Genomic DNA, 42282 nt, shown 5'->3' with positions numbered 1-42282 from the left:
CAATCATCGGGAATCCGGCCGCGCTGCCCAGGCGGCAGATGGCCAGCAATCGCCGGTACACCCGTGCGGTCTGCCTGCCGGTATAGAGATCGCTGCCGGCCGGCGCCCGCTTGCGTTCCGCGTCGGAGCGCACGCGCACCATCGCGCCGGCGAGCGCCAGCCGCTGGGCAACCGTGCTCTTGCCGCTGCCGGAGAGCCCGTGCATGATGGTGATCGCGCCCGGGCGCCGTGTCAGGGCTGAGCACGCCAGCTCCAGCAAGTCCGTGCAGCGCATCCTTGCCGTCGCCATTTCCGCGGCGGTGATGGTGCCGGCCACCTCGCGCTGGTGCGCGCGCTCGAGCAGCACGCGCACACGCACCACGGCGCGCATGGCGGTGTAGTAGGGCAGCAGGGCCAGGCCGGCGTAATCGCCGCTGTGCTCCAGGTACGCATTGAGCAGGCGATAGGCGAGATCCTGCCTGCCGCGATGCAGCAGGTCCATGAAGGGGAAGGCGGTGTCGCTGATGGTGTCGATCCAGCGCAGCCCGGCATCGAACTCCAGGCAGTCGAAGGGCGTTGGCTCGCCGTCGATCAGGGCCACATTGCCCAGGTGCAGGTCGCCATGGCATTCGCGCACATGGCCGCTTGCCCGCCGTTTGCCAAAGGCGGCATGCAGCGACGCGGCGCGGGTGCGCAGCAGCGCGGCCACGCGCGCGGTCATGCCTTGGCCCGGGTCGAGCGCGGCGATGCCGCCCAGCGCCAGCGCCATCACCGCGCCGATCCGCGCCGGCGTGCCGTGGTCCGTATCGCCACGGGCGACCGGTGCGGCCTGGTGGAACGCCGCCAGCGTGCGGCCCAGCGCTTCCACATGGGCGCCGCTCAGCTGATCCCGCTCGGCCATGGTGGAGAACAGGTCGCGCTGGCGGAAGCGGCGCATCTTCACCGCATATTCCAGCGGCGCGCCGTCGCCGCCGATCCTGGCATCGAGCGGCCCGGGACCGGCGGTGACCGGCACCACATCCAGGTAGAGCGATGGCGCCAGCCTGCGGTTCAGTCTCAGTTCGGTCTCGCAATCGGCTTTGCGCGCGGCCAGCGATGAAAAATCGACGAAGTCGAGACGCACGGGCTTGCGCGTCTTGTAGGCGAAGGCACCGGCAAGGAACACCTGCGAGATATGCGTCTCGATGAGACTGACCTGGCTCACCGGGTGAGGGTAAGCCTCGGGACGCATCAAAGCCTGCGCGAGTACCGCCGATTCCATGCTGGGTTCTCCCGGGTGTCTGCCCGCGCTCTCGGGCAGGGCATGCTTCCATGCTATGCATGTGGCCGGGAACTGGCTTGACCGGGGTCAAGCAGAAGCGTGACCGCCTCTCCTATCGTGGAAAAGAGCGGTGCGCCCGCGCACGAAGGGGAAATGGCGTTGACCGTGACAACGAGAGGGGACGGGTTCCCGAAGCGCCCGGCGCGGGTGCGCTGCATTGCGGCTGGTCTGGCCGCCGTGCTCTGCGCCGGCTGCGCGGCTTGCCGGCGTTGCGGCGGGATGATGGACAGGAAGCGGACGCTAGATGCGGTCCAGCGCGTCGAGGTCCTGCAGGATCACGCGCTTGCCCTTGACGCAGATGAGCCCGTCGCGCTGGAAACGCGACAAGGTGCGGCTGACGGTTTCGAGTTTCATGCCGAGATAGCTGCCGATTTCCTCGCGGGTCATGCGCAGCGTGAGTTCGCGGTGCGAGTAGCCACGGGCCTTCTGCCGCGCGGAGATATTGAGCAGGAAAGCGGCCACGCGCTGGTCGGCGTTCAGGCTGGCCAGCAGCAGCATGACCCCGGATTCGCGCACGATCTCGCTGCTGAGCATGCGGTGCACGTGCTGCTGCAGCGAGCGCATCTCCCGGCACAGCGCTTCGAGCAGGTGGAAGGGGATGACGCATACCGCGCTGTCTTCCAGTGCGATGGCGTCGCAGGCATGCCGCTCGGTGCAGATGCCGTCGAGCCCCAGCGTCTCGCCGGTCAGGAAGAAACCGCTGACCTGCTCGCAACCGTTCTGGTGCGCCACCACCGTCTTGAACGATCCGGAGCGCAGCGCGTAGATGCTCTGGAATGCATCGCCCGCGCGGTAGAGCGCTTCGCCGCGGCGGATCATGCGCCAGTTATGGATGACGGTATCCAGCCTGTTGCGTTCCGCGTCGTTGAGGTTGCCACCCATGCAGATGGCCCGCATCGCGCAATTCGAGCAACTCGCCTTGCGGGCGGTGCTGGCGCGCGGCACGGTGTCCACTTGCAGGAACTGCAGGACTTGCTCGCCGTGAAGAGCGGTCGACGTTGCCGGCGGGGCTTCCTGATGCAGGTAGTCTGACATGGTGGATTCCTTTATCCCCTGGGCATGCCGGTGCGGCCTGCCGCTGTTCGGACGCACCCGCGCAGCCGGCCCATGACCGGCTGCGCGGGTGGCGCGTGTCTCGCATGTTTCGCCGTCTACGCCACGGCATTCTCCAGTCCCGCTTGCTGCAAAGCCTTTTTCTCCGCGGCAAGGCGCAGCAGTGTGGCCCGCAACGCGTCGAACTCCATGGTCTTGTCGAAAAAGTACGTCGCGCCGGCCTGCATATAGGCCTCGCGCATCGGCGGCACCGCGCAGTTGCTCAGCACCACCACGACGGCGCGGCGGCGCATCCGCGCCAGCTCCCGCAAGGTGCTTGGTCCGGATTCGCCGTGCGCATGGAGCCCCAGGATGACGACGTCGGGCAGCAGGATCAGCGCCGCGAGCAGCGCCGCACGCGGCTCCCGCGCCGAGGCAAGCAGTTCCACTTCTTTCATCGGACGCAGCATCCTGGCCAGCCGCGAGCCGATCAGCGGAGAATCCTCGAGCACCAGGATCGTTAACGGTTCGGAATGGGGCGGCGGGTTCATGCGATTGAGTATGCGAGACGGCGCGGCGGCCCGAAAGCAGCGCTGGCTGAGAGTGCCGTCGGAAAAGGGAAGGTCTTTGTCAGGGAATCCTGACAACGGGCTATCGAAACGCAACCCGCCTTCCGATGGATGGCGGCAGCCTGCCCGCGTGCGGAAAAATTACGCGCGCATCACAATGAGGCGTGTGCATTCCGTGCAAATCGGCTACCTTTGTAGCAAGAGCCCTCGGCAATCACCGTGTGGCTCGCTGTTGATCCGGGAGCACTTTCAATCCACTCATGGCCGCCAACCAGCCACCGAATCCGCCCCCTTCGTCTTCGCCGCCCCCGCCGCCCAAAGCGTCGCTGCACGCCACGCTGGGGGAGTTGGCTGCCGGCGGCGCCGTGCTGTTGCTGCTCATGCTGCTGGCGCTCTGGTTTGTCACTGCGCTCGCGCCGCGGCCGGGTGGCCTGGCCGCGCCGATGCTTGGCGCCTGGGGACTGGCGGTTGCCATCGTGCTGTCGCTGTTGCTGGCGCGCCTGCGGCGGCTGCGGCGGGCGGCGGAAGCGCACCTGGCGCGGACCCAGGCAAGCGAAGCCCGCCTGGCCGGGATCATCCGTTCGTCGATGGAGGCCATCATCACCGTGGACGAAGCGCAGCGCATCGTGCTGTTCAACCCCATGGCGGAACGTCTGTTCGGTTGCAGCGCCGCCGGGGCGATCGGCCGCTCCCTGGGCGATTTTATCCCGGCGCGCTTTCGCGGGGCGCATGAGGAACACGTGCGCCGCTTTGGCGTGACCGGCGTCACGGAGCGGAAGATGGGGCAGCAGCGCGTGCTGCATGCGTTGCATCAGGATGGTACCGAGTTTCCGATCGAGGCCTCCATCTCGCAGACGCAGGATGGCGGCGGCAAGCTGTTTACCGTGATCCTGCGCGATACCACGGAGCGGGTGCGGGCAGAGGCGGCCTTGCGTCACTCGCGGGAGGAGTTGCAGCAGCTATCCGATCGCGTGCAGGCCTCGCGGGAGGAGGAGCGCCGCCGCATTGCCCGCGAACTGCACGACGACCTGGGGCAGCGCCTGAGCGCACTGAAAATGGACCTGGCCATCCTGGCGAGCGACCTGAAGGATGGCGGAACGGCTCCCGCCCTGCTGGACCAGGCCGCCGCCATGCATCTGGTGATCGATGAAACCGTGGCCTCGGTGCGGCGCATCGCGGCCGACCTGCGGCCGGCGCTGCTTGACGAGCTTGGCTTGATCCCGGCGATAGACTGGCTGGCCAAGGAGTTCTCGGTGCGCTATGGCATCGTCGTCGCGACCCATGCCGCCGAGGAGGAGAACGTTGGCGAGCGCGCGGCCACCGCGGTATTCCGCATCGTGCAGGAGGCGCTCAGCAATGTCGTGCAGCACGCCGATGCCGACCGGGTCGATATCGAACTGGTCCGCTATGACGACCACTACGAGCTGACCGTGCGCGACAATGGCCGCGGCGCCGATGGCAGCCATGCCGCCGGTGGCGAGCGCGTGTCGCTGGGCCTGGTCGGCATCCGGGAGCGTGCGCGCCTGCTTGGCGGCACGGTGGCGACGACGCAGGCACCGGGTCAGGGCTTTTGCCTGACCGTGTGCTTCCCTCTCCAGCAGGACATGACGACGATCCCGGAGGCGAGTCCATGATTCCCGTGATGATTGCCGATGACCATGCCGTGGTGCGCGACGGGCTGCGCCATATCCTGGGCCGCTCCGGCGGCTTCGACGTGGTGGGGGAGGCCGTCAACGGTACCGAGGTGCTGCAGATGGCGCGCGACTGCAAGCCGCGCGTGATCCTGCTGGACCTTTCCATGCCGGGGCGCAGCGGGCTGGAGCTGATCAAGCAGTTGCGCCTGGAGCAGCCGGCGCTGCGCATCCTGGTGCTGACCATGCATGCGGAGGAGCAGTATGTGGTGCGCGCGTTCCGCGCGGGGGCGGCGGGCTACCTGACCAAGGAAAGCGCGGCCACCGAACTGGTCAGCGCCATCGGCAAGGTGGCGGCGGGCGGCACCTACGTGAGCCCGGCCATGGCCGAAGTACTGGCCAACAGCCTGCAGGACGAGCACCGGGACGAGCCGCATCTGCGCTTGTCGGACCGCGAGATGGAAGTCTACCGGCGCCTGGTGCTGGGAGAGCCGCTGACCGAGATCGCCGCCGGGCTCTGCGTCAGCGCCAAGACCGTCAGCACCTACAAGATGCGGCTGATGGACAAGCTGCAGCTGCCCAGCGAGGCGGCGCTGGTGCGGTATGCGATCCGGCATCGCCTGTTCGACGAGGGAGAGATCTAGAAGGCGCGCGGCAACAGCGGACCCCGGATCGCCTCCATTGCCCCCTCTTGATCTGGAACAAGATGCCATACACCCTCTGTGCCACCATGAAGTGGAGGCCCGGTCGCGGCCTTTCATCTCAAGGAGGCAACCATGAGCAATCTCAGGATTTACGATCCGCTATCGATCGAACCCGTTGGCGACATGTTGCAGGGGATGCTGCGGGCGTTTCGTGGCGCCAATGAAGGCGGCTTCGCTTTCAAGGTGGACGTGACGGAGTCCGACAAGGCCTACAACCTGGTCGCGGAGATCCCGGGCGCGAAGAAGGAAGACATCGAAGTCTCCGTCGATCGCGGCACGGTGATGATTTCCGCCAAGGTCGAAAAATCCTCCGAGCAGAAGGAAGGCGAACGCGTGATTCGCCGCGAGCGCTACAGCGGCTCGATGCAGCGCGTCTTTACGCTGGACAGCACCGTGGACGAGAGCAAGGTGGATGCCAGCTACGAGAACGGCGTGCTGCGCGTGGTACTGCCGAAGAAAGAAGCGTCGCCGCAGCAGCGCGTGACGATCCGCTGACAAGGGAGCGCCGGACCCGCCAGCGCCGAGGTCACGAATCGCGGGATCCGGCGAAACCGCTATACGGAGTACATCATGGATTACCGGACCGTGCTGGTCGCGCTCGGGGCGGATGCCGCCTGCGCGTCCCGCATCAGGATGGCCGCCGACCTGGCGGGCAGTTTCGGCGCGCATGTGGTCGGTGTCAGCGCCACTGGCCTGCGCCTGGACCCGATCCGGGATTTCGGCGACAACGCCGCCCGGCATCTGGATGCGTCCAGACGCAGGTTGCTGTCGCAGGCCGAGCTGCAGCGCGGGATATTGAGCGAGACCATGGGCGCGCACGCGCCGGGCGTACCGTTTTCGCACCGCGTGGTGGAGGAAGAAGCCGGCTGGGTGCTGGCGCAGGAGGCGCGGGTCGCTGACCTGGTGGTGATGGCGCGCCCGGTGGCCACGCAGGAAGTGAGCTCGCTGGCGGCCGATCCGGCCGAGTACGTGCTGCTCAATGCCGGACGTCCGGTGCTGCTGGTGCCGCCGGCGTTCCAGCCGCTGCACGGCGGGCATGCGGTGATCGCATGGGACGGCCAGCGCGAGGCGGCGCGCGCGGTGGCCGACGCCATGCCGCTGCTGTTGCGCGCCAGCCATGTCACCATCGTGGCCGTATGGGACGTGCGCGAGGAACCGCAGGCGGACACGGAGCCGGTGGCGGGCCTGCGGCAGTATCTGCAGCGCCATGGCATCGTTGCCGGGGTCCGCAATGTGCAAAAGGCGGGGCCCGTCGGCAGCAATATCCTCGAAGCGGTGAGCGCAGTGGGGGGCGACATGCTGGTGGCCGGCGGCTACGGGCACTCGCGCTTGCGGGAGCTGGTCATGGGCGGCACCACCCGCACGCTGATGCGGCATGCCGAGGTTCCGCTGCTGTTGTCCCACTGACGGAGCGCGGCCATGGAACTGCAATTTCTCGGCGCCACGGATACCGTCACGGGTTCCAGGTATGTGCTGGATACCGGCCGCAGCCGCGTGATGGTGGATTGCGGGCTGTTCCAGGGCTACAAGACGATGCGCCTGCGCAACTGGGATCGCCTGCCGATCGATCCAGCCGGGCTGGACGCGGTAGTGCTGACGCATGCGCATATCGATCACAGCGGCTACCTGCCGCTGCTGGTGCGCAATGGATTTCGCGGGCGGGTGTTCTGCACCATGGGCACCGCACAGCTGTGCAATATCCTGTTGCCGGACAGCGCGCACCTGGCGGAGGAGGACGCGCACTATGCCAACCGCAAGGGCTTCTCGCGCCACCAGCCGGCGCTGCCGCTCTACGACGGCGCGGATGCCGTGCGCGCACTGCGCCGGCTCGACCCGTTTCACTACGATACCCGCGTGGCGGTGACCCCGGACGTGGAGGCGGAGTTTCATCGCGCGGGGCATATCATCGGCTCGGCCATCGTCACGCTGCACGTGCAGGGCAAGCGCATCGTGTTCTCCGGCGATCTGGGGCGGCAGCAGGACATCGTCATGCGCGCGCCGGAAATCATCCGCGAGGCCGATCACCTGCTGGTGGAGTCCACCTATGGCGACCGCGCCCACCCCGCGGACGATCCGCTCGACACGCTGGGCGAAGTCGTCAGCCGCACCATCGGCCGCGGCGGCAGCGTGGTGATTCCGGCTTTCGCGGTCGGGCGCACCCAGTCGCTGCTGTACTGCCTCCACAAGCTGCGCCAGCAGAACCGCATTCCCCATGTGCCGGTCTATCTCAATAGCCCGATGGCCATCGATGCCACCACGGTTTTCGCGCTGCACCCGGACGAACTGCGGATCGACCGCGCCGACTGCACGGCGGCCTGCAATCTGGCCATCGTGGTGCAGAGCATGCAGCAGTCCATCTGGCTGAACCGCGACCGCACGCCCAAGATCATTCTGGCCGGCAGCGGCATGGCCACCGGCGGGCGCGTGGTGCATCACCTGGAGAGCTATGGGCAGGACGCGCGCAATACCATCCTCCTCTGCGGCTTCCAGGCCGCCGGCACGCGCGGCGCGGCGCTGGCGGCGGGCATGCGCGAGCTGCGCATCCATGGCCGGCAGGTGGTCATCCAGGCCGCGGTGGCGCAGATCGGGAGCCTGTCCGCGCATGCCGATGCCAACGAAGTGATGACCTGGCTGGGCGGCTTCGGCGCGCCGCCGCGGCAGACCTTCGTGGTGCACGGCGAGCCCGCGGCAAGCGATGCCCTGCGCCAGCGCATCGGGCGCGAACTGCACTGGCCGGTCACGATGCCGGAGTACCTTCGTTCGTATCCGCTGGACTAGCGTATCCGCTGGACTAGCAAGGCCAGGCGCACATCCGGTGCGCCGGCGGTCACCGCCTGCGTACCCCGGTGACCACCCGCGGGGCACTAGCGCTCCAGCACATAGCTGCCCGGCGCGTCGGCGAGCGCGCCGGGCGCCGCGTCGCGTGCGGGGACCCGGCCCGTGGAGTGCGATGCCAGCCAGTCGTGCCAGCAGGGCCACCAGGATCCGTCGTGCCGCTGCGCGTTCGCGAGGTAGCGCTCCGGGCTGACATAGGTTGCCTGCGCCGCACGCGTCGCCACCCGGTAGCGCCGGCCCGGGCGCGACGGCTCGGAGACGATGCCGGCATTGTGTCCGCCGGAGGTCAGCAGGAACGTCAGCGGCGCCGGCGTCAGCAGGTGCAGCTTGTAGACCGAGCGCCAGGGCGAGACGTGGTCATGCTCCGTGCCTACCGCGAAGATCGGCATGCCGATGTCCGACAGGGCGACGGGGCGGCCATCCACGCAATAGCGCCCCTCCGCCAGGTCGTTGTCGAGGAACAGCTTGTGCAGGCACTCCGAGTGCATGCGGAAGGGCAGGCGGGTGAGGTCGCGGTTCCATGACTCCAGGTCGTTGGGGCGCAGCCGCTTGCCGAGCAGGTACTCGCTCATCATGCGGGACCAGACCAGGTCGCGCGAGTGCAGCATCTGGAAGGCGGCGGCCATCTGCGGGCCATCCAGGTAGCCCTGCCGGCGCATCATGGCGTCCAGCGCCGACAACGCGCTGCTGTCGATGAACAGGCCGAGTTCTCCCGGCTCGGAGAAGTCGGTCTCGCTGGCGAATACGGTCAGGCTTTGCAATGGCGCACCGCTGCCGTCGCGGCTGAGCGCTGCCGCGCAGATCGACAGCAGCGTGCCGCCCAGGCAATACCCGGCGGCGTGGATGCGCGTATCGGGGCAGCGCTCCTGCACCGCGTGCAACGCGGCCAGCACACCGAGGCGCAGGTAATCGGCGAGTCCCAGGTCGCGGGCTTCGGCGCCCGGGTTCTTCCACGAGATCATGAAGACCGTGTGGCCCTGTTCGACCAGGTAGCGCACCATCGAGTCGTGCGGCTGCAGGTCCAGGATGTAGTACTTCATGATCCAGGATGGCACGATCAGCACCGGCTCCCGCCACACCTCGGCGCCGGCCGGCGCGTACTGGATCAGTTCGATCAGCGCATTGCGGAACACCACCTTGCCCGGCGTGGCCGCAACGTCCTGTCCGACCTTGAAGGCGGGCGGCCGGCGCAGCTTCGGCTCGCGCGTCAGGTCGGCCACCACGTTCTGCATATCGTGTTGCCAGTGGCAGGCGCCATCGAGCAGATTGGCGCCGCCGCTAGCGGTGGTGGCCTGCAGCACCACGGGATTGAGCCACCAGGCATTGCCTGGCGAAAAGGTATCAAGCACCTGCCGCGCGCAGAAAGAGACCAGCCGCTCATGGTGCGGGGATACGCCGGGCAGGCCGCGCGTGAGCGCTTCCCATAACGCTTCGTTGTTGTGGAAGGCGTCGCGCCAGCAGCGGTAGGGCCACTGCAGCCAGGCGGGGTCGGCGAAGCGCAGGTCGGCTGGCGGCGCCGGTACGCCGGGCGTCGGCTGCGCCGCCGCCGGACCGGGCCACATGCCGGCGGTCGCCGCAATCGCACCGCTTACCCATTGCCCGAGGGCGGTGTCCACCTTGCCGGGGGAGACGGCCAGGTGCAATGCCCAGTCCAGCCCGGCCAGCCAGAGCGAGGCGATCGACATGCCCTGGGTGACGCCGGCCAGCGTGGAGCGGACCTGCTCGTCCAGCTGGTCCGGTGCGGCCCCGGCGGGGCCGCAGCCATATTCCGCCTCGGGCGCGGCGGCGAGTTCCTTGCCTGGTGTCGGAGCGTTCATTGCATGTGCTGCCCGCCATTGATGGCGATATTGGCGCCGGTGACGAAGGCCGCGTCATCGGAGCACAGGAAGGTGATCAGCGCGGCGACTTCGTCCGGCCGCCCCAGCCTGCCGACCGGGATCTGCGGCAGGATCCTGGTCTGGAGGATGTCGGCGGGGATGTCGGTGACCATGTGCGTGGCGAGATACCCGGGCGACACGGTGTTCACCGTGATTCCCTTGGTGGCCAGCTCCAGCGCAAGCGCCTTGCTGAAGCCGTGGATGCCCGCCTTGGCGGCCGAGTAGTTGGCCTGCCCGAAGGCGCCCTTGGAGCCGTTGACCGAGGAAATATTGATGATGCGCCCCCAGCCGCGGCTGACCATGCCCTCGCACAGCGGCCTGGTCATGTTGAAGACGGAGTCCAGGTCCGTCCTGAGCACCACGTCCCAGTCGGCCTTGGTCATCCGCCTGAAGGTCACGTCGTGCGTGATGCCGGCGTTGTTGACCAGGATATCGATCTGACCCATGGCGGCCAGCACCTGCGCGGCGCATTGCTGGCAGGCGTCGAAATCGGCCACGTCCACCGCGAACGCGTGGAACTCCCGGCCATCTGCCAGCTGGCGCTGGAGCCAGGCCTGCACATGGTCATTGCCGATCGAGTGGGTGACGGCCACCCGATGGCCGGCGTCATGCAGGCGGATTGCGATGGCCTCGCCCAGGCCGCCCATGCCGCCGGTCACCAGCGCGGTTCGCTTAGCTGGCATGGACTGCCCTCTTGCGCGTCGTCGCCGCCGTGCTGTCGTCGGCGCCGCTGCCCGCCGGCGTCCACGCCGCGGCCTGCCTGAATTTCTCGAAGATATCCTGCATGGGCGCCGACAGGGGCGACGCATTCCCCGCCTGTTGCAGGGTCGCGGCCTGGCACCGCTGCCAGGATTCGCCGGTTTCCCGCATCTGCTCGACCATGGCGCTCTGGTTGTGGATGGCGAGACTCATCCAGGCTTGCATGGTCTCGGCGCATTGCTCGGCCGCGTTGCGCAGGAAGGCGGCGGGCAGCGTGGCCAGCGCGGCGAAGTCGCTCGCCTTGGCGAGTTGCGCGCTCGCTTCGTGCGACGTCTTGATGTCCTTGCGTATCGCGTCGAGCTGGACTTCAAGAAAGCGCTGCCGGCTCTCCTGCAGGAGGGTCAGTGCCCGCAGGCCCACCTCGTAATTGAAGGTCAGGAAGTCGAGCGGGACGTTGGTCTGGTCTGCCATGGTGAGTCTCCTTGGTTTGCGCGCGCATCGTGATGTCTGCTGCAACGCTGCGCGGGAGGGCGGGGCAAGGGCCGGCGGTGCGCGTAGCGGCACCGGAGCCGTCCTGGGTTTGCCGCCGTGGAACAGGGTGGGCGCCATGCATGCGATGCCATGCACGCGTTTGGCCCGTCAGATGATTCTAGGGCGGTGGCGCTCGCGCTTGTTGATCCGCATCAAGCTTAGGGGCTGGCGCGCGCACGGGCGCCTGGCGTGGCATCGCTGGGGTGCCAACGGCCAGTGGCGGCGAGCATCAAGCTTGCGACGCATCAAGCATGTCGCGCATGCATGGTCCAGACTGTAGGCAAGCACGCCGGCATTGCGCCTGCCCCTTTTCACTCTGTTCGTGCTTGCCTGTCCTGTCTTTCTTGTTTTCTTGTTTTCTTGTTTTCTTGTTTTCTTGTTCGCTGTTGCTTCGGGAAGCCGGCATGAATCAAACGGTGGTTGTCTTTTGCGTCGCTTTGGGGATCGGCCTGGGGTTCGGGCTGGAGCGGGAGCGCAGCCAGGCAGCGGAGGGCGGCGAGGCCTCCGCCGGCCTGCGCACGTTTGCCATTGCCAGCGTGAGCGGCGCGCTGGGCGCGTTCCTGCCTGAAGCCGGATTGCTGCCGGCGGTACTGCTGGCGGTGGCCGTACTCGCCGCCGTCGGGTACCGCCACACCGCGGACAGGGATCCGGGGCTGACCACCGAAATCGCGCTGCTGTGCGCGGTGCTGCTCGGCGCGCTCGCCGTCTCGCAGCCCGCGCTTGCCGCGGGCATCGCCACGGTGCTGGTGATCCTGCTGCATGGCAAGGCAACCCTGCACCGGCTGGTGCGCGATGCGCTGACGCGGCAGGAAGTGAGCGATGCCCTGATGCTCGCTGCCGCCACCCTGGTGATCTGGCCCTTGCTGCCGGACCGGTACATGGGGCCGCTCGATGCATGGAACCCGCGCACGCTCTGGCTGGTGGCGGTGCTGGTGATGCTGATGGGCGCGGCCGGGCATGTCGCCACGCGCCTGTTCGGGGAAAAGGCGGGGCTGCCGCTGACCGGCTTGTTCGGCGGCTTTGTCTCCAGCGTGGCGACCATCGGCTCGATGGCGGCGATGGTGCGCAAGGCGCCTGGCACCCATGATGCGGCGGTGGCGGCCGCCTTGCTCTCCAGCGTGGCCACCTTTGCGCAGATGCTGCTGTTGCTTGCCGCAACCAGCGCGGCCGCATTCCGGGTGCTGGCGCTGCCGCTCGCGGCCGGACTGGCCGCAATGCTGCTTTACGCGGGCGTCTGGCTCTGGCGGGCGGCCCGCCAGCCGGCCGCGCAAGACCGCGCGCAGCTGGCCGGCCCGTCCATTGACTGGCGGGTGGCCGCGGGTTTCGTGCTGCTGATGGCGCTGCTGCTGCTCGCCAACGCCGCAAGCCGCGCATGGTTCGGGCCCGGGCTGCTGCTTGGCGTGGCGGTGGCCGGCGGGTTTGCCGATGCGCACGCCGCGACGGTATCGGTCGCCGCTCAGGTGGCGGCGGGACGCCTGTCCGCCGAGGCCGCGGTCTGGCCCGTGCTGGCGGCATTCTCCGCCAACACCCTGACCAAGATCGTGGTGGCAGCGGCAGGCGGGCGTACTTTTGCCTGGCGCGTCGGCAGCGGGCTGTTACTGGCCGCCGCCGCGACCTGGAGCGCCGCCCTGGCGCTCCTTGCCTGGCGCTGATGGCAGCGCCGTGCCAGGCTCAGGACTGCGCTAGCCGGCCTTGCCGCCCGAGGCCGGGCATGTCCTGATGCCGAGCACGCTGTAGAGAGGGCAGATGCGGACAAGCCCGGTCAGGATGGGAATCACGCCGATCCATCCCCACACGCCGATGGTGCCGGTGATGGCAAGTCCGATCAGGGTCAGGCCGACGACAATCCTGAGGGTCCGGTCAATGGTTCCGATATTGGCTCGCACGGCGTACTCCCTTTTTTCATCGATAAGGTGGCTGCGCGTCGCGTCGCTGGCCCGTTCGCGCCGGGTAACCGAACGATCGATCTCGCGGTTCGACTATAGCCCGATGGTTGTCCGCAGCCTTGATCCATGGCAAAGGCATCGCGCGCGCCAATGGCGGGGCTACCGCTGCGAGCGCGTGCACTGGCTGGCGCAGTAGAGCCAGGAGCGCTCGGCCTCATTCACCGCGAGGCGGAAGGCCAGGGCCACGGGCTTGCTTCCCGCGGTGAATGGCCTGGCCTGCGTGCTGCCCTGGTAAGTGACATAGGCGCGGTAGGTGCCGGGATGCAGCTTCAGGTAGAGCAGCGGGCCCTCGGTGACGAGGGAGAGCCGTTTCTTGCCCTGGGTGTCCACCACCACCACGGCCACATCGGACATCGACTCGCCCGTGCGGGCGTCGACAAAGCGCATATGCACGTTGAAACGGGAGGCCATGGCGCGCAGTTGTCCGGCCTCGTCGCTGCCGATGCCGCCGGAGATATAGGCGATGCCGTCGTGATCCCGGACCTGGGGCGGGTTGGCCCCATAGGGCGCCGCCAGCAGCGTGGAGGTGCACAGGCAGGCCAGCATCCCGGCCCATCGGGCTCGCAAAGGGCGATGACGGTACATGGTCTGACTCCTGAAGGCGTGAGGCGCGGCCGCATTGCCTGCACCGGTACAGCACTTGCTTCGCAGGCAATGCCGCCGCGCTGAGATTGACGCCGGCCGCCCCCCCGCTTTGCCGCCGCCGTCAGGCGTCTCCCAGCGCATGATAGAGCTCGTCTTCCTGTGCGAAATGCAAGCGCAGGATCGCGTTGAGTTCGTACAGCAAGCGGCGCACCTCCGGTGTGCTTTCCTGGTCCAGCCCCTCGGCCGGCTGGTCGGCGGCGATGCGTTCCAGCATGCATATCAGGCGGAATATCTCGCGGTGCCCGCCGGACAGCGCGGCCATCGGATCGCTGCCGCCCAGCAACCGGGCCAGCTCCGGATACAGGCTGGCGTCGTCGCGAAGCTCATGCGCGAGCAATTGCTCGCGCAGCGCCTGGTTCAGCTGCGCGAGTCTGGCGCAAGCGATCTCCCTGGGCAGGCTTGCTACGCTGTCCGCCAGCCATCTCACCTGGTCGAGCACCTGCTCCAGGTCGTCGTGCTCGGACTGCAGCCTGCGTGCCTGGGCCTGCGGGATGCTGGCAGGCCGCCCCTCCGGCCCCGCCCTGAGCGCCCGCAGTGCGTTCAGGATGACTGCCACGTCGATCAGTTCCTGCAGCACGGCGCCGGCGAGCGGCGGCAGATAGCCAAAGGCCGCTGCCATCATGGCGATCAGCGACAGCGCCATGCCTGCCACCACACTCTGCAGCGCGATGCGGTGCGTGCGCCGGGCGATCCCGATGGCCTCGGCCAGCCGGTCCAGGCGATCGACCAGCAGGACCACGTCCGCGGCTTCGGCCGACGCGGCGGCGCCCGCCGCGCCCATCGCCACGCCAACGTCGGCGGCGGCCAGCGCGGGCGCGTCGTTGACGCCATCCCCGACCATCACGACGGTGCCATGGCGCTGCGCCTCGCGGATGGCTGCGAGCTTCTGCGCGGGCGTTTGCCGGGCCAGCACTTCCGTGACGCCGAGCATGGCACCGGTCATCTGCGCTACGTCGTCGCGGTCGCCGGTGAGCATCGCCATGCGCTGGATCCCGGCCTGCCTCAGCATCCTGATGGCCCGTGGCGTTTCAAGCCGGATCCGGTCTGCCAGCTGTACCGCCCCCAGCGTGACACCATCGACGCCGAGGAACACGGCGGAGGCACCCTCGTGGCTCAGCCGCCGCAGCAACGCCGCGATCCACGGCGCGGCGGCGCTCGCTGGCGAGGCGTGGGCAAGCGAGCCTATCCTGACCGCGCGCCCATCGACCATTCCGCCCAGGCCGGCGCCGGGTGTTTCGTGGACTTCGCGCGGCAATGCCAGTGCCAGACCGCGCTCGCGCGCGGCGGCCACCAGCGCGCGCGAGCTCACATGCACCGACGCCTGGGCCAGCGAGGCAGCCAGGCGGAGCACGGTGTCGGGGGCGTATCCCGGGGCCGCTTCGATAGCGGCCAGGCGCGCCTGGCCGGCGGTCAGGGTGCCCGTCTTGTCGAAGAACAGGATGCGGCTTTGCGCCAGCTTCTCGAGCGCGGCCCCGCTCTTGACCAGGATGCCCCGGCGGGCGCTGCGCGACATGCCGCAGACGATCGCCACCGGCACCGCCAGGATCAGCGGGCAGGGCGTGGCGACCACCAGTACCGCCAGCGCGCGGTGTGCGTCGCCGGTCATCAGCCAGGCAGCGCCCGCCACGGCCAGCGCCAGCGGCACCAGCAGCAAGGCGTAACGGTCTGCCATGCGGGTCCACGGGCTGCGGCTTTGTTGCGCTGCCGCCACGAGGCGGACGATGCCCGAGTAGGTGCTGTCCGCCGCCGTGGCGCCGGCGAGCATCTCGAACGGCGCTCCCGCGTTCACCGTGCCGCTGCGCAGTGGCTCGCCTGGCTCGCGGTGCTGCGGCATGGCTTCGCCGGTCAGCGTGGATTCGTCGAGTTCGGCGGCCTGTATCAGCGAGCCATCGACAGGGACCACCTCGCCCGTACGCACCAGCAGCCGGTCGCCGGCAAGCACACGGTCCAGCGGCACGGTCCGCCACTCGCCGTCCTCATGCCGGCTGGCTTCGCGCGGGGCGTGCCGCAGCAGCGCGCGCATCTCGTTCGAGGCGCGCGCTTGCGCGTAACTCTCCAGCGCCCGCCCGCTGGCCAGCATCAAGGCGATGACCGCCGAGGCAAAGTGCTCGCCCAGCAGCCAGGCGAAGCCGATGGCGAGCAGCGCCAGCACATCGACCCCGGCCTGGCGGCGCCAGACCGCCAGGAGGCTGCTGGCGGTCAGCGTCAGCAGGATCGGCAATACGCCGGCCAGCCATGCGAGTCGGGCGAGCGCGGCGGATCCGGACCAGTACAGCAGCGAGCCCGCGATCAGCGTGAGCGCGGAAACCGCCAGAAGCCCCAGGTCGAGGTTGCGGCCTGACAAGGACTCCGGGACTGCCGCCACGGCTAGCCGCGGCGCCCGAGCGCCAGCATGGACAGCGCGCCGCAGGCAGCACCGATGGCAACGCCCGCGCCAAGCACGCGCCATGGGTGCGCATGGGCGTACTCGTCGCCGGCCTGGGCCAGATCCCGGAACTGCGCGCGGCCTTGCGCCTGCAATTCCTGCAGGCGCGATTGCAGTGTGCCCAGCCGTGCCTTGAACTGCTCGCGTGTCTGGGCGGTCTGATCGCCGGCCTCGGCGGCTGCATCGCGCAGGAAGGCCTGCACATCGGCCAGCAAGACGTTGATATCGTGCGTCAGGGCGGCGCGGTGGACGGAAAAATCGCGGACGTCGTTCATGGGGTTCTCCTGGCGGTTGCATGCGAAGCCGATGCGGCGGGACGGAGGCTGTCCGGTGCGGCATGGCGGGGTGGTGCGTGACGCGTGGTGCGGTTGGCGGATCGTCTCCCACCACCCACTATAGACAGGGTGCGCGCATGCCGGTTGACCCGTATCAAGGCCGGGCCGGATGGCGCAAGCCGTACATATCGCCGCTGGCGGGCCAGCCGCGGGCAGGAACCAGGCAAAGCGTCATGGTCCCCGGCATTCGCCGGGTGGTGGACGGGATGCAGGAGACGGGCAGGCGCAGGCGCCATGATGGCGCGGGGAGCACATTGCCGAGGCTGGCGCCCGTGCGCCGATGCTTGAACAGCCTGGCAAAGGCCTCGCGGCCCGCCATCGGCACCACCCGCCGGCTGCCGGGGCCGGTCATGGGCGGCGCTTGCGTGCGGGTTCTCGTGTTGCGCGGCTGTCCGCTGCGGCACATTTCCATCGATGGAAGCCGGCGCGCGCTGCCGGCCTCGTGGCCGGTGAACGTCCCGGCGAACGTCCTTGACATAGCGCAAGCAATGGCGCCGACAACGGCATAAGCTGGGCGCAAGCCGGGCCGGTGCTGCCCGGAAGCCGGCCGCGGCGCGTTGCGGCGAGGCGCGCCGCCGCGCCAGGGATGGGAGCAAGCCGATGAACACACCACTTGCCCGCTTCGAGAGCCGGGAGGATGCCGCGGCACAACTCGCCGGGGCGCTGCATGCCTACCGCGGGCAAAGCCCGCTGGTGCTTGCCATTCCGAACGGCGGCGTCCCGCTCGGGCGCGAACTCGCGGATGCGCTGGCGGGCGACCTGGATGTGGCGCTGGTCAGCCGGCTTGCCCTCCCCGGCAATGCCGCGGCAACGATCGGCGCCATCACCGAGCATGGCTGGACCTATCTCCTCGATGGCCCGGCGGGCGGCCAGCCCGATCCCGCCGACGTGGCGAAGGAACAGGTGGCAAAGCTGGACCGGCTGCGGCAGCAATGCGCGATCTACACATCGCATCGCCCGCGCCCCGATCCGCGCGGCCGCATCGTGATCCTGGCCGACGATGGCCTCGCGACCGGCGCCACCATGATGGCAGCGATCCACATGGTGCGCAGGCAGCATCCGGCGCGCGTGGTGTGTGCCGTTCCGGCAGGCCTGGCGGACGGCCTGGCGGCTGTCAGGCCCTACGCGGACGAAATCGTGTGTTTGCGGGTGGCCGGGCTGGGCCCCGATATCAGCCATCTCTACCATTGCTTTCCCGAGGTGGGGGATGCCGAGGTCCGCATGCTCCTGCGGCACGATGCGGCAACCGCCGGCGCCGAGGGCGGCAGGGCGCTGGCGGATGCCATGCCGGTGGACATCGACTGCGGCGGGGCGGTGTTGCACGGCGTACTCGATGCACCGGCCAACCCGGCTGGCCTGGTGCTGATGGTGCAGGCCAACGGCCACGGCGAGCACACGGTGCGCAACCAATATGTGGCGAGGAAGCTGAATGCCAGCCGGCTCGCTACGCTGCTGGTGGACCTGATCGCGCCACGCGAGCCGATGCGCAAGGACAAGCGCCAGGATGTCGCGCTGCTGACGGGGCGGCTGCGCAAAGTGATGCAGGCGGTGCCCGGCCTCGTGCTGGCGCGGCTGCGCCTGCCTGCCGTGCCGCTGGCCTGCTTCGGCACCGGCACTGCCGCCGCCGCCGCACTACGGGTGGCCGGGGAGGCGGGCAATCGACTGCGCTCGCTCGTGCTCGCGGCGGGACGGCCGGATCTGGCCGGCGCGGAAAGCCTGCGCAATGTGGCCATACCCACCCTGCTTGTGATCGGCGCAGGCGATCCCGAGGGGATCCGGGTGAACGACCTGGCATTCGCGGCATTGCATTGCCCCAGGCAACTGCGGCTGGTGGCGGGGGCGGGCCGGGTCTTCGAGGAGCCCGCCGCGATAGAGGATCTGGTTGCGCTGGCCAATGGCTGGCTGTTGCAATCGATAGCCGGCGCCGAGCCTGGCGCCGCATAGCCGGCGCGCACGATCCGCCGTCGTTACCGTTCCGGCGCCCGGCCGGCGCAAGCCACGGTGCAAGCGCAACCGGGCCGGCCTTCGCCCGCCACGCGACACAGGGCTTGCGCTGGATCAAGCCGCCCGCCTCCATCCGGCCGATACTGAGGTGGACCCGAGTGCTCCGGCATGGCCCTTGCCCTTGCCCTTGCCGCCACCAACTACCTGCCCGCCCGGTTTGTGGAGTTTCATCATGTCCTACGCCACCATCATGGTACTGCTCGATCCCAGCCGCAGGTCCCATCATCGGCTGGAGGTCGCCGCGCAACTGGCAGCCACGCACCATGCCGCGCTGATCGGCATGATTGCCAGCCAGCGCCCGGATCCGGCCTGGGTTTACCGGCTGCCCGACGGCGTGCGCTATCTGGCTGACATTCGCGCCAGGCACCAGCAAGACTGCGAGGTGGTGCGCCGCGCCTTCGACCGCGCGACCGAAGCGTTGCCGATCGCGGCGAAATGGCATGCTTTCGACGGGCATCCCCTGGCTATCGGCCAGCGCGAGGCACGCCTGGCGGACTTGCTGGTAGTCGGGCAGGACGATCCGGCGGACCCGGCCGCCTTCGTGGCGCAGGACTTTGTCGAGTCGATCGTGCTGGGCAGCGGCCGGCCTGTGCTGGCGATTCCCCGTGTCGGACGGTTTGCGGCCATAGGCAGCCGCGTGCTGGTGTGCTGGGACGGCGGCCGCGAGGCCGCGCGCGCGATCCTCGATGCGCTGCCGTTGCTGCGCAAGGCGCGGGCAGTGACCCTGGCTTGCTGCGCCGCGGCGGGCAACTCCGACGACGAATGGAGCGCACCGCCCGAGTACGCCGTGAGCTGGCTGGTGGCGCATGGCGTGAGCGCCGATGTGCAGCACCTTGCGCCCGCCGCGCGGGCCGATATCGGCGAGCGGCTGCTGTCGGCGGCGGCGGATGTGCAAGCCGATCTCATCGTGGCCGGCGCCTACGGACACAGCCGCTTCCGCGAACTGGTGCTGGGCGGCGTGACCAGAACGCTGCTGGACTGCATGACCGTTCCTGTGCTGTTCTCGCATTGACGGTGCCGGCCACCGCGCTTGACGCGTGTCAACGGGCGGTACCCGTGGCGCCTAAGCTGAGAGAGCGGCTGCGCCGGGGTGTGTCTGGCGCCGGTATCGTCAAGGCAAGGAGAGGACAGATGAAGACCGATCTGCAGATCAGGCAGGACGTAAGCGACGAACTCGACTGGGATCCTGCGATAGACGCCGCCTCGGTCGGCGTGGAAGTCAGTCACGGGGTGGTGACCCTGAGCGGCCACCTGCGCTCCTACACCGAAAAACTGGCGGCGGAACGTGCCGCCGAACGCGTGGCGGGCGTCAAGGCGGTGGTGGTGGAGCTCGATGTGCGGCTGCCCGGCGTGCATGACGACGAAGCCATCGCCGAAGCCGCCCGCGCAGCGCTGCAATGGCATGCGAGCCTGCCTTCGACGGGTATCAGGGTGCGGGTCGAGAAAGGCTGGATTTCGCTGGCAGGCGAGGTGGAATGGCCCTACCAGCGCGAACTGGCCGAGCGTTCCGTCAGCCATCTGCGCGGCGTGGCCGGCGTGCTCAACGAGATCACGATCAAGCCGCGCATCGCACCGCCGGACGTGGCCAGGCGGATCGAAGCGGCGTTGCAGCGGCATGCGGAACGCGAGGCGCGCCATATCCGCGTCGAGATACTGGGCAGCGTCGTGACGCTGGAAGGACGGGTGGATTCGCCGCAGGAACGGCAAGCGGCCATCGGCGCCGCGTATTCGGCTCCGGGCGTGACCAAGGTCATCGACAAGCTCGCGCTGTCCTGAGCCCGCGGCCCCGAGCTGCGGCATCGGCCAGGCGCTGCCTGACGCGAGCGGTTGTCCCGGCGCCCACCAGCTCCGGGCGCCCGCACCGGAAAGGCGGCTCCGGCGCGTACTCCAGCAGCAGTTCGATCTCCCTGGCCTGCGCCGCGCCGCGTATCAGCGCGACGACCTGCAATGCGAAATCGATGCCGGCGCTCACGCCGTCGCAGTATCGCGCCCTCTATGGCGAGTAGCCTGCGGTCTGCGTCGGCTTCATTTCGCCGGCCGGACTAGGCCAGTGACACCACGACCGTCTTGCTGATGCCGTGCTCGCGGACATCGATGGATGTCTCGTAGGCCATGCCCTTGTCCGTCGCCGCCAGGATTTCCCGCACATCGAGGCCGATGCCTGCGAGCGAACCCAGCGCGGATTCCGGCAGGAGCGTGTTGGCCACGCGCAGGACCGAGGTGGGAACGCTGAACGATGTCTCGTGCTTGCCGTCGACGAATTTCTCGACTTTCACTTTGGCCATGTTTCCTTTCCGTGCGATCGAATCGAATTGAATTGAATGCGTGGCAACGACGCGAATTTTCCTGATTCCAACTCTACGGTTTCGCCGCTCCGATCGGGAGACCCCCGTTCGTGGGGTACCCCGCGCCTGGCTGCTCGCGGACATGATTCATATTGCCACGGGCCGCGAGCCGTTACGCGGAGTCGCGTCGCCGGCATCCGGCTGCGCCAGCACCAGGCTCAGTTCAACGCCATCGCTGGCGGGCTGCCCGTTGCGTACCACATGGATGCCGCTGGTGCTGGCCAGCCTGAGCATCGCCGTATTGGTTGCCAGCGTGGTGCCCACCAGTTCCCGCGTGCCGCGCGCGCGGCAGTAGGCCACCAGCTTGTTCATCAGGAGGCCGCCGATGCCGCGGTGCTTGCAGTCGGAGCGCACGGCCACGGCGAACTCGGCGCGCAGGTTGTCGGGGTCGGTTACGGCCCGTGCTTCTCCCAGGATGGCCGGCTGGCCGCCATCCGCCGCGCCGATTGCGACGAATGCCATTTCGCGCGCGTAGTCGATCTGCGTCATGCGCGCGAGCTGGCTGTGGGCCGGCTGGCGGATCATGCAGAAGAAGCGCATATGGATATCCTCCGGCGTCATGGCGGCAAAGAATGCCTCGTATGCCGGCTCGTCTTCCGGATGCACCGGGCGCAGCAGCAGCGGTGCGCCGCGCCATGTCACCGTCTCCTCCAGCTCCTTGGGATAGGGACGTATCGCCAGGCGGGCGGCGCCTGGCTGCGCGGCCGGGGCCACGCCGATGCGTGCGTCGAGCGCGAGCACGCCGGCGCTGTCGGCCAGCAGCGGATTGATGTCCAGTTCGACGATCTCCGGCAGGTCGCACAGCAGTTGCGACAGCTGCATCAGCGTCTGGTACAGCGCGTCATGGTCGATCGCGGGCCGGTCGCGGTAGCCGGCCAGCAGTCCGGCAATGCGGGTGCGGCCGACCAGCTCCTTCGCCAGGTTGACGTTCAGCGGCGGCAGGGCGATGGCGCGGTCGCCGATGCGCTCGGCGGCCGTACCGCCCTGGCCGAACAGCACCACCGGCCCGAATACCGGGTCGGTGGTGGCGCCGAGGATCAGTTCGAACGCACCCGGCCGGATGATCATGCGCTGCACCGTGAACCCGTCCAGCCGGGCATCCGGCCGCTCGGCGCGGATGCGGGCCTGCATGCGTTCCAGGGCCTGCCGCAACTGGGCGGCCGACTGCAGGTCCAGCGCAACGCCGCCGACATCCGACTTGTGCGTGATGTCCCGCGACATGATCTTCGCGGCCACCGGAAAGCCGATGGCCTCGGCGGCGGCGACGGCGGCATCGATATCGCCGGCGGCGCGGGTTTCCACCACCGGGATGCCATAGGCTCCCAGCACCGTCCTGGCCTCGGGCTCGGTCAACATGGCGCGGCCGGCGGCCAGCGCCGCGCGGACGCACTGGCGTGCCCGTTCGCTGTCCGGCTCGGGGCCGGCCGCGACCGAGGGCGGCGTTTCCATCAGGAGTTCCTGGTTGCGGCCGTAGGCCACCGCCTGGAGAAAGCCGCGCACCGCCTGTTCCGGCGTGTCATAGGTAGGCAGGCCGGCATTGCGGCAGATCTGGCGGGCGCGCGACACGGCGTCTCCGCCCATCCAGCACGTGAAGACGGGCCGGGACGCCGCCGCCGGCGCGCCGGTGAGCGCCATGGCGATCTCGCTGCCGGGCACCATCGCCGTGGGCGCATGGATAAGCAGGATGGCGTCGCTGCCCGGGTCGGCCCCGAGTATCTTCAGGGTGTCGAGGTAGCGCTCGACGGGCGCGTCGCCGACGATATCGACGGGGTTGCCGTGCGACCGCGTGGGCGGCAGCGCCGCGTCCAGCTGCGCCACGGTGCCGGCGCCGGGCGCGGCTAGCCGGCCGCCGCCCAGGATCAGGGCGTCGGTGGCCATCACACCCGCGCCGCCACCGTTGCTCATGATCGCCAGGCGCTCGCCGGCAAGCGGCCGCGCGCGCGCCAGCGTTTCCGCCGCGTCGAACATTTCCTCGGTCGAGTGCACGCGCAGCATGCCGGCGCGGCGTATCGCGGCGTCGTAGATATCGTCGGCACCGGCCAGCGCGCCGGTATGCGAGGTGGCGGCCTTGGCGCCTTCCGGAACGCGGCCGGCCTTGATGATCAGCACCGGCTTGTTGCGCGCCGCCGCGCGCGCGGCGGACATGAACTTGCGGCCGGACCTGACCGCTTCCACATAGAGCAGGATGGATTGCGTGCCCGGGTCGCTGCCGAGGTAGTCGAGCACGTCCGCCAGGTCGATGTCGGCGCTGTCTCCCAGCGAGATGAAGTGCGAGAAACCAATCTGGCGCGATCTCGCCCAGTCAAGCACCGCCGTGGTCAGCGCGCCGGACTGCGAGACGAAGGCGAGCTTGCCGGGCAGGGCGGACGCATGCGCAAAGCTGGCATTCAGCCCCAGCCCCGGCACCATCAGCCCCACGCAGTTGGGGCCGAGGATGCGCAGCCGATACGGCCTGGCCGCGCCGAGCATCGCCTCCTGCCGCGTTTGCCGGCGGGCGCCGGACGCGTGCGCCAGTCCGGCGGTGAGGACCACCGCCGCCCGCGTGCCGCGCTCGCCGAGTTCGGCGATCAGGCCCGGCACGGTAGCGGGCGGGGTACAGATCACGGCCAGTTCGGGCACCTCGGGCAGCGCGGCGACGCAGCGGTAGCAGGGCCGGCCATCCAGCGCGCGGTATTTCGGGTTCACCGCATACACCGGGCCGCCAAAGCCGCCGGCGTGCAGGTTGGCGAACACGGTCGCGCCGACGCTGTGCGGGCGTTCGGACGCGCCGATCACCGCGACCGAACGCGGATGAAACAGATGCTCTAGGTTGTGGATGCTCATCGTGGTCGGGGCGGTTGCCGGGCAGGCCTCAGCATACGCGCTGGTTCAGGCCCGGGCTTGCGCCAGATCATGCTTGGGCAGTGCGCCTGGCGTCGCGTCATGGACGGCGGCGGGTATGCCGTCCCTGCCGCATCGCGGCGCTCGGGTGTTTCCGGGCTCACTCGCCGCGCAGCGGCGGCAGGCGCGCAACCCGCGCGGCCTGGCGTTGGTCTGAGTATTAACCAGGCGACGCGGCAACGCTTGATCCAGCGCAAACCGATCGCCCGGCGTCATCGCAGAATGGAATGGACGCGCATCGATGCGCGCAGGAGACCACGATGCCGGAATTGACCCAAGCGCAACGCAACAGCCTGGCCATTCTGCTGGATAGCCGGGAGGAACGGATCCGCGCCCAGATGGACGCGGCGAACGTTGCCCGCACCGTATCCGCGGGGCCCGAAGCGAGCGACATGGCGGATCTCGCCGAGCAGGGTGCCGAGGAGCGCATGGACGACGCCGTGGTGGATCACTACCGCGCGGAACTGGGCGATATCGCCGCCGCGCGGATCCGGCTGGCCAGGCAAACCTACGGCGTCTGCCTGGACTGCGGGGAGCCGATTCCGTATCCGCGCCTGCAGGCCTATCCGGCGGCCAAGCGCTGTACGCCGTGCCAGCGCCGGCACGAACACATGCATGCCGGGCCGGACGGCCGGCGCTGAACATGGCGCGGCCAGCTGTCTTTTCGCTGCCCGGGGTGTGCCGCATGCACGCCATCGCGGCAAGCTGGAGATCGGCTGGCCGAGCGCGGAGGATATGCTGCGCGTGCATCGGCACAGGGCCGGAGCGCGGCAATGCCTGGAGACCAGCATGACACATTCCATCGTGACACCCGATGCGGTTCCGGAGTACGTCGCGCTGCCTGCGCCGCAGATGGAAGGCGGCATGCCGCTGATGCAGGCCCTGCGCCTGCGGCGATCCACCCGCGGCTTTGCCGCGACGCCGCTGGCGCCGGCGATGCTCTCCGACCTGTTGTGGGCGGGGTACGGCATCAGCGATGCCAAAGCCAGCCACCGTACCGCGCCATCGGCGCGCAACTGGCAGGAGGTCGATTTGTACCTGGCGCTCGCCGACGGCCTCTATGCGCTGGAGCCGGCCGCGTGGCGCCTGCGCCTGGTGAGCGGCGAGGACGTGCGCGCGGCCACCGGGCTGCAGGACTACGTGGCGCAGGCGCCTCTGGACCTGGTATTCGTGGCGCGCCTGTCGAGGATGGATGAGCAGGCCAGCCTGGTGCGCCAGTTCTACATGGCGCTGGACACCGGCTACATCAGCCAGAACGTCTATCTGTTCTGTGCTTCCGCCGGCCTGGCTACGGTGGCGCGCGGCCTGCTGGACAGGCGGGCCATGGCCGCCGCATTGCGGCTCGATCCGGACCAGCGCGTGGTGCTGGCGCAAAGCGTGGGCTTTGCCGCCGCGGACCAGGGTCCGGATCACCGCGCATGATGGCCAGCGGGCATCCATGAGCGCGTCACGGCTTCACTGAATGGCGAGGACATGATGAACCTATCCATGCGACAGGAAATCGGCATCGAACTTGGCGGGGTGGTGTTGCCTGGCGATCTGGTTTGTCCGCCGCGCGCCACCGGGCTGGTGCTGTTCGCGCACGGCAGCGGCAGTTCGCGGCTCAGCCCGCGCAACCGCTACGTGGCCGGACATCTCAATCATGCCGGCATCGCAACGCTGCTGATCGATCTGCTGCTGCCGGAGGAGGACGTCGGGCTGGCGCAGCGTTTCAACATCGGCCTGCTGGCCCAGCGCTTGCAGGCCATTACCGACGCTGTTTGCGGCATGGCGCAGCCTGGTCAGCTGCGCCTGGGGTACTTCGGCGCGAGCACGGGCGCCGCGGCCGCCATCCGGGCGGCGACCATGGGCGGCGCCAGGTATCGCATCGATGCCGTGGTGTCGCGCGGCGGCCGCCCGGATCTGGCCGGCCATGACGCCCTCACGGCGTTGTCCGCGCCGACCTTGCTGATCGTCGGCGGTGCGGACACCGAGGTGCTGCACCTGAACCAGCGCGCGTATGGATGGATGTCCTGCGAGAAGCACTTCGAGGTCGTTGCCGGTGCCACGCACCTGTTCGAGGAGCCGGGCGCGCTGGAAGTGGTGGCGCGGCTGGCGGCCGGATGGTTCGCCACGCGGCTGGCCGGGCCGCGGCAGGATGCGCCAACCGGCGCACAGGAGACATCATGATGTTCCAGGACAGGGCGGACGCCGCCGCGCGGCTGGCCGATGCGCTTTCGACGTACCACGGCTCGCATCCCATGGTGCTGGCCATTCCGCGCGGGGCCGTACCGATGGGCAGGATCGTGGCCGACCGGCTCGGCGGTGAACTCGACGTCGTGCTGGTCAGGAAGCTGGGCGCGCCATGGCACGCCGAACTGGCGGTGGGCGCGGTCGACGAGAGCGGCTGGATCTATGTCACGCCGTTTGCCGAGGCGGTCGGCGCCAGTCCGGCGTATATCGAGGAAGAGCGCAATGGGCAACTGGCGCTGCTGCGCCAGCGCCGGGCGCTCTATACGCCCCGGCGCAGCGCGTATCCGCTCGGCGGCCGTACGGTCATCGTGCTGGACGACGGCCTTGCCACCGGCGCCACCATGATTGCCGCGCTGCACGCCGCGCGGCAGCAGCAGCCCGCCCGGCTGATATGCGCGGTGCCGGTGGCGGCACCGGACTCCCTTGCCTTGGTGCGGGGCCATGCGGACGAGGTGGTCTGCCTGTACGCGCCCGCCAGTTTTCGCGCGGTCGGCGAACACTACCAGGCGTTTGCGCAGGTCGACGATAGCGAGGTGGTGGCCTGCCTGGCCGGCGATGCGGCGGCCGGGCATCCCAAGCCCGCGCGTCCGCTGCGCCGGCAGCGTGGCGGCACGGCGTAGCGGGTCAGGCACCCGGCACGCGCCCGGCAGCGCTCACAGCGCGAAGCGGAAGTGCCCGCTATGCAGCACGATATTGTGCGACGCCGTGATCTCGAACAATTGCCGGGCCACGCCTTCGATATCCTCGCGATGCCCCTCGAAGGCCTGAAGCAGGTCTTCCGCCCGGTGCGAGCGGGCGCCGAAGTGGTCTTCCAGCGCCTCGGCGGTGATCGCGTAACTGGCCGGTGTGCCGTTCACGGTCACTGCGCATTCGAGCGAGAGATCGGCCGTGCAATAGGACGGGCTGCCTTTGGGAAAGACGATCTGTTTCGTGGTCATGGAGAAACCTCCTGGGGCGAGAGACAGGATAGCCAGGGCAGCAGCCGGCCCGCATGCGTGCCGCACCAACTACCTGCCAGTCTAGCCAGTACGGTTGCAGCCGCAAGCCCAAACAGGCGCGTTCCTGATGGCGGTCAAGCCAGCGCAAGGGACGGCGGATTCCCTTCCCGCTGCGCTGCCCAGCGCGGCCGCTTCGGAGCGGGATCGCGTTGGACGGATGGCGAGGACAAGGATGCCCGCAGTCGCCCCGCGCGAGGGCGGTTATCCTATGCACCGGGGAGGCCCGGGGTTCAGAAGCCGGATGCCGTGTCGTTAACCGGATTGCCGCCACTGTCCGAACTTGCCCGGTGCCAATGCACACTCACTACGACAACCTCAAGGTCTCGCGAGATGCCCCGCCGGAGGTCATTCGCGCCGCCTATCGAACGCTGAGCCTGAAATACCACCCCGACCGCAATCCCGACCAGCAGACGGCGCACCGCGTCATGAGCCTGCTGAACGCTGCCTACGAGGTATTGAGCGACCCTGCCAGGCGCGCCGAGCATGACGCATGGATTGCCGCGCAGGAGCGCAAGGAGGCGGCGCAGGCCACAAGGCAGGCGCAAGGGCGCAGGGCGGCGGCCCAGGATCCGCATGCGAATCCGGCAGCGCGGCCGCAGGGGCGTTCCCAGGCAGGGGCAAGCGCAGCGGCCGCCTCCGCTGCCGAGGCGCGAAGGAAGGCAGCGCAAGCCCGCGCGGAACAGGTCCGCCGGGCCGAAGACGCGGGGCGGCAGGCCGGTGACCGTGACGCGGCCAACGCGAGTCAGACCGGTACGGCAAAGGGAGCCTCAAGGAAGTTCGTCTACCTGCTGTACCTGCTCGTGGGCATCGCCCTGGTATCGTCCTTGAGCGAATGCGCCGGCACGGCACGCAATCAAGGCCAGCCCACGGCGACGGCGCCCCCGCTTCCCGGCGAGGTTCTGAATCCGCCGATGTCCGCTGCCCCCATCGCCACCGCGCCCGGGCAAGCTCTCGTGCCGGTCCCCATGCCGGTGCCGGCAGCGCGCGAACAGGGCTATGTGCGCCCATCCGCGACCCCGCTCGGGCACCCATGGCCGGACCGCTCGGGCTACCTGTCCGGCTATCCCGTGCTGCGTGCCAACGGGTTGTCCTCGCTGACCGTCAATAACACCGGGAACGCCTCCGACGTGTTCCTGAAACTGGTCTCGCTCGGCGCCGGCGGCGCACTTCCGGTCCGCTTCAGCCTGATCAGGAGGGGGACGTCTTTCAAGATGGAAAACATTGCCCCGGGCACCTACGACGTTCGGTACCGCAGCCTGGACACGGGCGCGATTTCAAGATCGGAGCGGTTCGTCCTGCAGGAAATCCGGCAGCCCGACGGGATCAGCTATGGTGACGTGCGGCTGACCCTGTACACGGTGCAGGGCGGCAATACGAAGACAGTGCCCATCTCCGAGCAGGAATTCTGAAGCCCGGGGGAAGGGCGTCGCGGCGACGAGTCCGCAAGTGATCCGGTGCGCAGCGACAAGCGCGCGAGAGGCAGGCCAGGCGCCGGGTGGCGGCGCCTGGTGCAACGCAGGACCGCGCAGCCGGCTATTTCTTCGGCGGCGCCGCGCTGAAGGTCTTGTTGACGATTTTCCAAACGCCGTCGATTTCCAGCAGCGTCATGTAATCGGTGAAGGTCACTTCCGGATACTCCAGTACGACCTTGGCGGTGCCGGCGTTGCCGGTAACGTCGAAATGGGTGATGAAGCGCTTGCGCTGCGCCTCATCGGCCGCGGGCTGACCCTGGAAACGCGCGGAAAACGCATCGACGCTCAAGGCATGCAGCGCGCCGTCGCGAAACGAGACGATTCGGGCATCCGGATGAAAGGCCTTGCGCATGTAGGCGGCATCGCCGGTGATATGCGCTCTCAGGTAATTCTCGATCGGCTCGAGTGCCGCCGTATGTTGCGATGTCAGGCCGGAATGGCTGAGTGTCATGTCGTCTCCAGATCAAGGAATCCGCAGGGCAGTGTCTCTGCGCTGCGGGGTTTGAGTTTTTATTGCACCCCATTATTGCATACAATTTTATCGGCAAGGCGGCTCGCCGTATTCGATCGGCGGCGGATCCGGCAGCCGTAGGATAGCCACCCGCCTGCCGGCCCCTGGCCCCCGGGCATCGGGGAAACCCGAGGTTGCAACCTCCTTTGCGACATCGCACAATAAGCAAATAGATTTGCATTGACGGTTTTTGTGCAAATTTTGTTGCGGGAATTCCGGGTCTTCTCAAACAAAGGCACCCCTATGAAATTTTTGGCAAAGCTGATAGCGGCCGTGCTCGCCGCGGCCTCCCTGGCGGGCCATGCTGCGCGCGCGGAATCGTTGCTGGTCGCGGTGGATACGGCGTTCGTCCCGTTCGAGTTCAAGCAAGGCGGAAAATACGTTGGCTTCGACATCGATCTGTGGGACGCCGTGGCAAAGGAGCTGAAGCTCGATTACAAGCTGCAACCGATGGACTTCATCGGCATCCTGCCGGCCTTGCAAACCAGGAACGTGGACGTTGCGCTCGCGGGGATCACCATCAAGGAGGAGCGCAAGAAGGTCATCGACTTTTCGGATGGCTATTACGACAGCGGCTTCACGCTGATGGTTTCGGCATCCAGCCCTATCAAGGGGGCCGAGGAACTGAAAGGCAAATCGCTCGCCCTCAAGACAGGCACCTCGGCCGCCGACTACGCCAAAGCCAACTTCCCCGGCACGGAGCTGCGTTTGTTTCCGAACATCGATAACGCTTACCTGGAGCTGGAAGCCGGGCGCGTGGACGCTGCGATGCATGACACGCCCAACATCCTCTATTACATCTCGACAGCGGGCAAGGGGAAGGCCAGGGCGGTCGGCGCGCGCATGATGGCGCATCAGTACGGTATGGCCTTTCCCAAGGGTAGCCCCCTGGTGCCGAGGGTGAACGCGGCGCTGGCGAATATAAAGGCGGATGGCCGTTACGCGGTGATCTATAAGAAGTGGTTCGGCAGCGAGCCGCCGAAGCCCTGAGCATGACGGACTCCGGAGCCTGAATATGCAATTCGATCCATCGGTCGTCCTGGAGGCGCTGCCGGCGCTGTTGCAGGGAGCCAGGCTGACGGTGCTCATCGCGGTGGCCGGCCTTGCCGGCGGGGTGCTGGTCGGCCTGTGCTTCGGCCTGATGCGGACCTACGGCAACAGCCTTGCGCAAAAGATCGGCTTCGCCTACGTGGAGCTGGTGCGCGGCACGCCAATCGTCGTGCAGGTGATGTTCATCTACTTCGCCCTGCCTGTCCTGCTTGGCGTGCGGGTTGACGCGATGACGGCGGCGGTGGCTTCCATCATCGTCAATGCCGGCGCCTATATCGCGGAGATCGTACGCGGCGCGTTGCTGTCCGTGCCCCGCGGCCTGCGCGAAGCCGGGCTGGCGCTGGGCATGCCCAGGTGGCGGGTACTGGCCTTCGTTGTCGGCCCGGTGGCCATCCGGAGAATGACACCGGCGTTGGGCAACCAGTTCATCGTCAGCGTGAAGGACACGTCCCTGTTCATCGTCATCGGGGTGGGCGAACTCACGCGCCAGGGCCAGGAGATCATGGCCTCCAACTTCCGGGCCGTCGAGATCTGGTCAGCGGTGGCGTTCATCTACCTGTGCCTGATCGGCACAATCACCTTCGCGCTGCGTACGATGGAAAAGAGGATGCGCATACTATGAGCATGGTGGAATTCGCCGGCGTTACCAAGCGGTTCGGCAACACAGTGGTCCTGGATGGCGTCAATCTGAACATCCGGCAGGGAGAGGTGGTTGTCTTGATCGGGCCGTCGGGCTCCGGGAAGTCGACACTGTTGCGGTGTATCAATGCACTGGAGCAGATTGACGGTGGCGACCTGCGCGTCGACGGCATCAGCGTGCTCGGCGGGCCGCGAAAGGTTCGCGAGATCCGCCAGGAGGCTGGGATGGTCTTCCAGCAATTCAACCTCTTTCCGCAAATGACGGCGCTGGATAACGTCGCCTTCGGGCCGCGCCAGGTGCGTCGCACGGCGAAGAATGAGGCGCAGGCGCTCGCACGCGAGCTGCTCGCCAAGGTTGGCCTGGCCGAGCGGGCAAGCCATTATCCCGGCGAGCTGTCCGGCGGCCAGCAGCAACGCGTGGCGATTGCCCGCGCACTGGCGGTCAGGCCCAGGCTGATGTTGTTCGACGAGCCGACGTCCGCGCTCGATCCGGAATTGCGCCAGGAAGTGCTGCGCGTCATGCAGTCGCTGGCGGAGGAGGGCATGACGATGGTGGTTGTCACGCACGAGATGGCTTTCGCGCGCAAGGTCGGGACGCGGCTGATTTTCATGGAACACGGCTGTATCACGGTAGACGGGCGCCCGGCCGAGTTGCTGGACAACCCGCCCAACCAGCGTCTGCGTGACTTCCTTCAACACGTTGAATAACATGCCGGCACTTTCCTACCTGAAGATTGGCGATTCTCCTTTCGAGGCGGGCCAGGCGCTCGGCCGCTTCGGCGCGGCGGCCGTTCATGGCCACCTGCTGCACACCAGGGCCTGGCGCAGCGTCATGCAATGGCGGGGCAGCGCGGCGGCCGCCACGATGGCCGCACTGGTGCGCGACCGCTTCCCGGGCATCTGGTCGGAACTGGAAGGGCTCGCGGCGGGACTGCGCCTGCCGCTCGATGAGGTGTTCCTCTGGAACTGCCGGGGCGATCTATGGGCGATGGCCCCGGACGGCTGCACGACCGTGCAGCTTCCGGGGGATCTGTGCCAGCGGATCAGCCACAACGAGGATGGCGACCCCGGATTCGCGGGCCATTGCGCGATCGCGGAATGCGCTATCGCCGGGCGCCCATCCTTCGCTTCGTTCGTGTATCCCGGTTCGTTGCCCGGCCATGCCTTCGCCGCGACGGACGCGGGCCTCGCCATGACCGTCAACAACCTGCGTGCGCTCCAGGTGACCCCGGGCGTTCCCCGCATGGTGTTGACACGCGCGATGCTCGACGCCCCCACGCTGAATGACGCCCTTGCCGTGCTGCGGGATGCGCCGCGCGCGGGCGGCTTCCACCTGACGCTGGGACACTGTCAAAGCCAGCGGATTCTCAGCGTGGAATTCAGTTCCGAAGCCTGTTCGGTGCTTGACATCGAAACGCCCTCGATGCACGCGAATCACGCGATTCACCCTGCCATGCGCGACCTGCCGCAAATCATCACCGGGTCTTCCCGGCACCGGCAGAGCCGGGGCGACGCCATGCTCGCGCAAGCCCGGACGCAGGGGCGAGCCGTGGATCCGCTGGCGATCCTTGCGGATGCCATGGATGCCGAGTTTCCGATCTACCGGAACGACCCGGCGGACAGCGATGACGAGAACACGATGGCGACGGCCGATATCCTGATTCACGCCACCCATATCGATTGGCAGGTCTACGAAGATCGCCAGGAACCCGCACGGTTCCGGATCTCCAACGGACGCGTGCAATCGCATCCTTGACCTTGAGTCGCGGGCTCGTCGCGCACCAGCCTGGCGTGGCGCTGTCGCAGGCATGCGTCATACGTCTGGATGCGACCGGAGCGGCGCAGGCGGCCTCCCGCCGGGGCGGGTGCCGAGCCTTGCAGCATTCGCGCACTGTGCACTCCCGATGCCCAGGTCCAGGCAAGGTGTTTACAATGGCGGGCTCAATTGATCCCACATGACGCCGCCTGGCTTCGGATGACCCATGGACACGCGCAAACGTACTGCAGATCGATCCGCGGCCGAGGAGGATGCCCACGGCTCGCCGCCGCGCACGGTCGAAGGGCTGCGCAATCTGGCGGTCAGCATTGGCCGCGATGAGGGTGGCGTCACCCTGGGCGCGAAAGCCCATGCAGTCCTGGCAAAGCTGGTCGAGCGGCCGGAGGAAGTCGCCGTCCGCAAGATCACCGACCTCGCGGAGTCGCTTGGGGTCAACGCATCGACGCTAACGCGGCTCGCGACGAAGCTGGGCTATGGCGGCTTCGTCGACTTCCAGCGCGTCTTCCGCGACAGCCTGGCCCAGCAGCATCGCCATTTCTATAGCCAGCAGGCGGGGCGGCTGGTGGAGCGGGCGCAGGGCCTTCGCGCGCCCGGGGCGGCACCGGAAATCGACACCGTGGTGCAGTTGGCGCGCGAGTCGATCGACAACGTCGAGGCCTTTCTGGCCCAGCTATCGGCAGCGGACCTGCGTGCCGCCGCCAAGTTGCTGGCCAGCGCCCGGCGCGTGAGGATCCACGGGCTGCGGCAGTTTGGTGCCCTGGCCAGTTTTCTCAGCTACGGGCTGGGCATGATCCGCACCGATGTCGGGCTGCTGGATGCACAGGGCCTGGGGGTTGCCGAAGGCCTTGCCCAACTGCAGCGTGGCGACGTGGTTGTGGTTACCAGCGTTTCGCCCTACACCCGTGGTGTCGCCGAAGCGGCAATCGCCGCGGCCGAAGCAGGACTCACCGTGATCGCGATTACCGACACCCGGGCTTCGCCGCTGGTCGCCCCGGCGCGCCACGCCTTCTTTATTCCGCATGACAGCAGCTTCTTCAGCAACAGCATGGGCGCGTATATGGTGTTCTGCGAAGGACTGCTGAACCTGGTGGCCACCCATCTGGGCAAAAGTTCGCTGCAGGCGCTCGAACGTCGCGAGCGCTTCATCGCGGATCTGCGGATCGAGTGGGACTGAATGCCGCCCCATTCGGATGTCAACGCCATTGGCTGATATCGACGCGGGCGATGGCCGCTCGCGCTGACCCTCCGCGCTGGCTGGCCTTGTGGCTGGCGGCGTGTCTGCTGATGCCTTCGCACGGCGGTGCGGCGGCTGGTGCCGCGCCGGTCTACCTGTGGGCCTGGGACCGTGCCGAAGACCTGCGCTGGCTGCAGGATGGCACCCCACGCGATGCCAGGCGCTATGGTGTCGCCTACTTCGCCGTGCAGTTCGATGCCGATGGCGACAATCTGCGTGCCACCTGGCGGCGTGCGCCGCTGCGCGTCGCCACGGGCACGCCGCTGCTGCCGGTGCTGCATATCGAGGCGTTCTCGGCCCGTCACGCGGCGCTGTTCAACGACGTGGCGCTCGCCAACTGGACCCGCGCGCTGGCGCAGGCCATCGCACGGCTGGGCACGCCGGCTGTGCAGATCGATTTCGAAGCCCGCGCCTCGCAGAAGGATTTCTACCGGGCTTTGCTGGCTCGCCTGCAACAGCAGTTGCAAGGGCGCGTACGCCTGTCCGTAACGGCGCTGGCCTGGTGGTGCAGCGATCCGGCCTGGCTGGCCAGCCTGCCGGTGGATGAGGTGGTGCCGATGTTTTTCCGCATGGGCGCCGGCGAGCGCGCCCACTGGCGCGCCAGGCTGGCCGGTCCGGCTACGCTGCCCGCGCCCTGCCGCGCGGCTGCCGGGGTTGCGCTGGATGAGCTGCAGGCGCTTGGCCGCCCGGCTGCCGGAGACCGCCGGCGCTGGTATGTGTTCGTGCCGGCATCGTGGCGGCGCGAGCATGTGGAGGTTCTGGGACAATGGTTGCCGCCATGAGGTTCCGGCCATGGACCATCCGCTTGACCGATGCCTGGCTGCCGTGATGGACACAGCGGCCCCGAATGATGCTGGAGCTTGTCGATATGCCCGTTTTCTTGCCCATCTTTTCCCCTCTGCATTCCGCCCGGCCCAAGCGCCGGCCGCACTCTTTGCGCCTGCTGGCGCTGCTGCCGCTGGCCGCCGCATTGTTGTGCGGCGGCGCCCGCGCCTCTGGCGGCGGCGAGATGTCCACGCTGGTCGCCACCTCGCGCATCCAGCCGGAGAAGGCCGCCTTGCCGAAATACATGGACGGCCACCTGGGCGTGCTGTGGCCCGGCTATGCCGCGCCGTACCTGATGCTGGCTTACCGCCAGATGCTGGGGCTGCCGCCGCTGTCCGACGAGGACCGCAGCAGCCTGCTGGCCGGCAAGCTGGTGCAGGCCGACGACTACACCCGCACCCAAGCCGCGATCAAGGCCTGGATGCAGGCGCGCGCGAAAGCCGGTGTCGTGCAATCGGTGGAGGTTAGGCCCGGCGAGCGCAATACCATGGACTTTACCTACGCACCGAACTGTGGCGCCGCGGCCTTCGAAACCGCGGCCGCCACGCTGGCCAGGCGCAGCGCCGACCATGCCGACGCGCAGCAATGGGTCAGCACGTGGATCGCCGGGCAGGACGCGGTATTCGCCACCTGCTCCGCCGGCAAAGGCGCGGCGCAGCCGGCCTTGCCCGCACTGGCATCAGGCGCGCCACAGTGGCTGGAGCGCGATCGCCGCTATCAGCTGGCGTCGATGCAATTCTATGGTGGCGACTACGACGCCGCCGGCAAGTCCTTCACCGAGATCGCTGCCGATGCCGGTTCGCCCTGGCATGAGTGGGCCAGCTACCTGGTGGCGCGCAACTGGCGGCGCCAGCTGTTGGTCGACACCGCGCGGGCACGCGACACGCTCGGCGGGGACTGGTCCGGGCATCCGATGGCGGTGCGCCTGCACACGCTGGCGTCCAAGGCGCGCGACCCGGCGGTGCGTGCGGCAGCGGCCGACATGATCGACATGATCGAGTCGCGCGTGGTCCCCGGCGAGGTCTGGCAGCGCCGCTGGCAGGCCATGGACGGCCGCCAGCCACCGGCTTCGCTGCAGCAATGGTCGTCGGATATCCGCTGGCTGTGGGCGCTGATGCCGGCCGCCGGCTACGCCGACGACTGGCTTTATCTCACCGGCACCCTTAGCACCGACAGCATCTTCGCCGAACCCGAGCGCATCGCGCGCAGCCAGCAGCTGGTATTCGAGCGCTGGCAGCGTACCCGCGCCTTGCCGTGGCTGGCCAGCGCCGTGATGGTCGCACAGCCTGGCCAGCCGCACACCGCGCAGTTGGTCAAGGACAGCCGCGCGCTGCCGCAATCGAGCCCGCTCTACCTGCACTTTGCCTGGCATCGCGCGCGCCTGGCGCTGATGGCGCTACGTTATGACGAGGCGCGCGCCGAACTGACCCGCGCCGCGCCACTGCTGCCGGAAGAGGGGCTTGGCACGCGCCAGCTGTTCGGCTCGCTGGCGATGCGCGCGGCATTATCGCTGGACGGCGTGGCGCAGAATTTCCCGCGCACGCCGCTTGGATTCGACGCCTACTATGGCAGCCGAGGTTTCACCGAAGATCTGCCCAAGGGCAGCGACAAGGGGCTCCTCGACCAGGACACGCAGGATTGGCTGTACAGCCAGTTCACTGCCGTGGAACTGCTGCGGCTGGGGACGGGAGGGGAGGCGGGGGCGACGGCGGCTGTCCCGCCCACGCCTGCGGCCTCGGTGGCAGCATCGCCGCCGCTGGCGCGCGGCCTCAAGGTGCGGCTGCTCAGCGAAGCCTGGCAGCGCGCCGCCATGACCGGCCAGGCCGCCGTGGCCGCCGAGGCCCTGCGCGCCTGGCAGGCCGAGAGCGACAGCAGGAACCTGCAGGCTGCCGTGCAGGCAGCCGACCCCGCCGAGCAGCGCTACTTGCTGGCGCGCATGATGCTGCTCAAGGAAGTGCCCGGACTTGGCCGCGCCGAGTGGATGCAGCGCAGCTACTATTCGCAGGCGATGTTCACCGATGGCAAGGCCGGCTTCAAGCCGCTGTCCCAAGTGCCACCGGCCTTCCACGATGCGGCCGCGGCGCGCGACGCCGCCGCGCAGCTCAAGCGCTACCAGGACCTGAGCACGACCGAATGGATGGGCCGGCAGATCCTGCCCTACATCAGCGCCAACCCGCGGCTGCCGGAAGGCGCCACGGTGCTGGCGCGCCTGGTGAGGCAGTCGCGCTATGGCGAGCGCCATACGCCCACCTCGCGCAGCGCCTTCACCTTGCTGCACAAGCTGTACGCCAAGAGCCCGGAAGCGGCCGACACGCGCTATTTCTATTGATGGAAGCAGGGCCGCCGTCCATTCTTTGCACGGCGCTTTTACGCTTCCGGGTACGGTCGAGACACTTCGCCGTTCCGAAGCGTGGATCCTCTGTTTCTTGCCGCAATTTCCGCGGCGCTCGCAGCCGCGGCGCCCTGGGTATGGATGACGAAGCTGTAGTTGCCGCCGTCGATCGCGGCAAGCACCGCACGTGCACTGGCAAGGTCCTCCGCGGGGTGAGTATTCCGTCGCAATTCTGCCATGGCCAGAATCGCTCGCCATCATCGTGTGTTGACAATCGCTATACGTCATCCTGCCATGTGTATCTATTGTCATCACATCAAAGGGGAAGCCCATGCGTGACGCCGCCATCAACTTACGTGCGCTGCCCGAGCAGCGCGACCTGATCGACCACGCCGCTAGTCTGCTGGGAAAGAATCGCTCGGATTTCATGCTGGAAGCTGCGTGCGAGCGCGCAAGGGCTATTCTGCTGGGTCAGGTCTTTTTCAGCCTGGACGAGAGCCGGTTCCGGCAGTTCACTGCGTTGCTCGACTCGCCACAAGACGCCAATCCTGGCCTTGAACGCCTGATGGCCATTAAGGCTCCGTGGAGCACGGGCAAGGTGTGAGCATGCAGCTGTCAGCATCACGGTCGCGTGCCGCGACGCATCGACTCGATGGGTTCCATTGCGGCGAACCATCGCTGGACGATTGGCTAAAGCGGCGTGCATTGACCAACCATCTAAACGGGGCCAGCCGCACCTTCGTCGTGGTCGATCCCGACCAGTGCGTGTTTGGGTATTACGCTTTGGCAGCGGGCGCCGTCACGCACCGGGAGGCCCCCAGCACAGTCCGGCGCAACATGCCCGATCCGGTGCCGGTGATGGTGCTTGCAAGGCTCGCTGTCGATGCTCGCGCCCGAGGCAACAAGCTCGGCGCAGCCTTGCTCCAGGATGCGGTAACCCGTGTGCAATCTGTTGCCGAGAATGTCGGTGTTCGAGCGTTGCTCGTCCATGCGTTGAATGCGCGCGCAAAGCAGTTCTATGAGCATTACGGTTTTCGAGCATCGCCAATGCATCCCATGACCTTGATGCTCCCGCTGAAAGCACGTGCGGCGCTTGGTCCTGAAGAATTCCAACCGAGGCCGCTGTCGCCTGGCTATACCGGCGACGCTGGAGCATAGAGAATCTGTGTCAGCGGCTGGAATCGGTGCTCAACAGTGAGATTCGTTGAGCCAACCGCGCGCGGCGCTGCATCCAACTGCCGGGCAGCATCACGCAGCGATCGGCTTCCGGCCAGCGGATGCCCTTCCAGGCGCCGATGGCAACCCGCTGCCAAGCGCTGGCGCAGTGCTGTGAAACGCCCCGGCCAGTTGCGTGGACAGGGGCCGGCCATAGTGGTCGATGTCATCCGCTCCCAGCGCCGATAGCGCGTACCGCACCGTTGCCGCGCCGGTGATCTCACGGTGCTTGCTCGCCGTCAATTGCCTATCAAGCAGATGATAGCCGTGCCCCTGATTGTAGAACTCGCCGCCGCAATCTGCGGCGAGGGCGCCCTGCCGGCGCCGGGCCACGCTGCGGGGAATGCCAGCGCAGGGAATACCCGTATTGGAAGAACCATCCAGCCGATCATAATTCTGATAATTATGATCATAAATAGGCTGTCAGCGATGTCCAAGGAAGCCAAGCCCAGGATCTCGGGCACGCGGCGCGTCAAGCGCTCCGACCAGGTGGTCGCCGACATCAAGCGCTGGATCGTCCAGACGCAGCAGAAGGTGGGGGACAAGCTGCCACAGGAGGCGGCCCTCATCGAGCAGATGGGCGTGGCGCGGGGGACCGTGCGCGAGGCGCTGGCCGCCTTGCAGGTGCAAGGCCTGGTGACCGTCAGCACCGGGCCCAACGGCGGCGCCACGCTGGCGCAGCCCTCGTACGACCGCTGCCTGGAGGCCGTCTCCAACTTCCTGTACTTCCAGCCGGTCGATATCGCCACGCTGTACGCCCTGCGCCGCGCGGTGGAGCCGGAACTGGCGGCCAACGTCACGCCGCGCCTGACCGACGCCGACCTGGCTGAGCTCGATGCCCTGATCGGCCTGAGCCATCCGGCGCACGGCGGCAGCGCGGACTGGAACGAGCGGCGCGAAGCGGACCTGCTGTTTCACGACCGGCTGACCGATGCGTGCAGCAGTCCCATGCTGGCGCTGTTCTGCCGCCTGCTCAACGACATCATCCGGCGCGTGATCGTGGTGCGCAATGCGCAGCAAAGCTTCGACCGCTTCGACGATGAAATCCTCCACAGCCACTCGGACCTGATGGACGCATTCCGCGCCCGCGATGCCGATCGCGCCCGCGCGCTCATGCACGCGCATATGGAGCACGCCGAAGCCCTCGCCCTCGAGGCCGAATCACGCGTCGACCGGGGAAGCCTGCTGATGAACCCGAGCGACTAACCCGCCGCCGCGCGGGCACGGCCCGCCGGCACCCACCGTCCGCCTCTCCGAACTCCCACCATGCATGGGGGGCGGGATCCCTTTTGCCCGACATCCTGGAGTCCCACGTGAACACCCCCGAAACGCTGTGGCGCTGGAGCGCCGTCGACATCGCCGCCGCCGTGCGCAGCCGCGACATCTCTTGCCGCGAGGCTACCGCCAGCGTGCTTGCACGCATCGCGCAGCTCAACCCGCGCATCAACGCGCTGGCCGAGGTGCTGGCCGAGCAGGCGCTGGCCAGCGCCGATGCGGCTGACCAGCAGGTTATGAGCGGCGCGCCACTCGGCCCGCTGCACGGCGTGCCGGTCACCATCAAGATCAACGTGGACCAGGCAGGGCACGCCACCACCAACGGCGTGATCCCGCTGAAGGACAACATCGCGCGCGAAGATGCGCCCGTGGTGGCGCACTGGCGCAATGCCGGCGCCATCATCGTCGGCCGCAGCAACACCGCCACCTACTCGTCGCGCTGGTTCACGGACAACGGCCTGCACGGCCGCACGCTCAACCCCTGGGATGCGGATATCACGCCCGGCGGCTCCAGCGGCGGCGCTGCTGCCGCGGTGGCTTGCGGCATGGGCGCGCTGGCGCACGGCAACGACATCGGCGGCTCCATCCGCTATCCGGCCTATGCCTGCGGCGTACCCGGCTTGCGGCCGACGATAGGCCGCGTGCCCGCGTACAACCCCAGCGCCAGCGCCGAGCGCGGCATCACGCCGCAACTGATGTCGGTGCAGGGCGCCATGGCGCGCAGCATGGCCGACCTGCGGCTCGGCTATCACGCCATGGCGCGCCCCGACCCGCGCGATCCCGCCTGGGTCCCGGCGCCATTGGAACTGCCGCCGCCGGCGGGCCCGATCCGCGTGGCGCTGTTCAAGCATTGCCCGGGCATCCCCATCGACCCGGCGGTCGGCCAGGCGCTGGACAGCGCGGCGCAATGGCTGCAGCAGGCCGGCTACGCCGTGGAAGAAGCCGCCTTGCCCGACTTCCTCGAAGCCGCGGCGCTCTGGCGCACGCTGATCACGGACGACAGCCGCCGCAACATCATCGCGGGCGTGGAACACCACGGCGACGAAGCCATGCGCCGCAGCCAGCGCAACATGATCGACGGCATGGCGCAAACCAGCCGCGACGATTTCCTCGATGCGCTGGCGCGGCGCCAGGCACTGGCGCGCAACTGGTCGGTCTTCCTGCACGGCTACCCGCTGGTGCTGATGCCGGTGTCGTGGCAGCGCCCGTGCGCGCAAGACGCCGACCTCGGCTCGCTGGAACAGATGCATGCGCTGCTCGACGCCCAGAGCCCGCTGCTCGCCACGGCCATGCTCGGCATGCCGGGCCTCTCGGTACCCACAGGCATGGCCGGTGGCATCCCCGTCGGCGTGCAACTGATGGCGTGGCGCTTCAGGGAAGACCTGCTGCTGCAAGCCGGCCAGGTCATCGAAGACGCAGCGCGCTTCACCCCATTCACCGCCCTGTAATCCCCCGCAGACAAACCAGGAGCAACGCATGAACGACCACCACCCTCTCGATGCCGTGCGCCTCTCGCGCCGGTCCTTGCTGGCCGGCGCCGCCGCCGTCCTGTGTACCGGCAGCGTGCTCTCGCGCGCGGCCTGGGGCCAGACCGTGTCCCGCATCATCGTGCCGTTCCCCGCGGGCGGGCCGGCCGATTTCATGGGACGCCTGCTGGCGGAGAAGCTCAAGGACGCGATGGGCCGCACCGTCATCGTCGACAACCGTCCGGGCGCGGGCACCCGCGTGGCGGCGGAAGTCCTGAAGAACGCGCCCGCCGACGGCAATACCGTGCTGCTGGCGCCAGTGGATCCGATGTTCATCGGCCCGCTGATCTACAACAACATGCGCTTCAATCCCGTCACCGATTTCAAGGCGATCACCGACGTGGCCGGCGTGCAGTTCGGCCTGGCGGTCAATGCAAGCTCGCCGATCAAGACGCTCGCCGATTTTGTCCAGGCGGCCAAGGCCCGGCCCGCCGAGCATTCGATCGGCATCAGCACGGTCGGCACGCTGCTCCACTTCCTGGCGGTGGAATTCGTCGCCCAGTCCCACGCCGGCAGCACCCTGGTGCCCTATCGCGGGGGTGGCCCCCTGGTCACGGACCTGATGGGCAACCAGATTGCTGCCGGCATGGACGCCACCACCACCTTCGTGGAATACCATCGCGCCGGCAAGCTCCGCGTGCTGGCGGTGGCCGGCGACAAGCGCGCCGACGCGCTGCCCAACGTGCCCACGTTTGCGGAATCCGGATTCCCAGACCTGGTGACCGCGTCGCGCTACCTGCTGTACGCGCGCGCGGGCACCGCGCCCGACGTGGCCGCGCAGTGGGGAGACGCCGTGCGCAAGATCCTCGCCATGCCGGACGTTCGCGAGAAGCTGGGGCGCACCGGCTATGACCTGCTTTCCGGCGGTGCGCCGGATGAGGTTGCGCGGTATGCGAACGCCCTTGCCGCGCGCTGGACGCCGGTGATCAAGGCTTCGGGGTTCAAGGGGGATTGAGGAGGCGGCCGATTGCCTGCGCGGCGTCGCGGGCGCGCACGGGCTTGGCGCCGTGGCGGTTGACTGTCCGTTGACAGTTGCCAAAAGAAAAAGGGCCTAGCTTGCGCTAGGCCCTTCTTAATACTGGTGGCGAATCAGGGATACACCTTAAAACCAGAGCCGGGATAGGTATGTGCTTGATTTTGAAGGGTGCTGTTTCGTCAACAGGGAGCGAATCCGCGCGGTGTGCTACACCCCGGTGCTAGCTGTTGTGATTGAGGTTTCAAGCCTATCACGCTCTCCCGGCTACGTATAAGGATTCGCGTTTTAAAACCTGTCCCGCAGAAAACAGCTACCCCCTTCTGGGTTGTCTGTCTTCTCTAAGGGGGGCGCTTTTGAGGGCCGGTCACGCTACGTATAAGGTTAGGTTTAAAACCTGTTCCTACGACAAAAGCAACCCCTTGCGGTATTCGTTCTATTTCTAAGGGTTCGGTTTCTGAGGGG

41 protein-coding genes are annotated in these 42282 nt (G+C 68.1%); 26 read left to right on the top strand and 15 right to left on the bottom strand.

What is annotated here, in order from left to right; translation table 11 throughout:
• From P3W85_RS10715 to P3W85_RS10705, 3 genes are all read right to left on the bottom strand, one after another.
• A partial coding sequence (locus P3W85_RS10715) for a bifunctional aminoglycoside phosphotransferase/ATP-binding protein (protein ID WP_276264769.1) occupies positions 1–1240 on the bottom strand: 1240 nt, incomplete at its 3' end.
• Positions 1241–1540: 300 nt separating this feature from the next.
• On the bottom strand, positions 1541–2335 hold the full coding sequence (gene fnr / locus P3W85_RS10710) for a fumarate/nitrate reduction transcriptional regulator Fnr (protein ID WP_017229029.1): 795 nt from the start codon (positions 2333–2335) through the stop codon (positions 1541–1543).
• 116 nt (positions 2336–2451) lie between these two features.
• Positions 2452–2997: a response regulator gene (locus P3W85_RS10705; protein ID WP_276264768.1), complete on the bottom strand. Its 546-nt coding sequence runs from the start codon at positions 2995–2997 to the stop codon at positions 2452–2454.
• Positions 2998–3281: 284 nt separating this feature from the next.
• Between P3W85_RS10705 and P3W85_RS10700 the strand changes: the two genes are divergently transcribed.
• The 5 genes from P3W85_RS10700 (at position 3282) to P3W85_RS10680 (ending at position 8014) form a co-directional block, all read left to right on the top strand.
• Positions 3282–4535, top strand: coding sequence for a PAS domain-containing sensor histidine kinase (locus P3W85_RS10700; protein ID WP_430869524.1), 1254 nt, complete (start codon positions 3282–3284; stop codon positions 4533–4535).
• Positions 4532–5176, top strand: coding sequence for a response regulator (locus P3W85_RS10695; protein ID WP_017229032.1), 645 nt, complete (start codon positions 4532–4534; stop codon positions 5174–5176). The genes P3W85_RS10700 and P3W85_RS10695 overlap by 4 nt, the downstream gene beginning before the upstream one ends.
• A gap of 132 nt (positions 5177–5308) precedes the next feature.
• Complete coding sequence (locus tag P3W85_RS10690) at positions 5309–5731, top strand: Hsp20/alpha crystallin family protein (protein WP_017229033.1); 423 nt, start codon at positions 5309–5311, stop codon at positions 5729–5731.
• A gap of 75 nt (positions 5732–5806) precedes the next feature.
• The gene (locus P3W85_RS10685) at positions 5807–6643 is read left to right on the top strand and encodes a universal stress protein (protein ID WP_276264766.1); all 837 of its coding nucleotides are present in this window, start codon (positions 5807–5809) and stop codon (positions 6641–6643) included.
• Positions 6644–6655: 12 nt separating this feature from the next.
• On the top strand, positions 6656–8014 hold the full coding sequence (locus P3W85_RS10680) for an MBL fold metallo-hydrolase RNA specificity domain-containing protein (RefSeq protein ID WP_276264765.1): 1359 nt from the start codon (positions 6656–6658) through the stop codon (positions 8012–8014).
• A gap of 86 nt (positions 8015–8100) precedes the next feature.
• On the opposite strand, the gene P3W85_RS10675 is transcribed toward P3W85_RS10680, so the two are convergent.
• Genes P3W85_RS10675 through P3W85_RS10665 form a run of 3 tightly spaced genes read right to left on the bottom strand, consistent with a single transcriptional unit; the run spans position 8101 to position 11118 of the window.
• Positions 8101–9888: a PHA/PHB synthase family protein gene (locus P3W85_RS10675; protein WP_276264764.1), complete on the bottom strand. Its 1788-nt coding sequence runs from the start codon at positions 9886–9888 to the stop codon at positions 8101–8103.
• Positions 9885–10631 (bottom strand): acetoacetyl-CoA reductase, encoded by a 747-nt coding sequence (gene phbB, locus P3W85_RS10670; RefSeq protein WP_276264763.1) that lies wholly within the window; start codon positions 10629–10631, stop codon positions 9885–9887. Before phbB ends, P3W85_RS10675 begins: the two co-directional genes overlap by 4 nt.
• On the bottom strand, positions 10621–11118 hold the full coding sequence (locus P3W85_RS10665) for a phasin family protein (protein ID WP_276264762.1): 498 nt from the start codon (positions 11116–11118) through the stop codon (positions 10621–10623). The genes phbB and P3W85_RS10665 overlap by 11 nt, the downstream gene beginning before the upstream one ends.
• 464 nt (positions 11119–11582) lie before the next feature.
• Here P3W85_RS10665 and P3W85_RS10660 point away from each other — a divergent pair, with 464 nt between their 5' ends.
• Positions 11583–12830, top strand: coding sequence for an MgtC/SapB family protein (locus P3W85_RS10660; protein WP_276264761.1), 1248 nt, complete (start codon positions 11583–11585; stop codon positions 12828–12830).
• A gap of 30 nt (positions 12831–12860) precedes the next feature.
• On the opposite strand, the gene P3W85_RS10655 is transcribed toward P3W85_RS10660, so the two are convergent.
• The 5 genes from P3W85_RS10655 to P3W85_RS10635 all read right to left on the bottom strand — a co-directional run bounded on the left by P3W85_RS10655 (position 12861) and on the right by P3W85_RS10635 (position 17007).
• Positions 12861–13064 (bottom strand): YgaP family membrane protein, encoded by a 204-nt coding sequence (locus P3W85_RS10655; protein ID WP_017223825.1) that lies wholly within the window; start codon positions 13062–13064, stop codon positions 12861–12863.
• Positions 13065–13223: 159 nt separating this feature from the next.
• Positions 13224–13709 carry a hypothetical protein gene (locus tag P3W85_RS10650; RefSeq protein ID WP_276264760.1) on the bottom strand — a complete coding sequence of 162 codons (486 nt, stop codon included), beginning with the start codon at positions 13707–13709 and terminating at the stop codon, positions 13224–13226.
• Positions 13710–13830: 121 nt separating this feature from the next.
• Entirely contained in the window at positions 13831–16113 is a 2283-nt protein-coding gene (locus P3W85_RS10645; RefSeq protein ID WP_276264759.1) for a heavy metal translocating P-type ATPase, read from the bottom strand.
• Between the two features lie 23 nt (positions 16114–16136).
• On the bottom strand, positions 16137–16469 hold the full coding sequence (locus P3W85_RS10640; protein ID WP_017225048.1) for a DUF883 family protein: 333 nt from the start codon (positions 16467–16469) through the stop codon (positions 16137–16139).
• 154 nt (positions 16470–16623) lie between these two features.
• Positions 16624–17007, bottom strand: a complete 384-nt coding sequence (locus tag P3W85_RS10635; RefSeq protein WP_276264758.1) for a hypothetical protein — start codon at positions 17005–17007, stop codon at positions 16624–16626.
• A 122-nt stretch (positions 17008–17129) separates the two neighbouring features.
• On the opposite strand from P3W85_RS10635, the gene P3W85_RS10630 reads away from it, so the two are divergent.
• The 3 genes from P3W85_RS10630 (at position 17130) to P3W85_RS10620 (ending at position 20309) form a co-directional block, all read left to right on the top strand.
• Positions 17130–18473 (top strand): phosphoribosyltransferase, encoded by a 1344-nt coding sequence (locus tag P3W85_RS10630; protein WP_276264757.1) that lies wholly within the window; start codon positions 17130–17132, stop codon positions 18471–18473.
• A 232-nt stretch (positions 18474–18705) separates the two neighbouring features.
• Positions 18706–19545 (top strand): universal stress protein, encoded by an 840-nt coding sequence (locus P3W85_RS10625; protein WP_276264756.1) that lies wholly within the window; start codon positions 18706–18708, stop codon positions 19543–19545.
• A gap of 119 nt (positions 19546–19664) precedes the next feature.
• A complete protein-coding gene (locus tag P3W85_RS10620) occupies positions 19665–20309 on the top strand; it encodes a BON domain-containing protein (RefSeq protein ID WP_276264755.1) in 645 nt (214 codons plus the stop codon).
• 266 nt (positions 20310–20575) lie between these two features.
• On the opposite strand, the gene P3W85_RS10615 is transcribed toward P3W85_RS10620, so the two are convergent.
• Positions 20576–20818, bottom strand: coding sequence for a hypothetical protein (locus P3W85_RS10615; protein ID WP_017231261.1), 243 nt, complete (start codon positions 20816–20818; stop codon positions 20576–20578).
• Between the two features lie 147 nt (positions 20819–20965).
• The gene (locus P3W85_RS10610) at positions 20966–23701 is read right to left on the bottom strand and encodes a bifunctional acetate--CoA ligase family protein/GNAT family N-acetyltransferase (protein ID WP_276264754.1); all 2736 of its coding nucleotides are present in this window, start codon (positions 23699–23701) and stop codon (positions 20966–20968) included.
• Between the two features lie 317 nt (positions 23702–24018).
• On the opposite strand from P3W85_RS10610, the gene P3W85_RS10605 reads away from it, so the two are divergent.
• From P3W85_RS10605 to P3W85_RS10590, 4 genes are all read left to right on the top strand, one after another.
• A complete protein-coding gene (locus tag P3W85_RS10605) occupies positions 24019–24399 on the top strand; it encodes a TraR/DksA family transcriptional regulator (protein ID WP_017228473.1) in 381 nt (126 codons plus the stop codon).
• Positions 24400–24547: 148 nt separating this feature from the next.
• The gene (locus tag P3W85_RS10600) at positions 24548–25180 is read left to right on the top strand and encodes a SagB/ThcOx family dehydrogenase (protein ID WP_276264753.1); all 633 of its coding nucleotides are present in this window, start codon (positions 24548–24550) and stop codon (positions 25178–25180) included.
• A 54-nt stretch (positions 25181–25234) separates the two neighbouring features.
• Entirely contained in the window at positions 25235–25927 is a 693-nt protein-coding gene (locus tag P3W85_RS10595) for a dienelactone hydrolase family protein (RefSeq protein ID WP_430869523.1), read from the top strand.
• Positions 25924–26610: a phosphoribosyltransferase gene (locus P3W85_RS10590; RefSeq protein ID WP_276264751.1), complete on the top strand. Its 687-nt coding sequence runs from the start codon at positions 25924–25926 to the stop codon at positions 26608–26610. Before P3W85_RS10595 ends, P3W85_RS10590 begins: the two co-directional genes overlap by 4 nt.
• A gap of 33 nt (positions 26611–26643) precedes the next feature.
• Here the strand turns inward: P3W85_RS10590 and P3W85_RS10585 are convergent, their stop codons facing one another.
• Complete coding sequence (locus tag P3W85_RS10585) at positions 26644–26928, bottom strand: DUF1488 domain-containing protein (protein ID WP_017224876.1); 285 nt, start codon at positions 26926–26928, stop codon at positions 26644–26646.
• Positions 26929–27281: 353 nt separating this feature from the next.
• Here P3W85_RS10585 and P3W85_RS10580 point away from each other — a divergent pair, with 353 nt between their 5' ends.
• A complete protein-coding gene (locus P3W85_RS10580) occupies positions 27282–28397 on the top strand; it encodes a J domain-containing protein (protein ID WP_276264772.1) in 1116 nt (371 codons plus the stop codon).
• Positions 28398–28521: 124 nt separating this feature from the next.
• On the opposite strand, the gene P3W85_RS10575 is transcribed toward P3W85_RS10580, so the two are convergent.
• A complete protein-coding gene (locus tag P3W85_RS10575; RefSeq protein WP_017225497.1) occupies positions 28522–28911 on the bottom strand; it encodes a nuclear transport factor 2 family protein in 390 nt (129 codons plus the stop codon).
• 303 nt (positions 28912–29214) lie between these two features.
• On the opposite strand from P3W85_RS10575, the gene glnH reads away from it, so the two are divergent.
• From glnH to P3W85_RS10515, 12 genes are all read left to right on the top strand, one after another.
• Positions 29215–29961: a glutamine ABC transporter substrate-binding protein GlnH gene (gene glnH, locus P3W85_RS10570; RefSeq protein ID WP_276264771.1), complete on the top strand. Its 747-nt coding sequence runs from the start codon at positions 29215–29217 to the stop codon at positions 29959–29961.
• A gap of 25 nt (positions 29962–29986) precedes the next feature.
• On the top strand, positions 29987–30643 hold the full coding sequence (gene glnP / locus P3W85_RS10565; RefSeq protein WP_276264750.1) for a glutamine ABC transporter permease GlnP: 657 nt from the start codon (positions 29987–29989) through the stop codon (positions 30641–30643).
• Complete coding sequence (gene glnQ, locus P3W85_RS10560) at positions 30640–31368, top strand: glutamine ABC transporter ATP-binding protein GlnQ (RefSeq protein WP_276264749.1); 729 nt, start codon at positions 30640–30642, stop codon at positions 31366–31368. The genes glnP and glnQ overlap by 4 nt, the downstream gene beginning before the upstream one ends.
• A gap of 1 nt (position 31369) precedes the next feature.
• Positions 31370–32416: a C45 family autoproteolytic acyltransferase/hydolase gene (locus P3W85_RS10555; protein ID WP_276264770.1), complete on the top strand. Its 1047-nt coding sequence runs from the start codon at positions 31370–31372 to the stop codon at positions 32414–32416.
• 226 nt (positions 32417–32642) lie between these two features.
• Positions 32643–33611: a MurR/RpiR family transcriptional regulator gene (locus tag P3W85_RS10550; RefSeq protein WP_276264748.1), complete on the top strand. Its 969-nt coding sequence runs from the start codon at positions 32643–32645 to the stop codon at positions 33609–33611.
• A gap of 50 nt (positions 33612–33661) precedes the next feature.
• A complete protein-coding gene (locus tag P3W85_RS10545; RefSeq protein WP_276264747.1) occupies positions 33662–34453 on the top strand; it encodes a hypothetical protein in 792 nt (263 codons plus the stop codon).
• 86 nt (positions 34454–34539) lie between these two features.
• The gene (locus tag P3W85_RS10540) at positions 34540–36825 is read left to right on the top strand and encodes a hypothetical protein (protein WP_276264746.1); all 2286 of its coding nucleotides are present in this window, start codon (positions 34540–34542) and stop codon (positions 36823–36825) included.
• 334 nt (positions 36826–37159) lie between these two features.
• Complete coding sequence (locus tag P3W85_RS10535; RefSeq protein WP_276264745.1) at positions 37160–37432, top strand: DUF1778 domain-containing protein; 273 nt, start codon at positions 37160–37162, stop codon at positions 37430–37432.
• The gene (locus P3W85_RS10530) at positions 37429–37986 is read left to right on the top strand and encodes a GNAT family N-acetyltransferase (protein WP_346430257.1); all 558 of its coding nucleotides are present in this window, start codon (positions 37429–37431) and stop codon (positions 37984–37986) included. Before P3W85_RS10535 ends, P3W85_RS10530 begins: the two co-directional genes overlap by 4 nt.
• Positions 37987–38472: 486 nt before the next feature.
• The gene (locus P3W85_RS10525; protein ID WP_276264743.1) at positions 38473–39249 is read left to right on the top strand and encodes a FadR/GntR family transcriptional regulator; all 777 of its coding nucleotides are present in this window, start codon (positions 38473–38475) and stop codon (positions 39247–39249) included.
• A gap of 107 nt (positions 39250–39356) precedes the next feature.
• The gene (locus P3W85_RS10520; protein ID WP_276264742.1) at positions 39357–40766 is read left to right on the top strand and encodes an amidase family protein; all 1410 of its coding nucleotides are present in this window, start codon (positions 39357–39359) and stop codon (positions 40764–40766) included.
• Between the two features lie 28 nt (positions 40767–40794).
• Entirely contained in the window at positions 40795–41799 is a 1005-nt protein-coding gene (locus P3W85_RS10515; RefSeq protein WP_276264741.1) for a Bug family tripartite tricarboxylate transporter substrate binding protein, read from the top strand.
• Positions 41800–42282 lie beyond the last annotated feature (483 nt).

The sequence above is a fragment of the Cupriavidus basilensis genome (assembly GCF_029335485.1).
Taxonomy (GTDB): Bacteria; Pseudomonadota; Gammaproteobacteria; order Burkholderiales; family Burkholderiaceae; genus Cupriavidus; species Cupriavidus basilensis_E.
This window is presented reverse-complemented; position numbering and strand designations above follow the sequence as displayed.

What these genes read in the sequence shown, in the direction of transcription:
- fnr (WP_017229029.1), bottom strand. Translation starts at nt 2,335, where the DNA reads ATGTCAGACTACCTGCATCAGGAAGCCCCGCCGGCAACGTCGACCGCT.
- P3W85_RS10700 (WP_430869524.1), top strand. Translation starts at nt 3,282, where the DNA reads ATGCTGCTGGCGCTCTGGTTTGTCACTGCGCTCGCGCCGCGGCCGGGT.
- P3W85_RS10695 (WP_017229032.1), top strand. Translation starts at nt 4,532, where the DNA reads ATGATTCCCGTGATGATTGCCGATGACCATGCCGTGGTGCGCGACGGG.
- P3W85_RS10690 (WP_017229033.1), top strand. Translation starts at nt 5,309, where the DNA reads ATGAGCAATCTCAGGATTTACGATCCGCTATCGATCGAACCCGTTGGC.
- P3W85_RS10685 (WP_276264766.1), top strand. Translation starts at nt 5,807, where the DNA reads ATGGATTACCGGACCGTGCTGGTCGCGCTCGGGGCGGATGCCGCCTGC.
- P3W85_RS10680 (WP_276264765.1), top strand. Translation starts at nt 6,656, where the DNA reads ATGGAACTGCAATTTCTCGGCGCCACGGATACCGTCACGGGTTCCAGG.
- P3W85_RS10675 (WP_276264764.1), bottom strand. Translation starts at nt 9,888, where the DNA reads ATGAACGCTCCGACACCAGGCAAGGAACTCGCCGCCGCGCCCGAGGCG.
- phbB (WP_276264763.1), bottom strand. Translation starts at nt 10,631, where the DNA reads ATGCCAGCTAAGCGAACCGCGCTGGTGACCGGCGGCATGGGCGGCCTG.
- P3W85_RS10665 (WP_276264762.1), bottom strand. Translation starts at nt 11,118, where the DNA reads ATGGCAGACCAGACCAACGTCCCGCTCGACTTCCTGACCTTCAATTAC.
- P3W85_RS10660 (WP_276264761.1), top strand. Translation starts at nt 11,583, where the DNA reads ATGAATCAAACGGTGGTTGTCTTTTGCGTCGCTTTGGGGATCGGCCTG.
- P3W85_RS10650 (WP_276264760.1), bottom strand. Translation starts at nt 13,709, where the DNA reads ATGTACCGTCATCGCCCTTTGCGAGCCCGATGGGCCGGGATGCTGGCC.
- P3W85_RS10640 (WP_017225048.1), bottom strand. Translation starts at nt 16,469, where the DNA reads ATGAACGACGTCCGCGATTTTTCCGTCCACCGCGCCGCCCTGACGCAC.
- P3W85_RS10635 (WP_276264758.1), bottom strand. Translation starts at nt 17,007, where the DNA reads ATGTCAAGGACGTTCGCCGGGACGTTCACCGGCCACGAGGCCGGCAGC.
- P3W85_RS10630 (WP_276264757.1), top strand. Translation starts at nt 17,130, where the DNA reads ATGAACACACCACTTGCCCGCTTCGAGAGCCGGGAGGATGCCGCGGCA.
- P3W85_RS10625 (WP_276264756.1), top strand. Translation starts at nt 18,706, where the DNA reads ATGTCCTACGCCACCATCATGGTACTGCTCGATCCCAGCCGCAGGTCC.
- P3W85_RS10620 (WP_276264755.1), top strand. Translation starts at nt 19,665, where the DNA reads ATGAAGACCGATCTGCAGATCAGGCAGGACGTAAGCGACGAACTCGAC.
- P3W85_RS10615 (WP_017231261.1), bottom strand. Translation starts at nt 20,818, where the DNA reads ATGGCCAAAGTGAAAGTCGAGAAATTCGTCGACGGCAAGCACGAGACA.
- P3W85_RS10610 (WP_276264754.1), bottom strand. Translation starts at nt 23,701, where the DNA reads ATGAGCATCCACAACCTAGAGCATCTGTTTCATCCGCGTTCGGTCGCG.
- P3W85_RS10605 (WP_017228473.1), top strand. Translation starts at nt 24,019, where the DNA reads ATGCCGGAATTGACCCAAGCGCAACGCAACAGCCTGGCCATTCTGCTG.
- P3W85_RS10600 (WP_276264753.1), top strand. Translation starts at nt 24,548, where the DNA reads ATGACACATTCCATCGTGACACCCGATGCGGTTCCGGAGTACGTCGCG.
- P3W85_RS10595 (WP_430869523.1), top strand. Translation starts at nt 25,235, where the DNA reads ATGAACCTATCCATGCGACAGGAAATCGGCATCGAACTTGGCGGGGTG.
- P3W85_RS10590 (WP_276264751.1), top strand. Translation starts at nt 25,924, where the DNA reads ATGATGTTCCAGGACAGGGCGGACGCCGCCGCGCGGCTGGCCGATGCG.
- P3W85_RS10585 (WP_017224876.1), bottom strand. Translation starts at nt 26,928, where the DNA reads ATGACCACGAAACAGATCGTCTTTCCCAAAGGCAGCCCGTCCTATTGC.
- P3W85_RS10580 (WP_276264772.1), top strand. Translation starts at nt 27,282, where the DNA reads ATGCACACTCACTACGACAACCTCAAGGTCTCGCGAGATGCCCCGCCG.
- P3W85_RS10575 (WP_017225497.1), bottom strand. Translation starts at nt 28,911, where the DNA reads ATGACACTCAGCCATTCCGGCCTGACATCGCAACATACGGCGGCACTC.
- glnH (WP_276264771.1), top strand. Translation starts at nt 29,215, where the DNA reads ATGAAATTTTTGGCAAAGCTGATAGCGGCCGTGCTCGCCGCGGCCTCC.
- glnP (WP_276264750.1), top strand. Translation starts at nt 29,987, where the DNA reads ATGCAATTCGATCCATCGGTCGTCCTGGAGGCGCTGCCGGCGCTGTTG.
- glnQ (WP_276264749.1), top strand. Translation starts at nt 30,640, where the DNA reads ATGAGCATGGTGGAATTCGCCGGCGTTACCAAGCGGTTCGGCAACACA.
- P3W85_RS10555 (WP_276264770.1), top strand. Translation starts at nt 31,370, where the DNA reads ATGCCGGCACTTTCCTACCTGAAGATTGGCGATTCTCCTTTCGAGGCG.
- P3W85_RS10550 (WP_276264748.1), top strand. Translation starts at nt 32,643, where the DNA reads ATGGACACGCGCAAACGTACTGCAGATCGATCCGCGGCCGAGGAGGAT.
- P3W85_RS10545 (WP_276264747.1), top strand. Translation starts at nt 33,662, where the DNA reads ATGGCCGCTCGCGCTGACCCTCCGCGCTGGCTGGCCTTGTGGCTGGCG.
- P3W85_RS10540 (WP_276264746.1), top strand. Translation starts at nt 34,540, where the DNA reads ATGCCCGTTTTCTTGCCCATCTTTTCCCCTCTGCATTCCGCCCGGCCC.
- P3W85_RS10535 (WP_276264745.1), top strand. Translation starts at nt 37,160, where the DNA reads ATGCGTGACGCCGCCATCAACTTACGTGCGCTGCCCGAGCAGCGCGAC.
- P3W85_RS10525 (WP_276264743.1), top strand. Translation starts at nt 38,473, where the DNA reads ATGTCCAAGGAAGCCAAGCCCAGGATCTCGGGCACGCGGCGCGTCAAG.
- P3W85_RS10515 (WP_276264741.1), top strand. Translation starts at nt 40,795, where the DNA reads ATGAACGACCACCACCCTCTCGATGCCGTGCGCCTCTCGCGCCGGTCC.